The sequence below is a fragment of the Asticcacaulis sp. AC460 genome (assembly GCF_000495795.1).
Taxonomy (GTDB): domain Bacteria; phylum Pseudomonadota; class Alphaproteobacteria; order Caulobacterales; family Caulobacteraceae; genus Asticcacaulis.
Window position 1 is genome coordinate 1 of the sequence record NZ_AWGD01000042.1, and the last position, 55405, is coordinate 55405.

The window sequence follows — 55405 nt, forward strand, 5'->3', positions numbered from 1 at the left end:
CCAGGACGGCTTCGATATCAAGAACCTAAAATGGGTCAGGCTGAGCCGAAAAGTGCTGGTTTCGAGAACCGGAGCGGAGCGTACGTTTGTACGTGAGCACCGGAAGCGCAGAAAACGGCACTTTGCAGGCCAGCATCACCCATTTTAAGCCAGCGACGGGTCAATCGTCTTACAGGCGGCAATCAGCCCCTGGACCGACTCGACGGACTTGGCGAACATCGCCTTTTCGTCTTCGTTGACCGAGAACTGGACGATGCGCTCGGCGCCGTCCTTGCCGATGACCACCGGCACGCCGACATAGAGACCGCGCAGGCCGTATTCACCCGACAGATAGGCGGCGGCCGGCAGGACGCGCTTCTTGTCCTTCAGGTACGAGGTGGCCATTGCAATGGCCGATTCCGCCGGAGCGTAGAAGGCCGAACCGGTCTTCAGCATTGCGACGATTTCGCCACCACCACCACGGGTGCGCTTCACGATGGCGTCCAGTTCGTCCTGGGTCATGAGGCCCTGGGCCACGACTTCCGGCAGCGGCAAGCCGCCGACGGTCGAGTGACGAACCATCGGGACCATGTCGTCGCCGTGACCGCCCAGGGTCCAGGCGTGGATGTCCTCGACCGAGACGCCGGTCTTTTCGGCCAGGAAGTAGGCAAAGCGCGCCGAGTCGAGCACGCCGGCCATGCCGACGACCTTTTTGTGCGGCAGGCCGGAGAATTCGCGCAGCGCCCACACCATCGCGTCCAGCGGGTTGGTAATGCAGATGACGAAGGCGTTCGGGGCGTAGGTCTTGATGCCTTCACCGACGGCCTTCATGACCTTCAGGTTGATGCCGAGCAGGTCGTCGCGGCTCATGCCGGGCTTGCGCGGCACGCCGGCGGTGACGATGCAGACATCGGCGTCGGCGATGGCCGAATAGTCGTTGGCGCCCTTCAGGCTGACGTCGGAGCCGAACACGGCCGTGGCTTCGGCGATATCGAGCGCCTTGCCTTGCGGCGTACCTTCCATGATGTCGAACAGGACGACATCGCCCAGTTCCTCACGGGCAGCGATGTGGGCCAGGGTCCCACCGATCATACCCGCACCGATCAAAGCAATCTTCGCACGCGCCATGGGAACTCCCCTTAATACTATTGCGCCAAAATTTTAAGGGAGCGTCTAATCCCTAAAGGGCTTTGGCGCAAGAGCTTGCTGCAAATGCGAATGAAACTGAATCAGACGGAAAATTCTTCTCCCTCTCCCCACTTGAGGGGAGAGGGCAGGTGTGAGGGGTTGGTTCGGCCGGAAACTGTAGAAACAGAACACCCTCAACCCCTCACCCGATCGCTTTCGCTTCGCTCAGCTCTCGTCCTCTCCCCTCAAGTGGGGAGAGGGAATTTTTGACGTACGATCAGCAAGTTAGGCGGTCAGCCACCCGCTGCCCGGGTCAGTACCACCGGCGTCTTTTCACCGGCCACGTTCATCGAAGTGCCCCGCCAGGTGCCATTCGCATCCTGACGCAGATGCAGGATGACCGGCGACTTGGCCTGGCCGACGAAATAGTTGACCTCCAGGTCACGCCCGACCAAGGTCGCATCCGACACAAACCCCGAACCGTTCAAACCGTAACCGCCGGCCGAAGACCGCCAGGCGCCCTCAATCTGGCCGCCCGATTGGCGCAGCTCCAGGCTGATCAATTTCTTACCATCGTCGGTCGACACCTGCCAGGCGCCCTCCATTTGGCCGCCGCGCGTGGCGGACGCCTGCTGCAGCCGGGAATCATAGCGCGCTTCCGACTCGCTGCGCGGCTGCTCATAGTCACGGCGGTAGTCATTGACGGTGACGGGTTCTTGCGCAATTAGCGCGGCCGACATCAGAAAAACAGACAACACTTTGATTTACTCGCACAACAGGTTTGACTGGTTATGAAAGGTGTCACGGGCACCGCCGCCACCGCAACACTATGACCTCAACATCAGGGTCTTAAGATTTCTTTCACCCGATAAGGGAACAACGCAAATCGGGCGAAATTAGGATTCAATGGGATTTTGCCGGTCACCGCTGCGTGATCATCGCGTTATGCCACGCAGGGCGGCAAAATCCCTTGTGCGACATAATGCTTTGTTGACACAGCGGTTTCAGCGTCTAAAAGACCCGTGATACCGTAAGGCTTTTTTGCGGCAATGCCACTGCCGTTTGCGTTAAGGATGAAGGTCCGGTTCATGTCGGAAAAGACGTTAGCTCCTCGCCCCCTACCTCCCCGCCCGATGTCGCCTCACCTGCAAATCTGGCGTTTCCATTTCACCATGTTCAGCTCGATCATGCACCGCATCACAGGTTCTGCCGCGATTGGCGGCGTTGTGCTGATTGCGGCCTGGCTGGTCTGCCTGGCGCTGGGACGTGACACCTACACTCTCTTTACCCAATATGCTGCCTCGCCGCTGGGCCTGCTGGTCTGGTTCGGCCTCTCGTTGGCAGGATTCGTCCACCTCACCGGCGGCCTTCGCCACCTGATCTGGGATACCGGCGCGTCGTTCGAGCTCAAGAAGGCCAATGCCCTGACCGCCTGGACTTTCGCCCTGGGCATTGTCTTGACCCTCGCCTTCTGGGCGGTCCTGTTCGCTACCGGAAAGGTGACGCTGTGAGCCACGATCCCATCAACCGTTCGGCCCAGTCCTGGAAAAAGTCCGAAAAGCACGGCGCCGGCGAATGGTTGGCCGAACGTTTCACCTCGATCGCCCTGATCCCGCTGGTCCTTTGGGCCGCCTACGCCGCCTTCACCATCGCCGGCACCGGCTATGACGGCGCCCTGGCCTTCGTGTCGAAGCCCTTCAACATCCTGGCCATCGCCGCCACCATGCTGATCACCGCCTGGCACATGTATATGGGCGTGAAGGTCATCATCGACGACTATATCGGTAAGCCCGGCACCCGCGGATTCCTTCTTTTCCTTACCTTTGCCCTGAGTGCGGCCGTGGTTGCGGCCACTGGCGGGGCGCTCTGGCTCGTGTACCAGGGGGCGTAAATGACCAAGTCCTACAACATCATCGAACATGAATACGACGTCGTCGTCGTCGGCGCAGGCGGTTCGGGCCTGCGGGCCGCGCTCGGCGCCGGCCAGGCCGGCCTGAAGACCGCCTGTATCACCAAGGTCTTCCCGACCCGTTCGCACACCGTCGCCGCCCAGGGCGGCGTCGCCGCCAGCCTCGGCAATATGGGCGAGGACAAGTGGCAGTGGCACATGTACGACACCGTCAAGGGGTCGGACTGGCTGGGCGACCAGGACGCCATCGAATATCTGGTCCGCAACGCCCCCCAGGCCGTCTATGAGCTGGAACACTGGGGCGTGCCCTTTTCGCGCACGGAGGACGGCAAGATCTATCAGCGCCCCTTCGGCGGCATGACGCGCAACTTCGGCGAAGGTCCGGTCCAGCGCACCTGCGCCGCCGCCGACCGCACCGGCCACGCCATGTTGCACACCCTGTACGGCCAGTCGGTGCGCAACAATGTCGAATTCTTCATCGAATATTTCGCGCTCGACCTGATCATGGACGGCGATGTCTGCCGCGGTGTCACCACCTGGCAGCTCGACACCGGCGACATCCACGTCTTCCGCGCCCACCTGGTCATCTTGGCCACGGGCGGCTATGGCCGCGCCTACTTCTCGGCCACCTCGGCCCACACCTGCACCGGCGACGGCAATGCCATGGTGCTGCGCGCCGGCCTGCCGTTGCAGGACATGGAGTTCGTGCAGTTCCACCCCACCGGCATCTACGGTTCGGGCTGCCTGATCACCGAAGGCGCGCGCGGCGAAGGCGGCTACCTGACCAACTCGGCCGGTGAGCGCTTCATGGAACGCTATGCCCCGTCGGCCAAGGACCTGGCCTCGCGCGACGTCGTTTCGCGCTCGATGACCATGGAAATCCGCGAAGGCCGCGGCGTGGGGCCCAAGAAGGACCACATCCACCTGCACCTGGACCACCTGCCGCCGGAAATCCTGCACAAACGCCTGCCGGGCATCTCGGAAAGCGCCAAGATCTTCGCCGGCGTCGACGTGACCAAGGAGCCGATCCCTGTCATTCCGACCGTCCACTATAATATGGGCGGCATCCCGACCAACTATCACGGCGAAGTCCTGACCAAGAAGGGCAGCGATCCCGACACGGTCGTGCCGGGCCTTATGGCCGTGGGCGAAGCCGCCTGCGTTTCGGTCCACGGCGCCAACCGCCTCGGCTCCAACTCGCTGATCGACCTGGTCGTCTTCGGCCGCGCCGCCGGCATGCGCGCCAAGGAGCTGGTCCAGCCCAACACCCCGCACAAGGCGCTTGCCGCCGGCAATGTCCAGGGTCACCTGGATCGTCTCGAAAAGTTCCGCACCGCCTCGGGCGCAACCCCGACCGCCGTGCTGCGCGACCGTATGCAGCGCGCCATGCAGGAAGACGCCGCCGTTTTCCGCACCGGCGAGACCCTGGAACAGGGCTCCAAGCGCCTGACGGATATCTTCCTGGCGTCCGCCGATATCGGCATCAAGGACCGCGGCCTGATCTGGAACACCGACCTGGTCGAGGCTTTGGAATACGATAACCTGATCTCACAGGCCGTGGTCACGGTCGACAGCGCGCTGAACCGCAAGGAATCACGCGGCGCCCACGCCCGCGAGGACTATCCAAACCGCAACGACGACGATCTGATGAAGCACACCCTGACCTGGATCGATCTCAAGTCGGGCGAAACCAATATCGATTACCGTCCGGTGCACACCTACACCATGACCAACGACATCGCGTACATCGCCCCCAAGGCACGGGTTTACTAAGATGGTTGAGCTTACCCTTCCCAAGAACTCCCAGGTTAAACAGGGCAAACGCTTCAAGGCCGCCAAGCGGACCAAGACGACGCGCACCTACAAGATCTATCGCTTCGACCCGGATACCGGCGAGAATCCGCGCTGGGACACCTATGAGGTCGACTCGGCCGATCACGGTCCGATGCTGCTGGACAGCCTGATCCACATCAAGAACAGCATCGACTCGACCCTGTCGTTCCGCCGCTCGTGCCGCGAAGGCATCTGCGGTTCGTGCGCCATGAACATCGGCGGCCGCAACACCCTGGCGTGCATCAAGGGCCATGACGAATTCTCGGGCGAAATCACAATCGCGCCGCTGCCGCACATGCCGGTGGTCAAGGACCTGGTGCCCGATCTGACCGGCTTCTACAACCAGTACGCCTCGATCGAGCCCTTCCTGCAGGCCAAGACGCCGGACCCCGAAAAGGAACGGCTGCAGACCCCGAAGAACCGCGACAAGCTGGACGGCCTCTACGAATGCATCCTGTGCGCCTGCTGCTCGACCTCGTGCCCCAGCTACTGGTGGAACCAGGACAAGTACCTGGGCCCTGCGGCCCTGCTGCAGGCCTATCGCTGGATTGCCGATTCGCGCGATGAGAATCGCAAGGAGCGACTGGAAGCGCTGGAAGATCCGTTCAAGCTCTACCGTTGCCACACCATCATGAACTGCGCCCAGGTCTGCCCCAAGGGCCTGAACCCGGCCAAGGCCATCGCCGAGATCAAGAAGCTTATGCCCGCCAAGGGGTAAGCTGAAAAGAGATTATATATGTCCGACCCCGGCCTGATCGGCTCCATCCTTTCGAAGATTTCCGGCCGCACCGAAGCGGCCGTCCGAAAGGATGAGCTGGCGGTTCTGGCGGAACGGCACGGTACCGACAAGGCTTCCGGGCACAGCTATACGCAGCATTATCAGCACCACTTCGCCGACCTGCGCGACCGGGCGGTGAACCTGCTGGAAATCGGCATCGGCGGCGAAGGCGACGAACAGGCCGGCGGCAATTCGCTGCGCATGTGGCAGGACTATTTCGCCAAGGGCCGAATCGCCGGGCTCGACATCGTCGCCAAGCCGAACGTCAAGGGCGAACGCATCCACACCTATCAGGGCTCGCAGGCCGATCCGGTGATCATCGGCAAGATGGTCAGCGACCTGAACGGCGGCCGGTTCGACATCATCATCGACGACGGCAGCCACCGCTCCGAACACGTCATCGCCAGCTTCTACATGCTGTTTCAACACCTGGCCGAAGGCGGCTGGTATGTCATCGAAGCCCTGCAAACCAGCTATTGGACACCCTATGGCGGCGGCCTCACCCTGGCCGACAGCCACCAGGCCTCCATGCCCTTTTTCAAGAGCCTGGTCGACGGCCTGAACTGGCAGGAAATGCACCGCCCCGGTTATCAGCCGAATTACTTCGACATGAACATTGTCGGCATGCACTTCTATCACAATCTTCTGTTCATCCGGAAAGGCGCCAACACAGAGGGCAGCAACGTCGTCAAAAACAACGTCTTTCCGAACCTGTAAGCCGCCGCATCGCCCCACCGAGACCATGGCCAAGATCACCTATATTGAACATAGCGGCAAGGAACACGTCATCGACGTGAAAACCGGCCAGAGCGTCATGGAAGGCGCCGTCAAGAACAACATCCCAGGCATCGACGCCGACTGCGGCGGTGCCTGCGCCTGCGCCACCTGTCACGTCTATGTCGATCCGACCTGGACCGATCGCACCGGCACGGCGTCGGTTATGGAGGAGTCCATGCTCGACTTCGCCAATGACCTGCAGCCGAATTCGCGCCTGTCGTGCCAGATCATCGTCTCTGACGCTCTGGACGGCCTGGTGGTGCGCATGCCGGAAAACCAGCACTGACCGGGCAGTCGTTGCAAAAGTAGACACGTTGCTACAGCGTGGCGAGCGCGGCACAGCCAATTCTCGAATAAATTAAGGCGCTTACATCCCCCTTGACCGTTTGGTATATCACGGTCAAATACGTAAAAATCGTTGGGAAGGATGCGCCGAATGGAGACTCAAACTCCGCGCAGGATCGTTATATTGGGCGGGGGCACCGCCGGATGGATGCTGGCCGCCTCGCTGGTGCGCACCTTCGGGCCGCACCACGCCACCGTACGCCTGATCGAATCGGGCGACATCGCCATTGTCGGGGTGGGCGAATCCACCCTGCCACAGGTCCGCGACTTCAATGAATTCCTTGGCGTCGACGAGGTCGAATTCATGCGCGAAACCAATGCGACCTTCAAGCTGGCCATCGAATTCCGCGACTGGGCACGACTGGGCGACCGCTATTTCCACCCCTTCGGCAGCCACGGCCACGCCATAGCCGGCGTCCCCTTCTTCCAGTGCTTTCTGCGCGCCAAGGCCCATGGCCACGACTTCAATATCGACGACTTCTGCTACCCCAGCGTCGCCAGCCGCGAACAGAAGTTCGAGCTGCCGTCGGAAGACTTAAGCTCGATCCGTTCGACCTACTCCTACGCCTACCATTTCGACGCCTATCTCTACGCCGCCTATCTGCGGCGCTGGTCGGAAAAGCGCGGCCTGCGCCGCACCGAAGGCACGGTGGTCGACGTCACCCTGCGTCCCGACGACGGCTTCATCCAGTCCCTGACCCTGGCCTCCGGCGAGGTGGTAGAGGGCGACATCTTTATCGACTGCTCCGGCTTCCGCGGCGTCCTGATCAATCAGGCCCTCAAGATGGGCTGGGAGGACTGGTCGTCCTGGCTGCCCTGCGACCGCGCCTGGGCCATTTCCAGCGATCTCGACGACGACGGTACCGCCACGACGCGCTGCACGGCGCGCGAGGCCGGCTGGCAGTGGCGCATTCCGTTGCAGAAGCGCATCGGCACCGGCTACGTCTTCTCCAGCCGCTTCACCACCGAAGAGCGCGCCCGTGAGGTCCTGCTGCAGAACCTGGACGGCGCCGCCCAGGGCGATCCGCGCCTGATCAAGTTCCAGTCGGGCCGGCGCAAGAACTCCTGGTACAAGAACTGTATCGCGCTTGGCCTGGCCAGCGGCTTCCTGGAGCCACTGGAATCGACCAGCATTTACATGTCGCAGATCGCGGTGAACTTCCTGATGCGCCTGTTCCCGGGCCACCCTGTCGATCCCGCCCTGGCGGAGGAATACAACCGGCTGGTCGACATCGAATATACCCGCGTCCGAGACTTCCTGGTGCTGCACTACCACGCCTCGGCCGAGCGCAAGGGCGACCTGTGGCACCATGTCCAGACCATGCAGCTGCCCGATTCGCTGGCCGAGAAGATGGACATCTTCAAACGGCGCGGCCACATCCACCGCTACAAGGACGGACTGTTCTCGCCGGCCAGCTGGATCGCCGTCTATACCGGCCAGCGGATCGAGCCCGGCGGTTACGACCCCCAGGCCGACAATATCGACCTGGACAGCATGCTGGGGACCATGAACGACCTGCGCGACCGCATCGCCAGCAACGTCGCCACCATGCCGGGCCACTACGACTTCGTGCGCCGCCATTGCCGCCTTTCTACCAAGTCTGCGAAATCGGGGAAGTCCCATGCTTAAGTCCCCCATTCGCAAGGTCGTCATCGTTGGCCGTGACGAAGCCCTGTGGCTGGCCGCTAACGTCCTGTGGAACTCGTTCCGCCGGACCGGGCTCGAGATCGTGGCGGTCGAACTGCCGTCCCAGCTTCGGCCGGCCGACGTCATCCCGACCCTGCGCAACCAGCAGGCCTTCCACGACCTGATGCGGATCAAGGAAGCGCCGCTGATGGCCGCGACCCAGGCCACCTTCAGCCTGGGCCAGCGTTTCATCGGTTTTTCGGAATCGCGCCCGCCCTTCCTCCACGCCTATGGCGACTCAGGCTGGGCGATCAACCGCGTCGCCTTCCATCACCAGTGGGTCAGGGCCCGGGCCAAGGGGCTGGACGTGCCGTATGACGACTTTTCGCTCAATGCCATGGCCGCGCTCCAGGGGCGGTTCTTCGTGCCCGCCGGCGATACCGAAGGCCAGGAATGCGACTACGGCTACCATTTCGACGCCTCGGCCTATTGCCAGGTCCTGAAGCAGGTCATCCTGGAAAGCGGCATCGGCCACGTGGCGGCGGCGCGGCTGAACGACGTGTCGCGCGACCCGGACAGCGGCGACATCACCGCCATCACCCTGCCGGACGGGCAGACCGTGACGGGCGACCTCTTCGTCGACGCCACGGGGGCCGAAAGCCTGCTGCTGGGCGCGGCCATGGGCGTCCCGTTCCAGTCATGGGCGCAGTGGTTCCCCTGCGACCGCATCCTGACCACCCGGGCGGCGCCGATCAAGGCCATGCCGGCCTTCAGCCAGGTCACCGCCCATCATGCCGGCTGGGTCGCCCAGTTCCCCCTGCGCAACCGCACCGCGGTCCAGCAAGTCTATGCCGGCAGCCAGATGACCCAGCAGGACGCGCTGGACACGGCGGCGCGGATGGCCGCGACCGAGTTTGCCGAACCGGTCGTCAGGTCCTTCACCGCCGGCCGGCGCCAGGCAGCCTGGTCCCACAACTGCGTCGCTATCGGCGAAGCGGCGGCGGTCTTCGATCCGATCGACAGTTGCTCGATTCAGGTGATCCTGACGGGGCTGTCGCACCTGACCTCCCTGCTGCCGCTGGATCGCGACATGGCACCGGAAGCCAGGGAATATAATCTCAATGTCCTCACCAGCCTGGAACGGATCCGCGACTACCAGATCTGCCATTACAAGCTGAACCAGCGCCAGGGCGAACCCTTCTGGGACCGCTGCCGCGCCATGGCTGTGCCCGACTCGCTGGCCTATAAGCTGCGGCTGTTCGAAGCGCGCGGCCACCTGGTCGAATACGACGACGAGACCTTCCTCGACTACGACTGGCGCGCCATGCTGATCGGGCATGGCCTGATCCCGCGCGCCTACGACATTGTCGCCGACCACCTGCCGGAAAACGAACTGGCCGAACGCCTGCAGAAGATGCTGGGCTTCATCAAGACGCGGGTCCAGGCGATGAAGCCGATGGACGCCCATTTCACCTGATCGAGTCGCAGGGAGTAGAGACTGTGCAAAATCCCATACGTAAAGTCGTTATCGTCGGCGGCGGATCGGCCGGCTGGATGCACCTGCCGACGCACGAGGAATTCATCCCCCGCAACTGCGCCTCGGATGACCTGACGGGGATGATGACATGGTGAACCTGCGCCAGCTTGCGGCCGGCTTTTATCCGCGGTCCATGGCGGTCAATTTCCAGGAACGCCTGCGCAGTTCGCTGGGCGCCGCCTTCGGCATCGCCTTTACCGCCATCGTCAGCCTGCTGATCGCGCGGGCCTTCCACCTGTCGCCGTGGCTGGTGGCGCCTCTGGGTGCCTCGGCCGTCCTGGTCTATGCCGTCCCCTCCAGCCCTCTAGCCCAGCCCTGGTCCGTGGTCGGCGGCAATACGGTCTCGGCCCTGGCTGGGCTGATCATCGGCAACCTGATCCCTGATCCGGCCCTGGGCGCTGGCATCGCCGTCGGCCTGGCCATCGGCGCCATGTTCACCCTGCGTTGCCTGCATCCGCCGGGCGGGGCCATGGCGCTTCTGGTGATCCTGACCGGCGCCAAGGCGTTCGAGTTCGCCGTCTTTCCGGCCCTGACAAACTCGCTGCTGCTGGTCGGTTTTGGCCTGCTCTACAACAACCTGACGCGCAAGCCCTACCCTCACCCGGTCATGGCCGCGCCGAAGGAGGCGTCCGGCCTGCTGCGCATCACCCAGACCGACTTCGCCGAGGCGCTGGCCCAGCACAATGAGGTCCTGGCCATCGACACCGAAGAGCTGAACCAGCTCCTGCGGGCCAGCGAACTTATCGCCTACAAACGTATGGCAGGCGCCTTGACCTGCGGCGACATCATGACCCCAAAACCGGTGACCGTGGTGTTCGGCACGTCATTGCGCGACGCCTGGCAGGTGATGAAGGCGAACGACATCAAGGCGGTACCGGTGGTTGACCGGGCCGGACGGGTGTCGGGCCTGCTGTCGCAGGACGATTTCAGCCGCGAAGCCGAAGCGTTAGAACCGCAGACGCCTGACAAGGGTCTGGCGCGGCTTCTGGAGCCGGTCCGGACCGTACATACCGACAAGCCCGAGGCGGCCGGCCAGATCATGTCCCTGGTCTATGCCTCGGTTCAGGCAAGCGATCTGGTGGCCGAGGTCATGCCGCGCTTCTCGGAAGGCGATCATCGTCATGTGCTGGTGCTGGATGACAAGAAGCGGCTTGTCGGTGTGATCAGTGCGTCCGACATGATGCGTGCCCTGTTCCATAAGGCCGCGTAACTCTTTTCGAAGGGCTCCAGACTCGTTTCTTCTCCTCCCCATCTTGATGGGGAGGTGGCGAGCAAGTGAGCCAGGCCGAAGGCCAATGGCGAAACGCGTCGAGACGGAGGGGTCCTTTTGGCGGCCCGTAAGTACGGTATTATTTTAAATATTCAATAATGGATTCACATTTACGTGAGTCATGGTTAAGCTAACCATTCATTAATCCATAGTTGATTCATTTTCGCATCAAGAACGCCGTTATAACGACTCATCACAGCCAAATTTCGCTGAATCCGACGAATTACGCCACATCGGCGACCGTATTTCCGCTTTTGGGCCCGTCATTGACTGCCGCCGGCACAGACTTGGCGGCCACAGGCGTCTCCCGGCCCACCAGGTTCTGCTTGGGCAGCCGGATTTTGAAGCTGGCGCCCTCGTTCGGCTCGCTTTCCAACGTGATCCAGCCGCCATGCAGCTCGACCAGCGCCTTGACCAGGGCCAGTCCCAGGCCGGGACCACCACGCTCACGACCGATATAGCGGTCGAAGATATGCGCCTGGACGTGATAGGGAATGCCACGGCCGGTATAGGCGACTTCCAGCAGCAGGTTGTCGCCGTCCTTGCTGGCGTTGAGGTTCACCGAACCGGCAGCGGTAGCGTTGCGCACCGCATGACCCAGCAGGTGATCCAGGCACTGCCCCAGCCGGCGGCCGTCGACATGCACCAGACCGGCTTCGCGCACGCCACTGTAATCGAAATGGACGCTCTTCGATTTGAACGCATCAGCCTGGCGCGCGGCGGCTTCGGCGACGATGTCGAGCAGGCGGACATCGCCGGTCGATACCGACATTTCCCCGGCATCGATCTGGGCCATGTCCAGCACGTCGTCAATCGATCGCGCCAGTTCCTGGGCCGCCGCCTGGATCGAGTCGAGATAGGCCTTCTGCTTGGTGTCTTGGCCGATATTCTGGGCGTGCAGCAGGTCGGCATAGCCGACGATCGTGGTCAGCGGCGTGCGCAGTTCGTACGATACATTGGCGACAAACTCACGCTTCAGCCGAACCGACTCATTCAGCGCCTCGTCGCGCGCCTCGATCGCCTTTTCCAGCGACCGGGTGGCGGTGATGTCGGAGAAGACGACCAGGGTGGCGCCGTCCGGCAGGGGCTGGGTGCGCCACTGCGCCAGACGGCTGTCGGACAGCTTGATTTCGCCCTGCTGCGGCGCGCGGGCCAGCGGATCGGTATCGGTCACCCGCGCCTTCAGCTCGGCCCAGAAGCCGCGATCATGGACCAGCGGCAGGCACAGTTCGGCAATATGGGCAAAGTCCATCACCGCGGCGATGTCATCGCTGCGCAGGTGCCAGAACTTGTCGAAGGCCTGATTGCGCAACCGCAAACGGCCGTCGCTGCCATAGACCGAAACGGCCTCATTCAATTGATCTAGGGTCGATTTCTGCACCTGGATCAGGGCGTTGAACTGAGCCTTCAGCTTCAGTTCACCGGTCTTGTCCGAGAACAGAATCAACAGCCCGCCCAGCGGATGCGGCTGACGCACGACGCGTAAGCTGCGGCCGTCGGGCAGGCTCCACATCTCGTCATCGGCGGTGTGGGTCAGGCCGAAGAACTCGGACTCACGTCCCTTGAAGCCGGCATAGTCGCTGGTTTCGGGCAGGCGGCGCTTCTGGCGCAGGCGGTCCAGCCACTCGGCATGGGTCGGACGTTCGGCCAGCCAGGCCGGCTCCAGTTCCCACAACTTCTCGAAGGCGCGGTTATGGAAGGTCAACTGGCGTTCCGGACCGAAGATGGCGACGGCGTCTTCCAGGCTGTCCAGGGTCTCGTCATGGGCCTTGGCGTGACGCTTCAACGCCTCGCGGCTGTCCTCGGCCTCGGTGACATCGACGGCATAGGCGCAGGTATAGGCTTCGTTGAGCGGCTCGGCGATGACCTGGAAGGCGCGGCGCTGACCGCTGACGGTCAGCCAGCGGAAACCTTCGCGGCGTGCGCGCGATTCGGTGGCGTCGCTGACCAAGGCATCGGCGCTGCGGTCGAGCGTAGCGCCATCGCGCAGGGCCTGTTCCAGGTTCTGGACCTCGGCGGCCTTCAGCCAGGCTTCGTTGGCCCACACCATGCGACCGTCGCGGGCGCAGATCCAGCATGGCGCCGGCAGGTGTTCGGCCATCTGGGCGAAGGGCCCCGACGACAGGGATTGCTTGGCGCCGGCGATGGCCAGGCGGATCCAGGCGGTAGCGCCTGAGGCTTTACCGTCGATGACCAGGGTCAGGCCGGCCGGCTTGGCGGCGATCAGGCCGGGAATATTGTCGGCGAACACTTCGAAACGGCAGGTCTTGCCCTCGGCGATCAGGGCCTTCAGGCCCTTGGCGGCATCGGGGGAAGTTTTGCTCAGCGCCTCGACCACCTGGGGGGCGCGTTCGGAATCGTTAGCCGTCCGGACACCCAGAGCTTCGGCGCAGGCTTTCAGCGTATCGTCACCCCAGACCAGGCGGACAGCGTCGCCTTCTACGGCCAGGAAGGCTTCATCGAACGCCGACGTCGCGGCGTCGAGTTCGCTCAGCATGGTTTCCTTGACGAAGAGGTCGCCCTTGAGCAGGTCACGCGCCTTGGCCAGCTTAGACCGGGTGCGCCAGGCCAGGTAAGTAGTGGACAACGCCAGCGCCATGGCGCCGGCGGCCGCGGTGTAGGCGATGGAAGCTAAGGCCATGCGGGGCTTTCCGTACGAATCACTGGTACTCTACTCTAAACTATGACGATTCGCCTTAAATATGAAAATGCCGTTAACCATAGTTACCAATACGTTGTGATCACTTTCGCATGTGTAGCATTTTTCGGTGCCCTGACGTTTGCAAACGCGGTAGTTTGAGGTAGAAGCTATAGATCAAAACGTGAACAAATATGTCGCTGACTGCCTACCCTGTCGCCAAGGACGCCCATGAGGCCTTAGCCCTGTTGAAACAGGGCCAGGCGAAGCGTGCCGCCCGCGAAAAAGAGGCCGAAGCGGCTGCCGATGCGCGGGTGGCCTTCGTCACCCAGTCTGTCGGTCCCTTGTACGAAGAAGAGGCGGAGGCGTTGAATATCTATGCCGGCCTGGTCGAGGACCATCGGCCGGGGCACATCTTCCTGCCCCCGGTGGAGGCCCGGTTCTGCAAGCTGACCTGCCGGATGAAGGACGTGCCGGTGCGGCGGTCGAAATCCGCCCAGCCGGTGTTTGCCGACGGCGAGCGCTGGGCGAAGGCTTCGGCGCCCCTGGAGACAGTATGGCAGTTGTCGATCAGCTACTGGAAGGTGCTGGACGGCGCGCCGGCGTCACGGCCAGGCCCGGCGGGCAATGCGAAAGACCTGCGGAAGCGTGCGAAGAGGGGTCAGTTGACCCCGGAAGAAATGCTGAGCCTGATGGACAGCCCCCTGATCTCGCCCCGGCCGCAGAAGGCGCTGGATTTTGGGCTGTTCGACTTTATCCCGCCGGACAATCCGGGGATCGTGATTGCGGACGAATAAACCGGGATGTCGCTCTAAGCCGCGGCGGCGGCGGACACCGTGGTTTCAGGCACCTTGCCCAGCGTAAAATAGAAACGCGCCCCCTGCCCCGGCGCCGGTTCGACCCAGATCCGTCCCCCATGACGCTCGACGATCTTGCGGCAGATGGTCAGCCCCAGCCCGGTGCCCTTATAGGTATCCCAGGTGTGTAACCGGCGAAACGCCTCGAAAATCTTCTCACCATCCGCCGGCGCGATTCCGATGCCGTTATCGGTCACGCAGACCTGCCAGCGCCCCTCGGCCTCGACGGCTGAGACGGTGATGATCGGCGCCTGGCCTTCCGGCTGATAGGTCATGGCGTTACCGATCAGATTTTCCAGGAGCCTTTGCAACTGAACGGGATTGCCCGACACTTTCGGCAGGGCCTCGCTTTCGATCCTGGCGTCGGTATCGGCGATTTTTTGTCCCAGGTTGGCCCGGACATGAACCAGCAGGTCATCAAGATCGACGGCCGTGACCTCCAGGGGTTCGTGTTTGAGCCGGGAGTAGCGCAGCAGGTCCTGAACCATCACATGCATCCGGCTGGCCGATGTGCTGATGATACCGAGATAGCGCCGCCCCTTTTCGTCCAGGCGGTCCTTGTAGTCCTCAGCCACCATCTGGCTGAAAATATTGACCATGCGGACGGGTTCCTGCATGTCGTGCGACGCGACGTGCGCAAACCGCTCCAGTTCCGTATTGGATTCCATCAGTTCATCCAGCAGGCGTTCGCGGTTCTCGTCCGCGACGCGCGCGCGTTCGATCTCACGCATGATAAAATGCTGTACAATCCAGAAGGTCAGCCCCGCCGTCACCAGGATCCACACCAGAGCCACGGCAAGGAAACTAACCGCGCGTTCCCGGCGATAGGCCTCGGCTCTGGCCGTCGCCGCCTCTAACGACTGGCGGGTTGCCGTGACCACGCGATCGATATCGTCCTGGAAAATAATACGTTCGGGACGATCCGCCAGCCCGATGGCTTCGGCGGCGGCGGGCCCCTGCGCCACGGCAACCTCGCTAAGCCGGCGGCGAACCTCGACAAAATGGCGGGCGCGCCGCTCCAACCCATCGAGACCAACGTCACGGTCGGCCGTTCCCTTGCTCCGCCATTCCGCCAGAACAACCTCGATATCCTCAAGATCGCGATCGAGCCGGGACGCGAACATCCGCGTCTCGTCCTTCGAGCGGGAATGATAAATGCCGCGCGATTCCATCACCGCCGAACTAATCAGCCGGTTCAGACGCTCGCCCATATAGGCATTCTCAGAGGCCCGGCCATAGTCGGCCATCATTCGGTTGTAGTCGGACAGGGTTGACAAGCCGAACAGCATGACGCCCAGCGACATGACGATCAGGACACCGATCAGTATGGAAATCCGTGTGCGCAGAGTCATGAACAGCATCCAATTCCCGCGGGATGACGCCTCAATCCTTGGCATAGTGTGACACGCTTCCCTGTTTCTGCGCGATTATATCAGCGTTCGGTGAATCGCGACATAGCCTAAATCGGCTCACCGGCCGGCAGCAAAAAACTCATTTGGGCGCCCGTTTCGCCAGAATGCGCTGCAAGGTCCGCCGATGCATGTTCAGCCGCCGCGCCGTCTCCGAAACATTCTGACCGCACAGGGCGTAGACACGCTGGATATGCTCCCACCGCACCCGATCGGCCGACATCGGATTTTCCGGCGGAACCGGCGCCGAGTCCTCAACCACCAGCAACGCCTTGACCACATCATCGGCATCCGCCGGCTTGGACAGATAGTCGATCGCTCCAGACTTCACCGCCGCCACGGCGGTTGCGATATTGCCGTAACCCGTCAGCATGATGGCCCGCGCCTCCGGCCGCGCCTTATGCAACGCTTCGATCGCCTTCAGCCCCGAACCGTCGTCCAGGCGCATGTCCATAACCGCAAAGGCCGGCGGCGCCCTGGCGATGATATCCAACGCCTCATGGACGCTTTCTGCCATGGTGACAACGAAGCCGCGCGCTTCCAGGGCCCGGCCCAACCGGTTGCGGAACGGCGCATCGTCATCCACGACCAGCAGCGACTTGTCGGCCAGAGCCTCCATCTTCGCGGCCACGGCGGCCTTCACATCGGTGACAACTTCTTCGGTCATGAGAGACCTCCTTCGTCCGTCCACAGGATATCCATCTGGTCGCGCCGCCACAAGGCCCGCACATAGGCGCCGCCCCCGTCACGGTTGCCGAAGGTCACGCGTGCGCCGGTATGTTCGCACAAGGTCTTGGCGATGAAAAAACCAAGCCCCATCCCGGAATAGGACCGGCCCTCGACCTGGGGTGCATCTTCACCGAACACCCGCGACGACACATAGGGGTCGCCCAGCCGCGACAATATGTCCGGTGAGAATCCGGCGCCATTGTCCTCGATATTCAGCGCCACGAAACCGTGTGAGACTTCGAACCGGACCCACACCACGCTTTTGGCGAAATCGACGGCGTTTTCGACGAAAGCCGCCCAGGCGTGCAGCCATTCCGGCCGCCGCAGGATCATCATCCCCGCCTCCCGTTCCGGCGCCACCGTGCGGCCTTCGCTCAAGACCTCGATGATGATCTCCTTGCGGTCCTTGCGATAGGGGGCGGCAATGCTCTCCAGGAAGGCGCGCACCGGCATCTGGTCGTAGACCGAATCCCGCGTCTCCGGCTTTTGCGACAATTGCTTGAGGATGTCGCGGCACCGCTGGCTTTGCGACACCAGCAGTTCGGCGTCCTCATACAGAGGATCGGCCTTTTTCAGACTGTGCAGCATCTCCTTGGCCACCACCTGGATGGTGCCCAATGGCGTGCCCAGTTCATGCGCCGCCGCCGCCGCCAGCCCGCCCAGGGCCGACAGGCGCTGCTCGCGTTCCAGCACCGCCTGGGTTGCTGCCAGGGCATGTTCCATGCGGTTCGACTCCAGCGCCGCCTGCCAGGCATAGCCGGCGGTGAAGGCCGTGCCCAGCAGGATGGCCGCCAGGAAGCCAAAACGATAGATGTCTGGCAGGAGGAAGGTTTCGCCCGGCCGCCACGGCAGAGGCAGATGCCAGAAGGCGATGCCAGTGGTGGCCAGCATGGCGACCACGACCACAATCAGGGCGTGACGCGCCGGCAGGTTGGCGGCGGCCACCGTGGCCGGCGCCACCAGCATCAGGCAGAAGGGATTGTTCAGCCCGCCCGTCACCCCCAGCAGCAGGGCCAGTTGCACGGCGTCAAAGCTAAGCTGCAGAGCGGCCTCCCAGCCGCGCATGCGCTGCACGAACCGCCGGCCGACCGTAAGGATGATGTTCAGCCAGACGCTGGCGGTGATGATGCTGAGCGTGAGCCACAGCCGGATCTCGTAACGGAAAGCAAAGGCGATCAGCAGCACCATCGCCGTCTGGCCCAGTATGGCCAGCCAGCGCAGCATGACCAGGGTACGCAGACGCAGGTGGTCCTTCTCGCGGCCCAGCGGGCCAAGTCCGTTTCCTGGCCCTGCGTCATCCGGTCCATTGAAAAAGGTGCCCAGTCGCTCTAAAGCGGTCATCCACGGCTCCTGCATATCGGGCGAGACATAGATGACAAAATTCCGGCTGGCAATCATCGCCGCGGCCTTCCTGGCCCTGATCGGCCTGGCCGGTCTCAACTACTACGTCAATCTGAGCGGCCCGCCGCGTAGCGCAGCAACCGATCTCGACCCGTCAAAACTGCCCGGCGGCGCCTTCACCCTGACCGACCAGAACGGCCAGGTGGTGACGGAAAGTAAGCTGAACGGCAAATGGACCGCGGTCTTTTTCGGCTACACCTATTGTCCCGACTTCTGCCCCCTGACACTGCAAGCCCTGGCCCAGGTCCAGAAGCAACTGGGCGGCAAGGCGAAGGACTTCCAGGTCGTCTTCATCAGCGTCGATCCCGCACGCGACACGCCTGCCAGCCTGAAAGCCTATCTCGACAGCGGCGGCATGCCGAAAGGCGCCATCGGACTGACCGGCACGCCGGAACAGGTCGACGCCGTCGTCAAGGGCTATCACGCCCAGGCCAGCAAGGTCGGCGAAGGCGACACCTATACCTACCAGCATTCGACCGTGGTCTATCTGATGGACCCGAAGGGCCGTTACAACAGCTCCTACGGCTATGGCCTCAAGCCGGAAGAAATGACCGGCATGATCCGCGAGGCCATGGCCGGCAAATAAAAAGGCCTCCCCGTCCTTGGACGAAGAGGCCTTGAGGCTTGTTGATAGGGCTTCTTCAGGGCCGGGTTTTTATCTGTTGCCCGCCGATCTTTCTACTGCCCAATCGAAATCGTGGCGCGGCGGTTTTCGGCGTTCTTGATGCCGTTGCCGGTCGGAACCGCCGGCTGGCTTTCGCCCTTCCAGTCGGTGCTGACCACCGAAGCCGGCACACCCATCTGGATCAGGCCCTCGGCCACCATGCGGGCCCGGTTCTGCGACAGCTGGATATTGTAAGGCGCCGAACCCGAGGTGTCGGCGTGGCCGGTGACGGTCACGGGAGCACCGGGCTGGCTGCGGGCCTGCTGCGCGGCGGCCGAGATCACGGCCTGGCCGTCAGCCGTCGGCGTGGCGCTGTCGAACGGGAAGTAGACGGTGAAGTTGCGGCGGGCGGGCGGGGCGACCGGCGCTACGACCGGCGACGGCGAGCTGTAGGTTTCACCCGAAGACACGGTCTGTTCCGGCGGCGGGCCGACATCGGCAGCCGGACCGCGCGGCGCACCGAACGACCAGCGCAGACCCAGGGTCAGCGAATGGTCGCGGATCTTGCCCGACAGGCGGCCTTCGTAGACTTCCTCAACCAGATTGGGCCCATAGGCTTCGGAAACCGCAAAACTTTCCGGCGCAAAGCCATCGCAATAGGGCGAACAGTCATTGTTGTATTCGTAATAGGACACGTCGGCGCGGACATCATAATTGACCTTGGCGACCTCGAGATAGCGATAGGTCAGGTCGATATTGAGACGGTCCGATACCTGCCAGGCCAGGCCGGCAATGACCTGGCCGGCGGCGGCGGTCTTGCTGGAATGGATGGTATAGGTCTCGGAATAGTCTTCGTCCTGATAGGCTCCGACATAGTCGGCCTTGATCTTGACCCCGCCCAGGCCCACGCCGACGAACGGATGCAGGCGGCTGTCGGGCGAGATATCATAGATGACATTGACCATCGCCGAAGTCAGGTCCAGCGAACCGCGGCCGGCCTCGGCGGGGTCATAGCCGGAAACGATGCTGTTGCGGATATCACCCTGACGTTCGCCGTATTCCAGTTCGGCGCGCCAGTGCGGCGAGAACTGGTTACCGGCGCGGGCGAACACGGCGGCCTTGGCCTTGGTGTCCAGTGCGAAACCATCGCTCTCTTCGATGTCTTCGTTGATGGCGGCGGCCGCTACGGCCTCGGCGGAAGACGACGATCCCTCATCGCTTTCCGTGCGCGAGACCAGGGTGACATCGCGCAGCACCAGCTTCTGCTGGTCCATATCGTGGACACCGGCATCGGCGGCGACGTACCAGCCGAGCTTGGTATCGGCGGAAGCGGCGGCGGCCATCAATGAGACGGCGCAGGCCAGAACGGCGGCGAGCTTGAGGCGCATGACGCACCCTCCAAAAGGCAAAATCATATTTAAGAGAGACTTAAACCTATCAGAAAGCCCGACACGCCGACATTCGGTTATCCGAATTGGGGCAAGATCGTGGCGTTATGCGTCTTTTGGGCCGCAGTCAGCGGTAACGGCCTGCCAAATCGGGCCTATCTTCGCGCAGGGCACGAATCCAAATCTTAACGACGCCCCCATCACGAGTCTTCAAAACGGATCGCGGGCTTGTGAATGGCGCCCGAGGCCGGTTTTTGGTACTCTGACCTTACGGGCTGAGCTCGTACCCTAACTCCGGATTTTTATCTCGGAGCCGACACAGGCTAATGTGCCTAACAGAAGGCCTCTCACCCCAGGTGAGAGGCCTTCGTTTGTTAAGACCTGGTGTGTTAGGAGGCGTGATCTTCCGGAAACTGCCGTGCCCGCCCGTCTTCCCGACCACACCCGCATCTTCGGTCCCGTCAGCCAGCGCCATGTCCTGCGTCTGACGCTGCTGTACGCCACGATACTCGGTCTTGGCTTTGCCCTGGCTGAACTTACCGATTCCGCGCATCTGCAAACCTTTGGCCTTGGTCTCGTCCTGCCGGGCGGAGGCTTCCTGGCCCATTACGACCTGACAACAGCCGCGGGCCTGTGGCACCTCGTTGCCTTTGCCGCCGGAGCGGGCTCATTCGTCCTGGCGCTCGGCATTTGGTTCGGACCGGCAATGTGTTGGCCCCGCCCACGGTTTGGATCGCTACGGCCATCGCCGCAGCCACAATGAACCATGGCCCTCCCACCGTACACGCCATCGCGACCGCCGCCGCGATTGTCGTCGCCGGCGCCGTCGGCCTGGCGGTCGTTACCCTGATACGCTTTCGCATGGCACAAAGCCGTCGCAAGGCTGACAATCTCTATCTGGCAACGGCAAGTTGGCCTACCGTCAGCCCCGATCCCTCCCTACCGGAAATGACCCCGCAGGACCTGGAGCACCTGCGATTTGCGCTCGATCGCGCCCTGCAGCCCGTTGACAGCTTTGACGGCTTCGAGCATCTCGACCCGTTCCAGACCGCAGCCCTCCGCTACCAAGTCAACTTCCTGGCCTACGGTATCGCCATGCACCAGGCGCGCTTCACCCCGGCTTTCGGCGGCTATATGCGCGAAGCCCAGATACGGCTGCTGGACAAGATGGCGCAACCTCGGGTGTGGTCCTACTGGGCACTGGAAAATTTTTGGGGCAATCTCAGCCTGGACGGCGATCCGGTCGGCCGGGAAAACATCATGTATACCGGCTTCGTCGCCCTGCAGATGGCTATGTTGCGGGTCACAACCGGCGACAATGTCTTCACTCAGCCTGAACGTTTTCGACTTGATAAGCGGCGCGCCCTGAACGAAAGCGATTTTGTCGCCCAACTCGTCAGCGAACAAAAACGCTCCGCTTACGGATTGATTGCATGTGAGCCCAACTGGATCTACCCGCTGTGCAACACCATCGGCATGAGCGCCGTCAAAACCTCGGCACCGGATGCCTGGCGGGACATCGCGCCGAAAATCACCAACAGCCTCGACAGTGAATTTCTCGATGCCTTCGGGCGATTTGTGCCGTGCCGGTCCGCCCGCACAGGCTTGGCTCTTCCGGCTGTCGGTGGCGCCATGCCCCTGGCCATGCCATGCTTCTTTTTAAACGCCATCGCGCCGGACATCGCCGCCCGCCAGTGGCTTTTGCTGCGTCGCCGGCTATTCGATAGCCGGGATCGCTTCCGGCCTGCCGCCTTCTGGCCGATCGATACCGGCAATTATGGCTTTTCACGAGCCAGCGCCTACACAGCCGTTGCTGTCGCCGCTGCGGAACTGGGAGACCGTGAGGTCTATGACGCCTGCATGGCAGCGCTGGACCAGGAATGCCCGGTTCACAGTCGCGAAGGCGTTAGACACCGTGACCGCGCTTCGGTTTGGTCCCATGGCGTCGAGCTGATGGCGCGCGCTACCGTCGCGAACAGCTTTCGAACCCTGACGGAAGCTCAAATCGCGCAGGGGCCACGCCTGGAGGGCCTGCCCTACCCGAAGGTCCTGGTCGCCTCCGCACATGCCGCCGAGGGCGGCCTGATCGCGGTGGTTCATGGGGGAGGTGTTTATCCGACCACAATTACCGGCCTGATTCCGCACCATGTCTATCGCTGCCAGGCGGCAACCGCGACAGCCGGCGCCGACGGTTGTCTGCGCTTTGATCTGGCCTTGACCGGCCGAACAGTTCTAAGGGTTCGGGCCTGATGGCATGCTGCGTCCTGATGGCCATGGTTTTTGGCGCCGGCCTGGCGGTGAAGGCCGCCATTTTCGGTCGGCGCGGAGACCGGGCCCAAATGTGGAGACGAAAAGATGACGGATAGGTCGCGGTTCTCGGTGATGTCACGCCTGCGCAGCTTCGGTTATGCCTTCCAGGGGCTGATCTTCACACTGAAGACTCAGCACAATGCCTGGCTGCACCTTGTTGCCACCGTACTGGTTGTTCTGGCGGCCTCTTTTCTGGGCGTAGACGCCGCGGACTGGCGATGGCTGATCGTCGCCATAGCGATGGTTTGGGTGGCCGAGACCTTCAACACCGCCGTCGAATATGTTTGCGATGTCGTTTCGCCCGACTACGCCGAAGCCGTCAAACGCGCCAAGGACATCGCCGCCGGCGCCGTACTGATCTGCGCTTTCGCCGCGGCCCTCATCGGCATCCTGACGCTCTGGCCCTATGTCGACGCCTATATCCGAGTGCTTAGCGGCCCGGTCCAGCTTTAACGAAATGAACCGCCTGGCCAAGATGACGCGGCCTATTGAAATTTCGTACGATTCGTATTATCCAAAATACGTAATACGGATCGTACCAAATGACGCCCTTGAACTATGCCTTGCTGGGATTGATCCGCGCCGAAGCGCGCAGCGGCTATGCCCTGCGCAAGGTGTTCGAGACCACGCCCATGGGCAGCTTTTCCAGCAGCCCGGGCAGTGTCTACCCGGCGCTGAAAAACCTGCAGAAGGCCGGCGTTATCGAAAGCCGCCCGACGGGTAAGAAGAGCGTCTTTGCCATCACCGGCGCGGGAGATGCTGCCTTCGAAGCCTGGCTGCGACAGCCGGTCACGGCCAGTGAAAATACCGACATCGCGCTGCTGCGATTCGCCTTCCTGCACGACTATCCCGACCGTCAGCTGTCGCTGGCCTTCCTGCTGTCCTATGCCCGGGCCTGCCACGACAAGATCGTCGGCCTGAAGGCCTTCATGACCAGCGACACCTGGCAGCAGATGCCGCTGCAAACCCGCCTGGCCGTCCAGCACGGCCTGCGCATCACCGAAGCCGCCGCAGAATGGGCGGCGGACGCCCACCTTCAATTGAGTGAGGAGATCAAACCATGAAGTTCGCCGCAAAATGCCTCGGCCTGTGGTTGGCCATGGTGGCCACAACCATGATCAGCGGCATGATCCTGTCGCCCGGCGCCGCACCCCCGACCGCCGGAGAGCCGCTGACCGCCTTTCAGGCCATGGCCATCGTCTATGCCGTTCAGGCCATCGTCATCGCAGTTCTGGCCGCCAATATTCATCTGGCCCGGTTGCCCAAGGTGATCGTCCTGTTCGTCATCATATTCGGCACGATAACCCTGATGTCGTGGATCGAAGCCATCTTCTTCAATGCGTCGCTGAAAATGTCGTCCGCCCTTTTGACCTTCATGTTGGTCAACGGCGCGATCAGCGCCGCCGTGGTCGCGATCGTCAGTGCCTTCCTGTGGCCGTCAAAAGATTCGCAACCCCTGACCAGCCTGGGCGGATTATGGTGGAAGCTGGCGGTCATCTCACCGCTGTATGTCTTCGCCTACTATGCTGCCGGTACCTTTATCGCCTGGCAGAGCGAAACCCTGCGCGCCTACTACGCCCAGGGCATCAATATCGACCAGAGCCTGCTGGTCCCGCTGCAGGTCGTACGCGGCCTGATGTGGGGCGGGCTGGCAGCCATCATCGTCAAATCGGTCCATGGCTCCGCATTGTTCCGTGGTCTGATGGTCGGCATTACCCTTGCCTGCCTGTGCACCATCGTCCTGCTCATGCCCAACCCGGTCATGCCGTGGCCGGTGCGCCAAATCCACTTCGTCGAGGTCTTCGTATCGAACTTCCTTTTCGGCTGGGCTGCGGGCGCCATCCTGCTGGCCGGCGAGCGCAAGCCGGCCGTACCTCAGCCGGCGTAACGGATCGCAAACGCCTCGAAAGCTCGGGCCGCCGCTTCCAGGCGGTCCGGCAAGGCATAGCGCGGCCGAAACAACGCCACTGTACGGCGCGGATTGAACCCGGCCAGCGGTATCCGGACCACATCCTCCGCCTGGTAGGACTGGGGCATGACGGTAATACCCACCCCGGCCCCGACCATGGCCAGAGCCCGTTCGTCCTGGGCGGTGCGGTACACCAAAGGTGGGCGGACATTGCGGTCGGTAAAGTGCCGCGACGTCTCCGACAACACTTCGCACCGTGAACGGACGATCATGCTGTCATTGGCCAGATCCTCGCCCTGGATCTCGGTTGAGCCGGCCAGACGATGGTTCAACGGCAAGGCCAGTTGATAGCCTTCCTCGAACAGCGCCACCGAAGTGTCGTCCTCGACCCGACGCAGCGACAGGGCAAAATCGACTCCGCGCTCATCTAGCCGGTTCAGCAGTTCCTGCTCGGTGCCATCGATCAGGTCGAAGCGGATATCGGGCCGTTCCCTTAAAAATCCTTCCAGCAGCCCGGCGACCCAAGCCGCCGGCAAGGTCTGCAGAACTCCCAAACGCAAAACATTACTGCTTTCGGTCTGCGACAGCTCGGCGGCGGCCATATTGACTTCGTGCAGGATGGCCTTGGCGCGCGGCAGGAAGCGCGTCCCCGCCGTGGTGAGAAACACCCGCTTGTTGCTGCGAACAAACAGCTCGACGCCCAACTGCTCTTCCAGCCTTTTGATCCCGGCCGACAGGGTTGGCTGGGTGATCAGGCAGGCACTTGCCGCCTTGGTGAAACTCCCCGTTTCAACCAGGCTGAGGAAATAGCGGAGAAGATAAAGTTCCATAGATCACATCTATAATCACGATAGGTTTAATTCATTTTCGCAATACACGTAAATGGGATAGTTTCCGTACGCTCACGAGACCGACCTTTCTTCTCCTCTCCACGAAGTGGGGAGGGGACCGCGAAGCGGTGGAGGGGTATCTTGCTGACGGTCGATCAAACGACATAAGTTGGAAAAGCCCATGCCCGCGCTGAAAAGCGATATCGACCCGAACGATCCCGACTTCATCGCCAATGCCGCGCGCATGCAGGCCCTGGTCGATGACCTGCGCGGCCTGACAGCCAAAATCGCCCTGGGCGGCACCTCTGCCGCGCGCCAGAAACACACCGATCGCGGCAAGCTGCTGCCGCGCGACCGCATTGCCGGCCTGATCGACCCGGGCTCGCCCTTTCTCGAATTCTCCGCCCTGGCCGCCCACAACGTATATGACGACGAGGTCCCGGCCGCCGGCATCCTGACCGGTATCGGCCGCATCAACGGGACCGAATGCGTCATCGTCTGCAACGACGCCACGGTGAAGGGCGGCACCTACTACCCCCTGACCGTCAAGAAACACCTGCGCGCCCAGGAAATCGCCCAACAGAACCATCTGCCCTGCGTCTACCTGGTCGACTCCGGCGGCGCCAACCTGCCCAACCAGGACGAGGTCTTTCCGGACAAGGACGATTTCGGCCGCATCTTCTTCAACCAGGCCCGCATGTCCGCCGCCGGCATCCCCCAGATCGCCGTGGTCATGGGCTCCTGCACCGCCGGCGGCGCCTATGTCCCGGCCATGTCGGACGAATCGATCATCGTGCAGAAACAGGGCACCATCTTCCTGGCCGGCCCGCCCCTAGTGAAGGCCGCCACCGGCGAAGTCGTGTCCTCGGAAGACCTCGGCGGCGGTGACGTCCATGCCCGCGTCTCCGGCGTCGCCGACCACCTGGCCGCCGATGACGCCGATGCCCTGCGCACCGCCCGCCGCATCGTCGGCAATCTCAACCGCACCAAAAACCTCCCGCTTGCCACCCGCCCCGTCGCCGAGCCGCTCTATCCCACCGAAGACATCTACGGCATCGTCCCGGCCGATACCCGCCAGCCCTTCGATATCCGCCAGATCATTGCCCGCCTGGTCGACGGCTCCGAGTTCGACGAGTTCAAGGCGTTGTACGGCGAAACCCTGGTCACCGGCTTCGCCCATCTTTACGGCTATCCCGTCGGTATCGTCGCCAATAACGGCGTCCTGTTCTCCGAAAGCGCGCTGAAGGGCGCCCACTTCATCGAACTGTGCGCCCAGCGCGGCATTCCCCTGGTCTTCCTGCAGAACATCACCGGCTTCATGGTCGGCCGCAAGTACGAGAACGAGGGCATTGCCCGCCACGGTGCCAAGATGGTCACAGCGGTGGCCTGCGCCGACGTGCCGAAACTGACGGTCATCATCGGCGGCTCCTACGGCGCCGGCAATTACGGCATGTGCGGCCGCGCCTACGAACCGCGCTTCCTGTGGATGTGGCCCAATGCCCGTATCTCGGTCATGGGGGGAGAACAGGCGGCCAATGTCCTGGCCACCGTCCGCCGCGACGGCATCGAAGCCAAGGGCGGCACCTGGTCCGCCGAAGACGAAGCCGCCTTCAAGGCGCCGATCCGCGACACCTACGAGGCCCAGGGCCATCCCTACTACGCCTCGGCGCGGGTGTGGGACGATGGCGTCATCGACCCCGCCGATACCCGCCGTGTCCTGGGGCTTGGCCTGTCCGCCGCCCTCAACGCCCCCATCACCCCGACCCGGTTCGGCATTTTCCGGATGTAGGAGGCCACCATGTCCTTAATCATCGAAAGCGACCGGCAGGGCATTACCCGCGTCACCCTGAACCGCCCCGACGTCCACAACGCCTTCAACGAAGGCATGATCGGCGACCTGAAGGACGCCTTTTCCGACCTGGGCAAGCAGGACGGCATCCGCGTCATCGTGCTGAACGGCGCGGGCCCCAGCTTTTCGGCCGGTGCCGACCTCAACTGGATGCGCCGCGCCGCCGAACAGGACGAGGAGATGAACCGCGAGGACGCCCGCGCCCTGGCCGAGATGTTCGAAACCCTCAATGCCTGCCCCAAGCCGGTCATCGGCCTGGTCCACGGCGGTGTCTTCGGCGGCGGAGTCGGCCTGACCGCCTGCTGCGACGTCGTCATCGCCGCGCCCGGCACCGTGTTCGGCCTGACCGAGGTCCGCCTGGGCCTGATCCCGGCGGTCATCTCACCGTTCGTGCTGGCCAAAATCGGCATGTCGGCGTCGCGGCGCTATATGCTGAGCGGCGAGCGTTTCGACGCAGCCGAGGCCCTGCGTATCGGTCTGGTCCATCAGATCGCCGACGACCTGGAAGCCGCCGCCCAGCCGGTGATCGCCGCCTTCATGGCCGCCGCCCCGGAAGCTGTCGCCGACATCAAGGACCTGCTGGGCGACATCGCCCATAAGGGCACCGACATCGCCGGCAAGACCTCTGCCCGTATCGCCGCCCGCCGCGCCAGCGACGAGGGCCGCGAGGGCATCCAAGCCTTCCTCGACAAACGCAAACCGCACTGGGGAATGTAATGTTCTCCAAAATCCTGATCGCCAATCGCGGTGAAATCGCCCGCCGCATCATCCGCACCTGTAAGCGGATGGGCGTGCGTACCGTCGCCGTCTATTCCGAAGCCGACAAGCAGGCGCCTTTCATCCGTGAAGCCGACGAAGCCGTCCTGATCGGCCCGGCGGCCGCCAGCGACTCTTACCTGCGCGGTGATCGTATCGTCGCCGTGGCCGTCGAGCACGGCGCCCAGGCCGTCCACCCGGGCTACGGCTTCCTGTCGGAAAATGTCGAGTTCGCCCGCGCTTGTGAAGCCGCGGGCGTCACCTTTATCGGCCCTACCCCCGAAGCCATCTCGGCCATGGCGCTGAAAGGCGCAGCCAAGGCCCTGATGACCAAAGCCGGCGTCCCAGTTACCCCCGGCTATCACGGCGATGATCAGTCTCCGGACAAACTGTTTACGGAGGCCCAAAGCATCGGCTGGCCGGTCCTTATCAAGGCCGTCGCCGGTGGCGGCGGCAAGGGCATGCGCCGGGTCGACAGTGCCGAAGATTTCGCCGATGCCCTGACCTCGGCCCAACGCGAAGGTCGGAACGCCTTCAGCGACCCCAAGGTGCTGATCGAGAAATATATCGAGGTGCCACGTCACATCGAAATCCAGGTCTTCGGCGACAAACATGGCCAAGTCATACATCTGTTCGAACGCGATTGTTCGCTGCAACGCCGCCACCAGAAGGTCATCGAGGAAGCCCCGGCCCCCAACCTGCCCGAAACCCTGCGCCAGACCATGGGCCAGGCCGCTGTCCGCGCCGCCCAGGCGATCGGCTACCATGGCGCCGGCACGGTCGAATTCATCGTCGATGTCGGCAACGGCATCGCCAAAGCCGATTTCTACTTCATGGAGATGAATACTCGTTTACAGGTCGAGCATCCTGTAACCGAGGAGATCACCGGCCTGGACCTGGTCGAATGGCAGCTCCGCGTCGCCGCCGGTGAACCCCTGCCGAAATTGCAAGACGACCTAACCATCAACGGCCATGCCATCGAAGCCCGCCTCTATGCCGAAGATCCGCAGAACGACTTCCTGCCGGCGACCGGTCGCCTGACCCAGCTCGACTTTCCGGCCTGGGCACGCGTCGAAAGCGCCGTCGAACAGGGCGACGAGGTCAGCGTCTTCTACGACCCGATGATCGCCAAGCTGGTCGTCCACGGCCGCGACCGTACCCACGCCCTGGCGCGGATGCGCGAGGTCCTGGTCGAAACCCGGCTGAGGGGCCTGGCGACCAACCTGGCCTTCCTGCGTCGCGTGGTAAGCGATCCGGACTTTGCCGCCGCCGACATCGATACCGGTTTTATCGCCCGCCATATCGACCGCCTGACCCAGCCTTGGCCCGACGCGATACCACCCGCCCACGCCGTCGCCGCCGATCCCGGCTCGCCATGGAACGACACCACCGGCTGGTGGCTGAATCTGCCCCCGCGACCCCACCTGCATCTGGCCGTGCGCGACGCCGATGAAGCCGCCACCGCGCCGGGCGAGGTCCACGCCCCCATGCCGGGCAAGGTCATCGACGTCTTCGTCACTGTCGGCGACACGGTCGACAAGGGCCAGAAGCTGCTGATCCTCGGCGCCATGAAGATCGAACACACCCTGAAGGCCGCCCGTCCCGGCACCGTAAAGGCCGTCCATGTCCGCACCGACGACCAGGTCGGCGACAAGGCCCTGCTGGTCGAAATCGAATAGGAACTGAATATGCTGGACTTCCCCCATTTGAACTTCGGTCACGGCGAAGACATCGACGCCCTGCGTGAAGGCGTGCGCCGTTTCGCCGAGGTCGAAATCTCGCCGCTGGCCAACGAGACCGACCGCGACGATCAGTTCCCCATGCACCTGTGGAAGGCCATGGGCGATATGGGCGTGCTGGGCCTGACGGTGCCGGAAATCCATGGCGGCGCCGCCATGGGCTACCTGGCCCATGTCATCGCCATGGAAGAGATTTCGCGCGCCTCAGCCAGCATCGGGCTTTCGTACGGCGCCCACTCCAATCTCTGCGTCAACCAGATCAACCGCAACGGCACGCCCGAGCAAAAGGCGAAATACCTGCCGAAACTGATCTCCGGCGAACATGTCGGGGCGCTGGCCATGTCGGAAACCGGCGCCGGATCGGACGTGGTGTCGATGCGCCTGCGCGCCGACCGCAAGAACGACCGCTATGTCCTCAACGGCTCCAAAATGTGGATCACCAATGGCCCCGACGCCGACGTGTTGGTGGTCTATGCCAAGACCGATATGGACGCCGGCTCCAAAGGCATCACCGCCTTCCTGATCGAGAAAGAATTCATCGGCTTCTCGGTGGCGCAGAAACTGGACAAGCTGGGCATGCGCGGCTCGCACACCGGCGAGCTCGTCTTTGAGGACTGCGAGGTCCCGTACGAGAATGTTCTGGGTACGGAGGGCCGTGGCGCGGCGGTGCTGATGTCGGGTCTCGACTACGAACGCGTGGTCCTGTCGGGCGGCCCGCTCGGCATCATGCGTGCCTGCCTGGATGCGGTTATCCCTTACATCCATGACCGCGAACAGTTCGGCCAGGCCATCGGCACCTTCCAGCTGATGCAGGGCAAGGTCGCCGACATGTATTCGACCTGGGCCGCCTGCCGCGCCTATGTCTATGCCGTTGCCCAGGCCTGCGACCGTGGCGAAACCACACGCAAGGACGCCGCCGGCTGCATCCTCTATGCCGCTGAAAAGGCAACCTGGATGGCTGGCGAAGCCATCCAGTGCCTGGGTGGCAACGGCTATACCAACGAATATCCGGTCGGCCGGCTGTGGCGCGATGCCAAGCTGTATGAGATCGGCGCCGGCACCTCGGAAATCCGCCGCATGCTGATCGGCCGCGAACTGTTCGAGGAAACCAAGTGAGGCCGAACCGCGTCACCCTCTACGAAGTCGGCCCGCGCGACGGGCTCCAGGCCGAAACCGCCATGGTCTCGACCGCAGACAAGATTGCCCTGATCGACCGCCTGTCGGCTACCGGTTTGAGCTACATTGAGGCGGCCAGCTTCGTCTCGCCGAAATGGGTGCCGCAGATGGGCGACGCCGCCGAAGTCATGGCCGGCATCCAACGCTCCGTCCAATATCCGGTCCTGACGCCCAACCTGAAAGGCTATGAAGGCGCGCTTGCCGCTGGTGCTGATATCGTCGCCATCTTCGGCGCGGCCTCGGAATCGTTCAGTCAGAAAAACATCAACTGCTCGATCGCCGAAAGCCTAAACCGCTTTGCGCCGGTCTGCGACGCCGCCCGCCGCGACGGCGTCTATGTACGGGGTTACGTCTCCTGCGTCATCGGCTGTCCCTACGAAGGCAAGATCGCCCCCCAGGCCGTCGCCGACGTGGCAGAAGGCCTTTTGGACATGGGTTGCTATGAGATCAGCTTGGGCGACACCATCGGTGTGGGTACCCCGGCAGATGTCGCCAAATTACTGGACGTGATCAGCGCCCGTATCTCCTCCGATAAGCTGGCGGTGCATTTCCACGACACCTATGGCCAAGCCCTGGCCAATATCCTGACCTCGCTGGATTACGGCATTGCGACCATAGACTCGTCGGTCGGCGGCCTGGGCGGCTGTCCCTATGCGCCGGGCGCCAGCGGCAATGTCGCCACCGAAGACGTACTATACATGCTGAACGGCATGAATATCGAAACCGGCGTCGATCTCGACAAAATCATCGAAGCCGCCTGGTTTATCTCAGATGTCCTCGGCCGGCCGCCCCGGTCGAAAGTGGCACTGGCGATGCGGCCTACTTCCCCATAGCCCTGACCAGAAACACCGTCGCCAAGCCCGTCGTCAGGGTCAGGAACGTCCCCCAGGCCATATCGATTGCCGTTAACTTCCACTGCCATCCGGCGATAACCGACTGCGCCGTCAGGTCATAGGTGCCATAGGCCACCAACCCGAGCAAACCCGACCGGAACGCCACCGCACCCCAGCCCTGGCGCTGCTCCAGGGCCGGCAGCAGCACCAGCCAGGTCAGACCGAAAATATACAGAACGTAGAAAATCCCCGCCGCCACATAGTCCGGCGGGAACTTCAGCAGACTCCCCATCATCGGCGTATACAACAGCGGCGACATGGTGCTCAGCCAGATACCGTCCAGGGCCAGCATGACCCCCGCCGCAATCAGAAAAGTCAGCCCAAACCGCTTCATCACTCAGATCCCGGCGAACGGCTGCAATATCCAGGCGATCAGGCTCTGCGGCACGATCGGACCTTCCTGCACCACCAGGCACAGACAATCATCATCGCCTTCCATGGACGGGGTATGGTTCTGGTCGCTTTCATCGCACATGGCAAAGTCGCCCGGCCCATACCGCCCCTTATGATCGCGATAGCGTCCATGCAGCATGACGGTGATTTCGCGGCCGCGATGGGTATGCTCCGGCATCTGCAGGCCCGACTTGACCGACATCAGATAGGTCTTCGAACCCTTGGGCGCGCCTTCCAACTCGATCGGCGCCATCCACACCCCGGGCGCCGCCCAATGACGGTTCTTGATCTTCACCGCTTTCAACGACTCGGGCAGGTCGAACCCCTCCAGGAAAGCCGGCCGGCGAACCGTTTCCACAACTTCGTCCGCCTCCGGACGTTCGATCCGCGCCAGTGCCAGGTCCAGCGCATTGTTGGACATGGCTACCCCGTCGAGTTCCTCCAGCATCGCCCCACCCATGATGTCGAACAGCCTCAGGTCACCGCGGCAATGCGGGCAGGTCTCGGCGTGGGTCTGCATGGCCAGGGCCATGCCGGGCGCCAGGGCGCCGCGGTGATAGTCCCACAGCAGGTCTTCGCCGGGATGGTGGTTCGGGGTACTCATACGCGGTCTCCAGGTACTAAGGCGGCCATGGCGGTCTTCAGCCGCGTCATCGCCAGGCGCAGACGCGACTTCACCGTCCCCAGCGGCAGGGCCAGAGCAGCAGCAATGTCGCCATGCGACAGATCTTCATAAAACGACAGGCGCAGGATGGTCTTCTGCTCTTCGGGCAGGGTCTCCATCAAGCCGTTAATGGTGTGAACCGACTGCGAGTCGGCCAGTTGCTGATCGGCCGGTCGTGGCGGCTCGGACTGCCACAGGTCCTCGGGCAGCTCGCGGGTCCGCTTCGCCTTGCGCGCCGCATCGATGCGCAGATTGCGGGCGATGGAATATATCCAAGTTACCGCCGTCGCCTTCGAGGCATCGAACATCTCGGCCTTGCGCCACACCTTCAAAAGCACGTCCTGAGCCAGGTCCTCGGCCTCCTGGGCGTTCATGCCCTGGCCCATGACAAAGGCCTTCAACTTGGGTGCGAATCGCGTGAACAGCTGGGCATAGGCCTGACGGTCCCGCGACTGCGCAATCCGCGCGATCAGCGCTTCGGGAGTCGTTATCACTGGTCCCAGGCTGTCATCCTTCATGGGCATCAGCGTAACAAGGTTGTCGTAACGATCAAGGTGCATTTTCATTCGTGACCAGACCCGCCAACAGCCGGGTTTCGCCAAGTTTACGGCGGGCTGGCGGCTGTGGATCATTCCGCGAGCGTAAATTTTTGCCGGCCCCTCTGTGATCCATCCCCAACGCAACCGCGTAAGTTCTTTATGTTTACGGCCGTTGAGGTTCCCCATGCATGATCTGATCGATAGCACGTCCGCCTTGCGCCGTCCTGCCGGGCGCCGCCGCGTCGCCGTGGTCGGTTCGGGAATTGCCGGCCTGTCCGCCGCCTGGCACCTGCACCCCCACTGCGACATCACAGTTTTCGAGAGCAGCGACCGGCCCGGCGGCCACAGCCATTCGGTCAATGCCGGCACCGACGATCAGCCCCTATGGGTCGATATGGGCTTTATCGTCTTCAATGAGCCCTGCTACCCCAACCTGGTCGCCCTGTTCGACCACCTTAAGGTCGACCATCAACTTACGGACATGTCGTTCGGCGTCAGCGTCGACGCCGGTTCGCTGGAATACGGTTCGATCGGCTTCAAAGGCCTGTTCGCCCAACGCCGCAACCTGTTCCGCCCGCGCTTCCTGAGCCTCCTGGTCGACGTCGTCCGATTCTACCGCGAAGCCCCCAAGGACCTCGCCGCCCTTACCCGCGAAGGCTACCGCCTGGGCGATTACCTGCGCGACCGCAACTATGGCCGTGCCTTTATCGACGATCACCTGCTGCCCCAGGCGGCCGCCATCTGGTCGACCTCGGCGCGCCAGATCATGGACTATCCCTTCCGCGCCTTTATCGCCTTCTTCGAAAACCACGGCCTGCTAAAGATCACCGACCGCATCCTGTGGCGCAGCGTCGTCGGCGGCGCCCAGGCCTACCTGCAAAAGCTGATCGCCCCCTTCCACGACCGCATCCGCACCAATAGCGCCATCATCGCCGCCCAGCGCAGCGCCCACGGCGTGGTCCTGACCGATGCCCATGGCGCGACGCACATCTTCGATGACGTCGTCTTCGCCACCCACGCCGACGTCACCCTGAAAATCCTCAGCGACGCCACGGCCGACGAACAGCGCACCCTGGGCGCCTTTCCCTATACCCAGAACGAAGTCGTGCTGCACACTGACGCCAGCTTCATGCCCAACCGCAAGGATGCCTGGTCAGCCTGGAACTACCGCGGTGAACGCGGCGCCGGCGACGAACAGCAGCTGTGCGTCACTTACTGGATGAACCTGCTTCAGGTGCTGAAGACCGACCGGAACTACTTCGTCACCCTGAACCCGACCCACGCCGTGGATCCAGCCAAAACCATTAAGCGCATCGTCTTCGAGCATCCGCTGTTCAACGCCGCTGCTATCGCCGCCCAGAACGATCTGCCAGCCTTGCAAGGCGTCAATCGGACTTGGTTCTGCGGCGCCTATTTCGGCTCGGGTTTCCACGAAGACGGCCTGCAGTCGGGCCTGGCCGTGGCCGAGGCCATCACCGGCGTCGCCCGTCCGTGGGACTTCGACTGGAGCAAGAGCCGCATTCGCTACAATCCGTGGGCCTCCCCGGAGGTTCTGGAGGCCGCTGAATGACGCCCTGCCTTTATGCCGGCGAAGTCGTGCACCAGCGTTTCGCACCGAAGGTCCACCGTCTGCGCTACCATATCTTCCAGGTCCTGCTCGACCTCGATCATCTGGATGGTTTGCCGCGGCTGATGTCGCGTAACCGCTTCAATCTGTTCGGCTTTTATGATCGCGACCACGGACCCGACCAGGCCGGCAGCCGTGATGCGCCCCTGAATGTTCGCATGCGGACCCTGCTGACCGACCACGGTCTTTATCATGATGGCGATCAGCTTTACCTGATGGCTATGCCGCGCGTCCTGGGCTTTGCCTTCAACCCGATCAGCCTCTATTTCGCCGTCCGCGACGGCCGGGTGACAACCGTCGTCTATGAGGTCAACAACACTTTCGGCGACCGTCACTCCTATGTCCTGCCGGTCCACGGCGACGGCCCGATCCGCCAGCACAGCGACAAGCGCCTGCATGTCTCACCTTTCATGGACATGAAGGACATGGCCTACGACTTCGATCTGATCGCACCCGGGGAACGTTTCGCCCTGAAGATCAACCTGCGCCAGGGCGAACGCGACATGCTGTTCGCGTCCTTTGTCGCCCCGCGCCAGACCTTGAACGACCGCAACCTGCTGCGGCTGTTCTTCGTCATGCCGCTGGTCACGCTCAAGGTCGTTCTGGGAATTCACTGGGAGGCCTTGCTCATCGCGCTGAAGGGCATCACATTGAAACCGAAGCCGCCGACGGCGCGGTCCAGCATCAGTGTCAGTGGCAGTCTTCGAGGATGAGTTTGACCAAACGCAGTTTTCTTGCCGTCGGCCTGGGCGCCTTCCTGGCTGGGTGCAATACCTTGAGCCTGTTCAACCGCTTCACGCCAAAGGACAGCGGCGTTCGGCGTGTCGCGCACGACGTTGCCTTCGGTGACGACCCGCGCCAACGCTACGATGTCTACGCCCCAGCCGGCAAAACGAACCTTCCGGTTCTGGTGTTCTTCTACGGCGGCGGGTGGAACAGCGGCTCGAAAGACGACTACGCCTGGATGGGATACGCCCTGGCCTCGATAGGCTATGTCGTCGCCGTTCCCGACTACCGCCTGGTCCCGGAATTTCTGTATCCCGTCTTCCTCGAAGACAACGCCGCGGCGGTGAAACACATCCTGGCCCATGCCGCCGACTATGGCGGCGACAGCGCGCGGTTGGGCACGATCGGACAATCGGCCGGCGGCTATGCGGCAGTCATGATGGCGCTGGATCCGCGCTACTTGCCTGAGAGCACAGTCAAGGCCTGTGTTGGCATCGCCGGACCCTACGACTTCTATCCGTTCGATGTGCCGGCCTCGATCAACGCGTTCGGTAAATGGGCAAAGCCTGAAGAGACCCAACCCATCACCTACGCCCGCAAGGTCGCGACGAAATTCCTGCTGCTGCAAAGCCGCGCCGACAAGGTGGTCGGCACGCACAATGCGGTCAATCTCGACAAGAAGCTTCGCGACGCCGGCACCGACGTAACCCTGAAACTGTACGACGGCCTGAGCCATCAGGACACAGCAGCGGTCTATTCGGTACCGTTCCGCAAGAAAGGCACGCTGTTCGAGGACACACGGACGTTCCTGTCGAGTGTGCTTTAACTCATCAAAAAGCCCTCCGGACCGAACCGGAGGGCTTTCTCATCTCATCGTCAAACCGGCGCTTAGTGAACCGTTTCGACATATTCCTCGGCCGATTCAGCCAGGATGGTCATGCCGTCTTCGCTGACGTCGGCAAAGCCGCCGCGCACCTGGAAGACGCGCTTGCTCGTGCCGTCCAGGATGACCACCGGACCTTCGGACAGGGTGGTCATGAAGGGCGCGTGGTTGGCCAGGACGCCGAATTCACCTTCGGAGCCAGGCGCCACCACCTGGTCGACTTCGCCTTCGAACAGCTTGGCTTCCGGCGTTACCAGCGATACGTGCAGTTTCTCGGCCATTACTTGCCTTCGCCCGCCAGGCGTTCAGCCTTGGCGATGGCGTCCTCGATGGTGCCGACCATGTAGAAGGCGGCTTCCGGCAGGTGGTCGTAGTCACCGTTGGCGATGCCCTTGAAGCCCTTGATGGTGTCTTCGATCGACATCAGCACGCCCGGCGTGCCGGTGAAGATTTCGGCGACGTGGAAGGGCTGCGACATGAAGCGCTGGATCTTGCGGGCGCGGGCGACGGTCGACTTGTCTTCTTCCGACAGTTCGTCCATGCCCAGGATGGCGATGATGTCCTTCAGCGCCTTGTACTGCTGCAGGATTTCCTGGACGCGGGTCGCCGTGTCGTAGTGCTCCTGGCCGACGACGCGCGGGTCGAGGATCCGCGAGGTCGAGTCCAGCGGGTCCACGGCCGGGTATATGCCCTGTTCGGCGATCGAGCGCGACAGAACGGTCGTGGCGTCCAGGTGGGCGAAGGAGTTGGCGGGCGCCGGGTCGGTCAGGTCGTCGGCCGGGACGTACACGGCCTGAACCGAGGTGATCGAACCCTTGTTGGTCGAGGTGATGCGTTCCTGCAGACGGCCCATTTCGGTGGCCAGGGTCGGCTGGTAACCCACGGCCGAAGGAATACGGCCCAGCAGAGCCGACACTTCCGAACCCGCCTGGGTAAAGCGGAAGATGTTGTCGACGAAGAACAGAACGTCCTTGCCTTCGACGTCGCGGAAATATTCGGCCTGGGCCAGGCCGGTCAGGGCGACGCGGGCGCGGGCGCCGGGAGGCTCGTTCATCTGGCCGTAAACCAGGGTACAGCGCGAGGTGCCGCCACCGCCCTTTTGGTTCACGTTCGACTCGATCATTTCGTGATACAGGTCGTTGCCTTCGCGGGTACGTTCACCGACGCCGGCGAACACCGAATAGCCGCCATAGGCCTTGGCGATGTTGTTGATCAGTTCCTGGATGGTGACGGTCTTGCCGACGCCGGCGCCGCCGAACAGGCCGATCTTGCCGCCCTTGGCGTACGGGCAGATCAGGTCGATGACCTTGATGCCGGTGACCAGCAGCTCGGCCGAGGTCGCCTGGTCGGCGAAGGCCGGAGCGTCGGCGTGGATCGGGTTGAAGAATTCGGTTTCGATCGGACCGGCTTCGTCGATCGGCTCACCGATGACGTTCATGATGCGGCCCAGGGTGGCCGGACCAACCGGAACGGTGATCGGCGAACCCAGGTCCTTCACGGCCTGGCCGCGGACCAAACCTTCGGTGGCGTCCATGGCGATGGTGCGGACGGTGTTTTCACCCAGGTGCTGGGCGACTTCCAGGACCAGACGCGTGCCGGAAGCGGTGTTGGTGGTTTCCAGCGCGTTCAGGATCGAAGGCAGGGCGCCATCGAACTCGACGTCGACGACGGCGCCGATGATCTGGGAAATGCGGCCCGTGGCCACGGAGATTTTTTGCGGAGCGGACATTGGGTTTCCTTACAGGGCTTCGGCACCGGAGATGATTTCGATCAACTCCTTGGTAATCTGGGCCTGACGTGAACGGTTGTATTTGAGCGTAAGCGCGTTGATCATTTCGCCGGCGTTGCGCGTGGCGTTGTCCATGGCGCTCATCTGGGCGGCATAGAAGCCGGCATTGTTTTCCAGCATCGACGACAGGATCTGAACCGACAGGTTGCGCGGCAGCAGGACCTCGAGGATTTCCTCCTCGGAGGGCTCGTACTCATAGACGGCGCCGCCGGTTTCCTGAGCGGCGCTGAGGTCGATATCGGCCGGGATCAGGCGCTTGGCGGTCGGAACCTGGCTGATGACCGACTGGAAGCGCGAGTAAAACAGGGTGACGACATCAGCGCGACCAAGTTCGAATTCGCCTACAATCTTTTCCGAAATCGGCTTCACGGCGTCCATGTTCGGCGCCTTGTTGCCGGCCTCGTAGGACTCGACGATGCGGTCGGCATACTGGCGCTTCAGCTGGTCGCGGGCCTTGCGGCCGATGGTGATGATGCGGACATTGCGGCCCGCCTTCAGCTGGGCGGCGATGTAGTCGCGGGCGGCACGGACGATGGCGGTGTTAAAACCGCCGGCCAGACCGCGGTCACCGGTGGCGACCACGACCAGTTGGTTGTGTTCCGAGCCGGTGCCGACCAGCATGGCCGGCGCACTGTCGCCGGTGATGCCACGTGCCAGGTTGGCAATGACCGCCGCCATCTTCTGGGCATAGGGACGGGCGTTTTCAGCCGAATCCTGCGCTTTGCGCAGTTTCGCCGCCGCCACCATCTGCATCGCTTTCGTGATCTTCTGCGTGGCTTTCACGCTTCCGATCTGATTGCGCATGTCCTTCAAGCTAGCCATGGAGGATTTATCTCTTTCCTAGGCTCAGGCGAAGCTGGCGGTGAAGTCGGTGACGACCGTCTTGAGCTTGTCTTCCAGCTCGGCCGACAGCGCCTTCTGGTCGCGGATGGCGCTCAGCAGGTCGGTGTGACGGGTGCGCAGCAGGGACAGCAGGTCCTTTTCATAGCGGCGGACGTCACCGACGGCGACCTTGTCCAGGTAACCGCGGGTACCGGCATAGATCACCGCGACCTGCTCTTCGACCTTCAGCGGCGAATATTGCGGCTGCTTCAGCAGCTCGGTCAGGCGGGCACCGCGGGCCAGCAGGCGCTGGGTGGCGGCGTCCAGGTCCGAACCGAACTTGGCGAAGGCGGCCATTTCGCGATACTGGGCCAGGTCGCCCTTGATGGCGCCGGCAACCTGCTTCATGGCCTTGATCTGGGCCGACGAGCCGACGCGCGACACCGACAGGCCGACGTTCACGGCCGGGCGGATGCCCTGGAAGAACAGGTCGGTTTCGAGGAAGATCTGGCCGTCGGTGATCGAGATCACGTTGGTCGGGATGTAGGCCGACACGTCGTTGGCCTGGGTTTCGATGACCGGCAGGGCGGTCAGCGAGCCGGAACCATTGTCTTCGTTCAACTTCGCGGCGCGTTCCAGCAGGCGGGAGTGCAGGTAGAAGACGTCGCCCGGATAGGCTTCGCGGCCCGGCGGACGGCGCAGCAGCAGCGACATCTGGCGGTAGGCGACGGCCTGCTTGGACAGATCGTCATAGATGATCAGGGCGTGCATGCCGTTGTCGCGGAAATATTCGCCCATGGCGCAGCCGGCGAACGGTGCCAGGAACTGCAGCGGGGCGGGTTCCGAAGCGGTGGCCGAGACGATGATGGTGTAGTCCAGCGCGCCGTTTTCTTCCAGGGCCTTGACGATCTGGGCGACGGTCGAACGCTTCTGGCCGATGGCGACGTAGATGCAGTACAGCTTGGCCTTTTCGTCGTCGCCGGCATTGACCGACTTCTGGTTCAGGATGGCGTCGATGGCGACGGCGGTCTTGCCGGTCTGACGGTCACCGATGATCAGCTCGCGCTGGCCACGGCCGACGGGGATCAGGGTATCGATGGCCTTGATGCCGGTCTGCACGGGCTCGTGCACCGACTTGCGCGGAATGATGCCCGGCGCCTTGACGTCGACGCGGCGGCGTTCCGTGGAAACGATCGGGCCCTTGCCGTCGATCGGCTCGCCCAGCGGGTTGACGACGCGGCCCAGCAGGCCCTTGCCGACCGGCACGTCCACGATTTCGCCCAGGCGGCGGACTTCGTCGCCTTCCGAGATCTCACGGTCTTCACCGAAGATAACGATACCGACATTGTCCTTTTCCAGGTTCAGGGCCATGCCCTTAACGCCGGCCTTGGGGAACAGCACCATTTCACCGGCCTGGACCTTGTCGAGGCCGTAGACGCGGGCGATACCGTCGCCGACCGACAGGACCTGACCGACGTCCGAGACATCGGCTTCCTGGCCGAAACCGGCGATTTGTTGCTTGAGGATGGCCGAGATTTCGGCAGCGTTGATAGCCATGGATGTTACGCTCTCTTAAGGGCGAATTTGAGGGAGTCGAGTTTGGTCTTCAGCGATGCGTCGAAGAGACGCGAGCCCACGCGGACTTTCAGCCCGCCCAGGAGGGCCGGATCGACACGGGTGTTGATCTCGGCGGATTGACCCAGGGTCTGGGCCAGAGTGGTTTTGAGGCTGTCCAGCTGCGCATCGGTAAGGGCGACCGCGGAGGTCACATCGGCGGTGACGACGCCGGTATGGGCGGCATACAGCTTGTTGAAGGCGTTGATCACCGGGAACAGCTGGTTCAGGCGGCCATTGGCGGCCAGGACACCCAGCAGGTTGGTGGTCAGGGTGTTGAGCTTGGCGGACTTGGTCACGGCCAGAAGGCCGGCCAGCTTGACGTCCGACTTGTAGACCAGCGACGTCACGAAATTGCGCAATTCGGCCGAGGACAGCAGCAGTTCCTTCAGCGTGGCGATGTCGCCATTGACCTTGTCCAGCACCTTGGTTTCAAGGGCCAGGCCAAAGGCCGCGCGGGCGTAGCGGTCACCGGCTTCTGTTTCTCGATATTGATCGTTCATCAGGTCCACGTATGGTTTAAAAAACGGGCGGGCACAGGAACACGGGCGCAGCTTCAGCGCCTCCCCAGCCTCGGGCCGCGGGCTCCTTAGCATAGGGATTTCCGCACCGCAACCGACGAAGAACCGGCATTATGAAGAATCGGCGACGCGCGGGGTGCGACAAAATAACCCGATTGTGAAACGGAATAACTTGGCGTCGCGCACCTTGAGAACTAAGCCAGTTCGCATATGTAAGAACAAAGGCTGTCAATTCAGGGAACCCATAGATGGACTCCATCCTCGCACTCTTCTCCGATCCCGCCGTCTGGGCGGCGCTCGTCACCCTCATCGTCATGGAGGTGGTGCTGGGGATCGACAACCTGGTCTTCATCTCCATCCTGTCGAACAAGCTGCCGGAAAAGGACCGCCAACGTACCCGCCGAATCGGTATCGGCCTGGCGCTGATCATGCGCCTGGCCCTGTTGTCGCTGATCGGCTTCATCGTCGCCCTGACCGCGCCGGTGTTCGATCTCGGCTTCGTCGGCCCGGCAGGCGAACACGGCGAACCGCTGTTCGAGACCGCCTTCTCATGGCGCGACCTGATCCTGATCGCCGGCGGCCTGTTCCTGGTTTGGAAGGCCACCAAAGAGATCCACCATACGGTCGATACCGCGCCGACCCACGACGTGATGGACGCCAAGAACGCGGTCATCAACAATGCCGGGGCCGCCATCGTCCAGATCATCCTGCTGGACCTGGTCTTTTCGGTCGATTCGATCCTGACCGCGGTCGGCATGACCGACCATGTGCCGGTGATGATGGTCGCCGTCATCGTCGCCGTCCTGGTGATGCTGCTGGCCTCCGACCCGCTGGCCAACTTCATCGAAAAGAACCCGACCGTGGTCATGCTGGCCCTGGGTTTCCTGCTGATGATCGGAACGGTTTTGATCGCCGACGGCTTCGGCGTCCACGTCCCCAAGGGCTATATCTACGCCGCCATGGCCTTCTCGGCCCTGGTGGAGGGGCTGAACATGATGGCCCGGGCCGCCAAGAAAAAGTCGGCCGACAAGGCCAAGCTGCACTGATCTGGACGTCAGTCCGCACGACAACGCCCGCTTCGACGAAGCGGGCGTTTTTGTATCTGTAACGCCGTATTAAGCTCATCCGTGCGACACTGGCCTCATCCATTCGCAGAAGGCGAAATGCATGTACATCGACCAGGGCTTTATCATAAGCGCCTACCAGCCCCGGCGCACCAAGCCGGCGTTTGAGGATGCGCCGAATCCGGCCGCCAATGTCACCATGGCGCCCCTGGCGCGCGGCATGTCGAACGAAAAATACTTCGCGCTCAAAAAGGCCGACGACCACCAGAAAGAACTGCAGGCCAAGGTCGGCAAGGTCTTCGACAACGAGCAGATGAAGGCCCACACCGAGCGCAAGAACCGCGTCCGCGCCAAGCTCGAAAAACTGATGGAACACCTGAAGATCCTGAGGAAGCTCTTTTCGGGCAACCCCAAGGAGATGGCGCGCGCCCTGACCCAGGTGTTCAAGGACCTGAAAGCCGCGCTTAAAGAATTCAAGGAAGCGACCAAGGGCCAGATGGACCTAAGTGTCTCTGCGTCAGCGGCGATCGTGCCGCCGCCGGCCGATACGGCTGTGACGCCCCCCGGTACGGAAACCAAGGAGGGCGAGGCCGAAGCCGACAAGGCAGACGCCGAGACCGAGGCGACCGCTGACTCAGCCGAAGCGGCGACGGAGACCACTTCGGCAGCACCGACAGCTACCGAAGAGCCCAAGGGCACGGTGACGCATGAGGAACTGGTCGGCGCCGTTCGCCGGGAGATTGGCCAGGACGGCCTGAAATTCCTGAAGGAACTGAAGGGGATATTGTCCTATATCGAAGAGAAGATGCTTCAACCAGCGCGCCTCCAGAAGGCGTCTCAAAAGCCCGACAAGGACATGGACAAGGTCTTCGAGGCCATGGACAAGGAGCTGAAGGAGCTTCTCAAAGAGATGAAGGACATGGAACGCGACCTGAAGCAGGGCGTGGCGGAGACCGGCACCGTACTGGACATCACAGCGTAAAATTTTACCTCTCCCGCAAGCGCCAGGCTATCGCATACGGGTTTTTCAAGCTCCCTCCTCCCCACTTGTGGGGAGGGGAACCGCGAAGCGGTGGAGGGGTATGGGTAGACGCGATTGTCACCTATGTCTCCGGGCTAGAGAAGGGATTTTGACTGCGCCCCCTACTTCTCATCGGCATAAATCGCTGTTTTCGCAGCCGTTTCCGACGACAAAGTTCCGCGATACATCCCCGACACATTCAGCGCGAACGCCACCTTCCCGTCCTTATCCATACTAATCAACCCACCATCGCCGCCGATCTTTCCGATCTCTGCAATGGTCGCATCCGCCGCCGACTGAATCCCCTCATCGTTCCAGTGCACCCGATCGCACACCTGGCGCGCAGCGTTCTGGCGGATGAAATACTCTCCCGTCCCGGTCCCCGACACAGCGCACTGACCATCGATGGCGATCGTCCCCGATCCGATCAGCGGCGAATCACCGATCCGCCCCCACATCTTGCCGGTCAAACCGCCCGTCGAGGTCGCCGCCGCCAAATGCCCGCCCTGATCCAGCGCCACAGCCCCCACCGTGCCATACTTGTGCGTATCATCGACACCCGACAGCCCCTGCGACGCCTTCCACTTCAAATAGGCCTCCCACCGCGCCTCGGTGCGGAAATAGGACGGATCGACCTGCTCCAGACCCTGCTCGCCCGCGAACTGATCGGCGCCCTGACCCGTCAACAACACATGCCGAGACTTATCCATCACCACCCGCGCCGCCGATACCGGATGCTTGGTCGTCGTCAGGCTGGCCACCGCGCCAGCCTTTAAGGTCGCGCCATCCATGATCGAGGCATCGAGATAGTTCTTTCCGTCCGCCGCAAACACCGCCCCGCGCCCGGCATTGAATAGAGGATTGTCCTCCAGCACCTTCACGGTCGCTTCGACAGCATCGACCGCCGAACCGCCCTTTTCCAGCACCGCCTGCCCCGCCGCCAGAGCCTCGTTCAACCCCTGCCGGTACAAACCTTCCTTCTCCGTCGTCAGGTCACCGCGGTCGATCACCCCGGCGCCGCCATGGATGGCCAGCGACCATTTTCCGGGTTCGGCCTGGGCGGGCGCGGCAAACAACAGGGCGAGGGCGAAAAGGGCGATCCGGTGCATGGACATCTCCGTGACAGACTCACGAATCTAAGGCAGGTTTCGGTGGAACGGAATCACTTCTTTCTTATCCTCCCCCGCAAGCGGGGGAGGTGTCGAGCGAGCGAAGCCGAAGGCGTAGCAAGTCGAGACGGAGGGGGAGCCAAGAGCTCGGAGCTCGTAACGCCCCCTCCGCTTCGACGCGCTTCGCCCAAGAGGGCTTGCTTGCTCAGCACCTCCCCCGCAAGCGGTGGAGGATAGAGGCGCAAAAATGACCCCTATCGACGTTCTCGAAGCCTATGCCCGCCGCTATCCCGCCGAGGCCGCCATGGCCCAGCGCAGCCGCGACCTTCTGCTCCAGGCGCCCGACATGATGGCCCGGTCCAGCACCCCGGCCCACGTCACCGCCTCGGTCCTGATCCCGCAAGGCGACGGCCTGCTGACCATCTGGCATCCCCATCTGAAACAGTGGCTGCAGCCCGGCGGCCATGTCGACCCGGGCGAGAACATCCTGACCGCCGCCCTGCGCGAAGCCCGCGAGGAAACCGGCTATATCTGTGACCTGATGCAGGACGACACCCTGCCCTACGATATCGACTGCCTGTTCGTGCCGGCCAACGCCAAAAAGGCCGAATCCGATCACTGGCATATCGATTTTCGCTACCTGCTAAGGCCCACGGCCCGCGCCGGCGAGCCCGAACTGCCGACCGCCTGCGTGCCGTTTCGCCATCTCGGCGACATGTCACCGTCCCTGGCGCGGCTGGCCCAGAAGATGCAACAGAATTTTACATCACATTGTCATTGATCCGATCGTAATCAATTGACGCTTTACCATACTGATGTACCTGTGTTGGTACCGGTAACCGAGTTCAACGACCAAAATGCTCTATTCTCTGCACGAGTACGCCTATTACGCCGCCTCTCCGCTGCGGGCCATGGCCCAGCTGACGCGCGACTTCTGGGGGTCGAAGTTCAATCCGGCTGCCGATACGGCCCTGGGGCGCACGCTTTACGCCTCCGCCGAACTGTTCAGCAATGTCACCCGCCGATACGGCAAGCCCGAATGGCACCTGGACAGCGTCGAGATCAATGGCCACCCCGTCCGCGTTTCGATCATTGAGGACTGGGACAGCCCGTGGTGCCGCCTGCTGCGCTTCCAGCGTGACCCGTCGGACCTGCGCCGCGCCAAGAAGAAGACCACCGGTCCGGCCGTGCTGATCGTGGCGCCCCTGTCGGGGCACTACGCCACCCTGCTGCGCGGAACGGTCCAGGAATTCCTGCTCGATCACGACGTTTACGTCACCGACTGGGCCAATGCCCGCCAGGTGCCGGTGCTGGAGGGCCGCTTCGACTTCCACTCCTATATCGACCATATCCGCGAGATGCTGAAGGCCATCGGCGCGCGCTGCCACGTCGTGGCGGTATGCCAGCCGGGCCCGCCGGTCCTGGCCGCGGCCTGCCTGATGTCGGAGGACAAGGATCCCAACCGCCCGGCCTCCATGACCTTCATGGGCTCGCCGATCGACGCCCGCTTCAATCCGACCGTGACCAACAACCTGGCCCAGGAAAAGCCCTTTACCTGGTTCCGCTCGAACATGGTCCACACCGTGCCGCCGCCCTATCCCGGCGTCGGCCGCCGCGTTTATCCGGGCTTCGTCCAGCTTTACAGTTTCATGAGCATGAATGAGGCGCGCCACACCGACGCCCACTGGGAATATTTCAACTCCCTGGTCGCCAATGACGGTGACGGCACCAATAAGCACCTGGAATTCTACGACGAATATCTGTCGGTCCTGGACCTGACCGAGGAATTCTACCTCCAGACCATCAACCTGGTCTTCCAGAAATTCGCCCTGCCCAAGGGCGAACTGGTCCACAACGGCCGCAAGGTTGACTGCGGCGCCATTACCGATATCGCCCTGATGACGGTCGAAGGCGAAAAGGACGACATTTCCGGCGTCGGCCAGACCCAGGCCGCCCACGGCATGTGCCCGAACATTCCGGAAGACCGCAAGGAACTCTATGTCCAGAAGGGCGCCGGCCACTACGGCGTCTTCAACGGCCGCCGCTTCCGCGAAGAGATCTATCCGCGCATCCGCGACTTCATCGCCAAACATGATCGCCTTGCTTAAACCGTCCTATAGGGACGGCGACACGGTCGATTTCGGCGCCTACCGCGTAAAGCTGGCGGTTAATCCGCGCGCCCGCGGCGTAAAGGTGCGCATCGACCGGATGGGCAATGTCGTGGCCACGGCGGGCAAACCGGGCAAGCTGGCCGATGCTGTGGCCTTTACCCGCACCCAGCACGACTGGATCGTCAAACAGCTCGACAAATGCGTCCAGGCCGAGCGCTTCACCCCGGGCCAGGTCCTGACCATCGCCGGTCTGTCGGTGATCCTGGCCGAAAAGGCCGGCGTGATTTCGCCGCGCCTGGTCGATGGCCAACTGATCACCAGCGGCGACGAAGCCACCTATGCTCGCCGCATCGAACGGTGGCTGCGGCAACAGGCGCTGAAGGCCCTGACCAAGGAAACCGATGCCTATGCCCTGAAGCTGGGCTTTACCGGTGTGAAGTCATCCCTGTTCGACGCCAAGGGCCGCTGGGGATCATGTACGCCAGCACGCAAGGCGATCCGCTATTCGTGGCGGGTGATCCTGGCACCGCCTTCGGTGCTGTCTTATCTGTGCGCGCATGAGGTCGCCCACCTGCGCCACCCGGACCACAGCCCCCGTTTCTGGGCCGAGGTGACCGGACTTTACGGCGGCGACTACCGCCCGGCGCGGAACTGGCTGAAAACCGAAGGCCAGAACCTGTTCAAGTATCAGTAAGGTTTGAAAAAACCCTCCGGCGGACCGGAGGGTTTTTCACTTAGTTCTGGTTCTGCTTCTGGGCTTCGGAGAAGATCTCGTCCAGCGTCTCGTCCGTCTTGTCCTTCTTCGGTTTCTCTTCCGGATTGGGGATCGGATCCATGGTCACGATCGGCGGAACATTGTCATTGGCGACAGGCGGCGCCACGGAAGTCGAGACATTGCCCGCCTGGGTGCCCAACAGGCTCTTCAGGGCATCCTCGGCCACCTGACCGAAATCAGTCTGCGGCGCCGGGCCGGCCGGAATCGCCGTCACCTGAATCCGCTTCAGCGCACTCGACATATAGGTCTTCCAGATCGCCGCCGGCGTACCGCCGCCCGTGACCTTGCCCTTCATCGAAGTGTTGTCGTCACGACCGACCCACACCACCGTCACGAAGTTGCCTGTATAGCCGGCAAACCAGGCGTCACGATAATCGCTGGTCGTGCCGGTCTTGCCGGCCAGATCGTAACCCGCGATCTGGGCGCCCGTACCGGTACCGCGGGTCAGAACACCGCGCATCATCTGGTTCATGTTCTGCAGCGGCGGGTTATTGATCACCCGCGCGCGGTTCTCGGCCTTGTACTGATACAGCACCTTGCCGGATTTCGTCCGTATACGGACAATGCCGTAGGCATCGGCACGGATGCCGCCATTGGCGAAGGGCACATAGGCCTGGGCCATCTCGACCGGGGTCACGTCGGCGGTCCCCAGCGCCATGGCCGGGTCGGTGTTCAGCTTGGACGTCAGGCCCAGCCGGCGGGCGGTCGCAGCCACGTCGCCACGACCGACATCGTTGGCCAGGCGCGCCGCCACCGTATTGACCGACTCGGCCAGGGCGTATTGCAGGTCGATCAGGCCGAGATACTTCTTGGTGTAGTTTTCCGGCGCCCAGTCACCGATGCTGTAGGGCTCGTCAACCACCGGCGTGGTCGGCTGATAGCCCTTTTCCATGGCGGTCAGATAGACGAACGGCTTGAACGACGAACCCGCCTGGCGATGGGCGTCGACGGCGCGGTTGAACTGCGAGTCGGCATAGGAGACGCCGCCGATCATGGCGACGATGCGGCCATTGCCGTCGACCGAGACCAGGGCCGCCTGCTGGACGCCCTTCTTGGCGTCGCGGGCCATGATGGCCTGGATGGCGCGTTCGGCGTCGGTCTGGATCGGCAGGTCCAGGGTGGTTTCGACGATCAGGTCCTCGGTATTCTTCGGATCGATATAGCCGCGGACCTGGCCATCGAGATAGTCAACGAAGTACTGGGCATGGGCATTGGCCAGGGTCTTGGAGACGCTGATCTTCTTGGACAGGGCCTCGGCACGTTGTTCCGGGGTGATGACCTTGGCGTCGACCATTTCATTGAGCACGATCATGGTGCGCTTGGCGGAACGTTCCGTATCCGACAGCGGCGAATAGGACGACGGCCCTTTCATCATACCGGCCAGGGTGGCGGCTTCGGCGATGGTCAGGTCCTTGGCGGCCTTGTTGAAATAGCGCTGGGACGCGGCCTCGATGCCATAGGCGCCGGCGCCGAAATAGACGCGGTTGAGGTACAGGCCCAGGATTTCCTTCTTGGTGAACTTGTACTCCAGCCACATCGACAGCATCAATTCCTGGACCTTGCGCTTCAGGTTCTGGTCGGCCGACAGGAACAGGTTGCGCGCCAGCTGCTGGGTGATGGTCGAACCACCGGCCAGGTTGGCGCCCTTCTTCTTGGTCATATTGCGGACCAGGGCGCGGGTAATACCGACCGGGTCGAAACCCGGGTGCTGGAAGAAGCGGCGGTCTTCGATGGCGACGAAGGCCAGGGGCACGTAATCGGGCAGCTTATCGACATCGACCGGCGGAGCATATTGCGATCCGCGCACCGAAATCAGCGCGCCCGAGCGGTCGAGATAGGTCACCGAAGGCTGGCGGTTGGTCTGATACAGGTTGGAAGTATCGGGCAGGTCGATGGCCATGACAGCCAGGAAGGCGATGCCGAAAATGGCGATCCAGATCAGGCCGATCGTCGCCCAATAGAAGACCGCCTGCAAAGGTGATCGCCGGCCACCTGATTTTTTCCCCCCAGCCGGGGCCATTCCCTTCGCCATGAAATCCTTACTCCCGGCCGTACACGTGCACGGCCCCATACCGCCCACGCGCGTTTATAACCGCTGAAAACGGCTCTGTCGCGTGAAACCTTGTGAAAGCCCCGAGGTCACTCAACGGCATCATTTAGGCAAAATTATGGGTTAACCGCCTGTCACGCCGCTTCGGCTCGACGGGCCTTGAGACGCTGGCCGACGCTGACAATGGCCTTGAGGGCCGGAACCAGTTCCGCCCCCAATTCGGTCAGGGCATATTCGACCGACGGCGGCGAGGTCGGCATAACACACCGCGTCACCACGCCCTTGTCTTCCAGATCCTTCAACCGCGCGCTCAACACCTTGGCCGAAACCGGCACCATATCGGCCTTGAGCTCACCGAACCGGCGCGCGCCCGCGCTCAGATACCAGACGACATTGGGTGTCCAGGCCCCACCCAAAAGCGCCATGCATTCGCCGACCGCACACAGGGGCGGCAGGGCTTCGGCTTTGTTTTTTCTCAGTTTCAGAACCATCACGACACACGACTTACTGGCAGGTAACCGGATTAATTTAGTTACTAATAGTAACTTGATTTACAAAGGTAAGTCCAGGACCTATCTGGGGAGCGTCACAACGGAGGTGCTGTTCATGCCCTATGTCAATATCAGGATTACCCGCGAAGGCGCCACGCCCGAGCAGAAGGCCGCGCTGATCAAGGGCGCCACTGACCTGCTGGTCGAGGTGCTCGGCAAGAACCCGGCGACGACCTTCGTGGTTATCGACGAGGTCGAACTCGACAACTGGGGCGTCGCCGGCGAGACCGTGCGCGAACTTCGCAAGAAGGGGCAATGAGATGAACGCCGGATATGCAATCTGGGCCTTTGCCGCCGGAGCCCTTATTCCCGTCATGGCCGCCATCAGCGGATCGCTGGCCCGCGCGACGGGCAGCCCCGTCCTGGCCGTGTTCGTCCTGTTCGTGGTCGGCCTCGTCGCCTCGGCCGCCGTCCTGCTGGCGACCGGGACGCAAGGCCTGGCCACCTTGCCGAAATTGCCGCCGTGGCTGTTCACCGGCGGCCTGATTATCGCCTTTTATGGCCTCAGCGTCGCCGTACTCACCCCACGCTTCGGGGTCGGCAACACCATCCTGTTCATCGTTGCAGCCCAGATCGTGACCAGCACCGCAATCGACCATTTCGGCCTGTTCGGCGCCGCTGTGAAACCGGTCAACCTGGTCCGCCTCGGCGGATTGGCCGTCTTGATCCTGGGGGTTGCCATTACACAGTTGGCGGCAAAAACGCCCGCGCCGGCACAATGACGATTCACATGGCGGGCGTTCTCGTCTAGGTTAAGGGCATGTCCCTGCTTGAACGCGCGCCCGATCTGGCTGCCGCCAATGAAATCCTCCATCGCGTCTTCGGCTACGAACAGTTCCGCGGCAAACAGGCGGAGGTGATTTCCGCCGTCCTGGCCGGACGCGATGTCCTGGCCGTACTACCGACCGGCGGCGGCAAGAGCCTGTGCTACCAGATACCCGCCCTGTTGCGCCCCGGATTTGGTCTGGTCATCTCGCCGCTGATTGCGCTGATGAGCGACCAGGTCAATGCCCTGGTGGCGCGAGGGGTGAAGGCGGCCAAACTCGATTCGACCCAGGACCTGACCCAGCGCGGCGATATCTGGGACGCCGCCCGCACGGGTGAACTGGACCTGCTCTATCTGTCACCCGAAGCCCTGGCTTCGCCGTTCGTACGCGATAAGCTGAGCCGCCTGCCGGTCAATCTGGTTGCCATCGACGAAGCCCACTGCATCAGCCAGTGGGGCCACGATTTCCGGCCGGAATACCGTGCCCTGGGCCAGGTCAAGGCCCTGTTCCCCGACGTGCCGGCCATGGCGCTGACGGCCACGGCCGACCATGTCACCCGCGCCGATATCTGTGCTGCCCTGCATCTCGACAATCCGGTCGAGGTCGTCGCCGGCTTCGACCGCCCCAACCTGTCGCTGCGCTTCGTGCGCCGCAAGGGCGCGGCCCTGAAAGAGATTTCCGCTCTGCTGCAACGCCAGAAGGGCGCTTCGGGCATCATCTATTGCGGCTCGCGCGACGGCACCGAGAAACTGGCCCGCGCCCTGAGCCTGGAAGGCTTTTCCGCCACCGCCTATCACGCTGGCCTGCCCGCCAACACCCGGGAAGACCGGCTGAAGGCCTTCATGGCCGGAAAAGCCAAGATCATGGTGGCGACGATCGCGTTTGGGATGGGCATCAACAAGGCCGATGTCCGCTTCGTTGTCCATGCCGACCCGCCATCGTCGATGGAGGCCTATTGGCAGGAGGTCGGCCGCGCCGGCCGTGACGGTCTGCCGGCGTCGGGCGTGTGCTTCTATGCCCCCGGCGATCTCGGCTGGGCGGTGCGCCGCCTGACCTTGAGGGAGAACGAGGGCGCTGCGGACCAGAGCGTCCAGAAACAGAAGGCCCGGGACTTCTTTGCGACGGTTCTGGGCCCGGATTGCCGCCGCCAGGCAGTGAAGCGCTATTTCGGCGAGGAGGCCGGCGGCGCCTGCGGCACCTGCGACAACTGCCTGTCGCGCGGGCGTTTGACCGACGTCACGGAAGCTGCGCAGATGCTGATGTCGGCCCTGTATCGCCTCAATGGTCCGCGCGGCCGCAAGAAGCTGGTCGAGCATGTGCTGGGTAAATCCGACAAGCCCGACTACACCACGCGTATCAAGACCTACGGCATCGCCAAGGGTCATTACGATGCGCCCTTGCTGACCCATGTGCTGGACCAGTGCGAAGCGGCTGGGGTGATCGCGGAGGAGCTCTACGACGGCAAGATGCCGATCGTAGCCCTGCGTGATTCCGACCTGCTGAAACAGCTGTTCAAGGGCGATCTGAAGCTGACAGCGAAGATCTGATCTTTGCCATCCGCCATAAATCCGCCATCACTTGACAGCCAAAACGCCGTTATTCGAACATAGGCCGGCCGCAAACCGGGTGCTCATGTGATAGCGGGGGCGATAACGCCTCCTGCCTTTCTGAGGAGGCCCACCATGCGTAAGACCCTTGTGCTCGCCGCGCTGTTCCTGCTGGCGCTGTTCCCGGCCGCTGTCCGGGCCCATACCGTCAAGGCGCAGAGCGTATCCACCTATATCCTGCTCGACCGCACCGGTTCGATGTCGTCGATCTGGGACGAAGCCCTAACCTCGGTCAATGCCTACGCCGTCGATCTCGGCAAGGAAACGCCGGAGGATGCCGGCCTGAAGACCTCGATCACCCTGGCCGTCTTCGACCACCAGGGCGGGCTGCAGTTCGACGTCCTGCGCAACCATGTCGACCCGGTGCAGTGGCGCAACCTGACCTCGGCCGAGGCCAGCCCGCGCGGTATGACGCCCTTGTATGACGCCATCGGCCGCATGGTCAGCCTGGCCGAAAAGGACAATCCGAAACAGGCGGTCCTGGTCATTATGACCGACGGTGAGGAAAATTCGAGCACCGAGTTTAATCAGGGCGCCGCCAAAGCGGCTCTAGACCGGGCGCGGGCGCGTGGCTGGGAAGTGGTCTTCCTGGGCGCCGAGTTCGCCAAGTTCTCCGACGCCGGCGCCATGGGCGTCGACGCCAGTCAGACCATGGCGGTCAGCAAGGACGGCATGACCTCGACCATGCAGAACCTGGCGAAGAAGAACCGCAGCTATGGCCAGTCGGAAGGCAAGGCCAAGGTGGTCTTCGACGACGCCGACCGCGCCACCGCCAACGAAGAAGACGTCAAAAACCGCCAGCAGTAGCTATTAATTGTCGTTGTCGAATATGGCCGCGAGATTACGGGCGCCGTGGAGAATACGTTCAATACGTACCACTGCATCCGACAGGGTATAAAAGATCACATAGCGGCCATAAGGTACGGATCGAAAACCCGGTAACAGGTCGTATCGCGGCCGTCCGCTTAAGGGCGCATTCAACAGGCTTTCGCAACGATCCATCAGCTCCGATACAAAGGTCTCGGCCCTAGGAATATTGTCACTGGCGATATAGTCACCGATTTCAAGAAGATCCAATCTCGCCAAAGGCGCAATGATCAACTTCATAAGCCTTTGTCCTCAGCCATCTTGCGGTAGCGGGACTTCAATTCAGCGAATACGTCTTCTGCCGGAATGCCAGGCCCGCTTTCCATACCGGCGCGCAAGGCGGCACGCAATTCTTCAAGCTCGACCTCGCGGCGGCTTTCGCGTTCTTCGATGATGCGCAAACCATCGCGCAGGATTTCACTCTTCGAATTGTAGCGTCCGGACTGGATCAAACGCTCCATCATGGTTTCGAAATGTGTGCCTAAGGCGTAGCTGCTGGGCATGACGGTCTCCGAAAAGAAAGGCGGTCTATGATAATTATTATCATAAACCGCCTCGGATTTCAAATCCGCGGCGACCCCCTACTTCAGCGGCAGAAACACGTCCGCGACCGCTTCATGTTGCGGCACCTCGGGATAGAAGCTCAGCCTCTGACCATAGATTGGAAAATCGCGTGGTTCCTCACCGCTGGCCGGAAGCCATTCGCGGTAGAGGTAGAGCGCGGCGGGCTCCAGGTTGTCGGTATTGCCGACGACGCGCAACACCGCGCAGCGTCCTGCTGGGATCTCACCGGCCCTGATCGTTTCGCCGTTTGCCGCGATCGGCTGGTCGGTGCCGACGCACAGATCCATGCTGTAATCGGCCGGTGACGCGGGACGCCGTTCAGAACGCCAGACCGTAAAGGTCGGATGGTCTTTGGGCGGCAGGCCGGCGGCCTTGCGCCAGGCGATGAAGCGCTGGATGGTGGCGCCCAGCGTCGCCGGGTCGCCGCGATGCTCCATGATCGCCACGGGTGTTGCCGGCACATCCCGAATCGTCACGTCGGCGGGGCTAAAGGTCTTTTGCATGAGTTTGCTCCTGGCTTTGTCGAGAGGCCCAAGGGCCGCATGCCACGACTCCCAATCGGGAGCTTTGCGGAATCCAGACGGCGACTGCCCGAACCTTTGCCGAAAGGCGCGGGCGAAAGCATCCGGAGCGTCGTAACCGGCATCCATAGCTATGTCCGTAACGCTTTGCGCCTCCATGTAGGTCAGTTGGTGCGAAGCGCGCTTCATACGGGCAAGCTGGACATAGCTGTGGACCGACAACCCGAAGGCCGCCGTAAACTGCCGGTGAAAATGGAACTTCGAAAAGGCCGCAACGCCGCTCACAGTTTCCAGGTCCAGATCATCGTCCAGATGCCGGTCTATGTAGTCCAGCACCCGCTGCATCCGGGTATGGTAATTGTGAAGCGCCGCCGTCATCGTCTTCCTCCGTGGCGCAACCATTTAGGCGCTCAGGACCACAGGACGCTCGACCGATCTTGCGGTATCGACCTAAATCAGCGGCCGTAACCCGGCCAGCACCTCTTCGCGATCGTCCGACGAAATCGGGCCGATGCCGATACAGGTCAGGGTCGGCCCTTCGAACACCGTAAAGCCCGCGTCGATCACCTTGGTCACGCCGGTCCTGTCGCGGTAAGCCTCCAGCAGTCGGTCGAACCAGGCCTCGTCGGCGCCATCCTCGTCCTTGGGCATCAGTGCGATCTTGAACGCCCGCGGCCCCTTGCGATAGGCAGCCGCCAGCTCCGGATGCCGATCCAACGCATCCCACCAGGCGTGCAAAAATGCGTGCCCGGCCTGGGCGCCCAGCTTGCCGCGATTGCCCTTCATCGCCTTCACCGCCGCCGGCGAAAAGACGGCGTACATCTTCAAAGGCGCCTTCTCAGTCACGGAACTTACGCGTCCACCTCGGCATCCAGGGCATTTTCCTGGATGAATTCGCGGCGCGGCTCGACCAGATCGCCCATCAGCTTGGAGAACATCTCGTCGGCTTCATCGGCGTGGTTGACCTTGACCTGCAACAGGGTGCGGGCCTCCTTGTCCAGCGTGGTTTCCCACAGCTGCTCGGCGTTCATCTCGCCCAGGCCCTTATAGCGCTGGATGCTCAACCCCTTGCGGCCGGCATCGAGCACCGCGGCCACCAGGTCGAGCGGACCGCGGATATCGGTCGACTTGTCCTTGCGGGTGAAGATC

At 62.6% G+C, this 55405-nt stretch carries 58 protein-coding genes (1 of these 58 cut by a window edge); 34 read left to right on the forward strand and 24 right to left on the reverse strand.

The genetic code is table 11. The annotated features are described in order from the left end of the window. Positions 1-144: 144 nt before the first annotated feature. Positions 145-1107 (reverse strand): malate dehydrogenase, encoded by a 963-nt coding sequence (gene mdh / locus ABAC460_RS46185; RefSeq protein WP_023455689.1) that lies wholly within the window; start codon positions 1105-1107, stop codon positions 145-147. Between the two features lie 293 nt (positions 1108-1400). Then, positions 1401-1865: a hypothetical protein gene (locus ABAC460_RS46190; protein ID WP_155914760.1), complete on the reverse strand. Its 465-nt coding sequence runs from the start codon at positions 1863-1865 to the stop codon at positions 1401-1403. Between the two features lie 375 nt (positions 1866-2240). Here ABAC460_RS46190 and sdhC point away from each other — a divergent pair, with 375 nt between their 5' ends. The 10 genes from sdhC to ABAC460_RS46235 all read left to right on the forward strand — a co-directional run bounded on the left by sdhC (position 2241) and on the right by ABAC460_RS46235 (position 11123). Continuing rightward, positions 2241-2618: a succinate dehydrogenase, cytochrome b556 subunit gene (sdhC, locus tag ABAC460_RS46195; RefSeq protein WP_023455691.1), complete on the forward strand. Its 378-nt coding sequence runs from the start codon at positions 2241-2243 to the stop codon at positions 2616-2618. Continuing rightward, positions 2615-2998 carry a succinate dehydrogenase, hydrophobic membrane anchor protein gene (sdhD, locus tag ABAC460_RS46200; protein ID WP_023455692.1) on the forward strand — a complete coding sequence of 128 codons (384 nt, stop codon included), beginning with the start codon at positions 2615-2617 and terminating at the stop codon, positions 2996-2998. The genes sdhC and sdhD overlap by 4 nt, the downstream gene beginning before the upstream one ends. After that, the gene (gene sdhA / locus ABAC460_RS46205) at positions 2999-4789 is read left to right on the forward strand and encodes a succinate dehydrogenase flavoprotein subunit (protein WP_023455693.1); all 1791 of its coding nucleotides are present in this window, start codon (positions 2999-3001) and stop codon (positions 4787-4789) included. It begins immediately after the preceding gene. Position 4790: 1 nt separating this feature from the next. After that, entirely contained in the window at positions 4791-5567 is a 777-nt protein-coding gene (locus tag ABAC460_RS46210) for a succinate dehydrogenase iron-sulfur subunit (RefSeq protein ID WP_023455694.1), read from the forward strand. Between the two features lie 18 nt (positions 5568-5585). Beyond that, positions 5586-6344, forward strand: a complete 759-nt coding sequence (locus tag ABAC460_RS46215) for a hypothetical protein (RefSeq protein WP_023455695.1) — start codon at positions 5586-5588, stop codon at positions 6342-6344. Between the two features lie 25 nt (positions 6345-6369). After that, positions 6370-6690: a 2Fe-2S iron-sulfur cluster-binding protein gene (locus ABAC460_RS46220; protein ID WP_023455696.1), complete on the forward strand. Its 321-nt coding sequence runs from the start codon at positions 6370-6372 to the stop codon at positions 6688-6690. 150 nt (positions 6691-6840) lie between these two features. After that, positions 6841-8379: a tryptophan halogenase family protein gene (locus ABAC460_RS46225; RefSeq protein ID WP_031237493.1), complete on the forward strand. Its 1539-nt coding sequence runs from the start codon at positions 6841-6843 to the stop codon at positions 8377-8379. Next, on the forward strand, positions 8372-9853 hold the full coding sequence (locus ABAC460_RS46230) for a tryptophan halogenase family protein (RefSeq protein WP_023455698.1): 1482 nt from the start codon (positions 8372-8374) through the stop codon (positions 9851-9853). Before ABAC460_RS46225 ends, ABAC460_RS46230 begins: the two co-directional genes overlap by 8 nt. Before the next feature lie 23 nt (positions 9854-9876). Beyond that, the gene (locus tag ABAC460_RS50960) at positions 9877-10008 is read left to right on the forward strand and encodes a hypothetical protein (RefSeq protein WP_023455699.1); all 132 of its coding nucleotides are present in this window, start codon (positions 9877-9879) and stop codon (positions 10006-10008) included. Further along, a complete protein-coding gene (locus ABAC460_RS46235; RefSeq protein WP_023455700.1) occupies positions 10002-11123 on the forward strand; it encodes an HPP family protein in 1122 nt (373 codons plus the stop codon). Before ABAC460_RS50960 ends, ABAC460_RS46235 begins: the two co-directional genes overlap by 7 nt. Before the next feature lie 283 nt (positions 11124-11406). Here the strand turns inward: ABAC460_RS46235 and ABAC460_RS46240 are convergent, their stop codons facing one another. Continuing rightward, entirely contained in the window at positions 11407-13824 is a 2418-nt protein-coding gene (locus ABAC460_RS46240; protein WP_023455701.1) for a PAS domain-containing sensor histidine kinase, read from the reverse strand. A gap of 191 nt (positions 13825-14015) precedes the next feature. Between ABAC460_RS46240 and ABAC460_RS46245 the strand changes: the two genes are divergently transcribed. Continuing rightward, positions 14016-14618 carry a hypothetical protein gene (locus ABAC460_RS46245; protein ID WP_023455702.1) on the forward strand — a complete coding sequence of 201 codons (603 nt, stop codon included), beginning with the start codon at positions 14016-14018 and terminating at the stop codon, positions 14616-14618. Positions 14619-14632: 14 nt separating this feature from the next. Here ABAC460_RS46245 and ABAC460_RS48675 read toward each other — a convergent pair whose 3' ends face one another. The 3 genes from ABAC460_RS48675 to ABAC460_RS46255 all read right to left on the reverse strand — a co-directional run bounded on the left by ABAC460_RS48675 (position 14633) and on the right by ABAC460_RS46255 (position 18157). Beyond that, positions 14633-16030, reverse strand: a complete 1398-nt coding sequence (locus ABAC460_RS48675; protein ID WP_162150353.1) for a sensor histidine kinase — start codon at positions 16028-16030, stop codon at positions 14633-14635. 139 nt (positions 16031-16169) lie between these two features. Then, on the reverse strand, positions 16170-16706 hold the full coding sequence (locus tag ABAC460_RS46250; protein WP_031237502.1) for an ActR/PrrA/RegA family redox response regulator transcription factor: 537 nt from the start codon (positions 16704-16706) through the stop codon (positions 16170-16172). A 44-nt stretch (positions 16707-16750) separates the two neighbouring features. Beyond that, positions 16751-18157: an ActS/PrrB/RegB family redox-sensitive histidine kinase gene (locus ABAC460_RS46255; protein WP_031237503.1), complete on the reverse strand. Its 1407-nt coding sequence runs from the start codon at positions 18155-18157 to the stop codon at positions 16751-16753. A gap of 31 nt (positions 18158-18188) precedes the next feature. On the opposite strand from ABAC460_RS46255, the gene ABAC460_RS46260 reads away from it, so the two are divergent. After that, positions 18189-18803 (forward strand): SCO family protein, encoded by a 615-nt coding sequence (locus ABAC460_RS46260; RefSeq protein WP_023455706.1) that lies wholly within the window; start codon positions 18189-18191, stop codon positions 18801-18803. A gap of 92 nt (positions 18804-18895) precedes the next feature. Here ABAC460_RS46260 and ABAC460_RS0125280 read toward each other — a convergent pair whose 3' ends face one another. Further along, positions 18896-20209: an OmpA family protein gene (locus ABAC460_RS0125280; RefSeq protein WP_023455707.1), complete on the reverse strand. Its 1314-nt coding sequence runs from the start codon at positions 20207-20209 to the stop codon at positions 18896-18898. A 418-nt stretch (positions 20210-20627) separates the two neighbouring features. Between ABAC460_RS0125280 and ABAC460_RS50020 the strand changes: the two genes are divergently transcribed. The 5 genes from ABAC460_RS50020 (at position 20628) to ABAC460_RS46285 (ending at position 24407) form a co-directional block, all read left to right on the forward strand. Beyond that, on the forward strand, positions 20628-20972 hold the full coding sequence (locus ABAC460_RS50020; RefSeq protein WP_155914761.1) for a hypothetical protein: 345 nt from the start codon (positions 20628-20630) through the stop codon (positions 20970-20972). Beyond that, entirely contained in the window at positions 20969-22459 is a 1491-nt protein-coding gene (locus ABAC460_RS46270) for a linalool dehydratase/isomerase domain-containing protein (RefSeq protein ID WP_155914762.1), read from the forward strand. Before ABAC460_RS50020 ends, ABAC460_RS46270 begins: the two co-directional genes overlap by 4 nt. Positions 22460-22564: 105 nt before the next feature. Next, positions 22565-22972, forward strand: coding sequence for a diacylglycerol kinase family protein (locus tag ABAC460_RS46275; RefSeq protein ID WP_031237507.1), 408 nt, complete (start codon positions 22565-22567; stop codon positions 22970-22972). 89 nt (positions 22973-23061) lie between these two features. After that, positions 23062-23583 carry a PadR family transcriptional regulator gene (locus ABAC460_RS46280; protein WP_023455712.1) on the forward strand — a complete coding sequence of 174 codons (522 nt, stop codon included), beginning with the start codon at positions 23062-23064 and terminating at the stop codon, positions 23581-23583. Continuing rightward, the gene (locus ABAC460_RS46285) at positions 23580-24407 is read left to right on the forward strand and encodes a hypothetical protein (protein WP_023455713.1); all 828 of its coding nucleotides are present in this window, start codon (positions 23580-23582) and stop codon (positions 24405-24407) included. The genes ABAC460_RS46280 and ABAC460_RS46285 overlap by 4 nt, the downstream gene beginning before the upstream one ends. Here ABAC460_RS46285 and ABAC460_RS46290 read toward each other — a convergent pair. Beyond that, positions 24395-25258 (reverse strand): LysR family transcriptional regulator, encoded by an 864-nt coding sequence (locus tag ABAC460_RS46290; protein WP_023455714.1) that lies wholly within the window; start codon positions 25256-25258, stop codon positions 24395-24397. The genes ABAC460_RS46285 and ABAC460_RS46290 overlap by 13 nt on opposite strands. A 181-nt stretch (positions 25259-25439) precedes the next feature. Here ABAC460_RS46290 and ABAC460_RS46295 point away from each other — a divergent pair, with 181 nt between their 5' ends. Genes ABAC460_RS46295 through ABAC460_RS46315 form a run of 5 tightly spaced genes read left to right on the forward strand, consistent with a single transcriptional unit; the run spans position 25440 to position 31611 of the window. After that, complete coding sequence (locus ABAC460_RS46295) at positions 25440-27047, forward strand: carboxyl transferase domain-containing protein (RefSeq protein ID WP_031237510.1); 1608 nt, start codon at positions 25440-25442, stop codon at positions 27045-27047. Positions 27048-27056: 9 nt separating this feature from the next. Continuing rightward, positions 27057-27824: an enoyl-CoA hydratase-related protein gene (locus tag ABAC460_RS46300; RefSeq protein ID WP_023455716.1), complete on the forward strand. Its 768-nt coding sequence runs from the start codon at positions 27057-27059 to the stop codon at positions 27822-27824. Then, a complete protein-coding gene (locus tag ABAC460_RS46305; RefSeq protein ID WP_023455717.1) occupies positions 27824-29542 on the forward strand; it encodes an acetyl/propionyl/methylcrotonyl-CoA carboxylase subunit alpha in 1719 nt (572 codons plus the stop codon). Before ABAC460_RS46300 ends, ABAC460_RS46305 begins: the two co-directional genes overlap by 1 nt. A gap of 9 nt (positions 29543-29551) precedes the next feature. Next, positions 29552-30718, forward strand: a complete 1167-nt coding sequence (locus ABAC460_RS46310; protein ID WP_023455718.1) for an isovaleryl-CoA dehydrogenase — start codon at positions 29552-29554, stop codon at positions 30716-30718. After that, a complete protein-coding gene (locus ABAC460_RS46315) occupies positions 30715-31611 on the forward strand; it encodes a hydroxymethylglutaryl-CoA lyase (RefSeq protein ID WP_023455719.1) in 897 nt (298 codons plus the stop codon). Before ABAC460_RS46310 ends, ABAC460_RS46315 begins: the two co-directional genes overlap by 4 nt. On the opposite strand, the gene ABAC460_RS46320 is transcribed toward ABAC460_RS46315, so the two are convergent. Genes ABAC460_RS46320 through ABAC460_RS46330 form a run of 3 tightly spaced genes read right to left on the reverse strand, consistent with a single transcriptional unit; the run spans position 31598 to position 33288 of the window. After that, positions 31598-32005, reverse strand: a complete 408-nt coding sequence (locus ABAC460_RS46320) for a DUF2177 family protein (protein ID WP_023455720.1) — start codon at positions 32003-32005, stop codon at positions 31598-31600. The genes ABAC460_RS46315 and ABAC460_RS46320 overlap by 14 nt on opposite strands. Before the next feature lie 3 nt (positions 32006-32008). Next, complete coding sequence (locus ABAC460_RS46325; protein WP_023455721.1) at positions 32009-32668, reverse strand: ChrR family anti-sigma-E factor; 660 nt, start codon at positions 32666-32668, stop codon at positions 32009-32011. After that, positions 32665-33288, reverse strand: a complete 624-nt coding sequence (locus tag ABAC460_RS46330) for a sigma-70 family RNA polymerase sigma factor (protein WP_023455722.1) — start codon at positions 33286-33288, stop codon at positions 32665-32667. Before ABAC460_RS46330 ends, ABAC460_RS46325 begins: the two co-directional genes overlap by 4 nt. Positions 33289-33451: 163 nt before the next feature. On the opposite strand from ABAC460_RS46330, the gene ABAC460_RS46335 reads away from it, so the two are divergent. From ABAC460_RS46335 to ABAC460_RS46345, 3 genes are read left to right on the forward strand one after another with little or no spacing between them, the layout of a single operon-like run. Next, positions 33452-34837, forward strand: a complete 1386-nt coding sequence (locus tag ABAC460_RS46335) for an NAD(P)/FAD-dependent oxidoreductase (RefSeq protein WP_023455723.1) — start codon at positions 33452-33454, stop codon at positions 34835-34837. After that, a complete protein-coding gene (locus tag ABAC460_RS46340; RefSeq protein WP_023455724.1) occupies positions 34834-35607 on the forward strand; it encodes a DUF1365 domain-containing protein in 774 nt (257 codons plus the stop codon). The genes ABAC460_RS46335 and ABAC460_RS46340 overlap by 4 nt, the downstream gene beginning before the upstream one ends. Beyond that, on the forward strand, positions 35604-36446 hold the full coding sequence (locus ABAC460_RS46345; RefSeq protein WP_023455725.1) for an alpha/beta hydrolase: 843 nt from the start codon (positions 35604-35606) through the stop codon (positions 36444-36446). The genes ABAC460_RS46340 and ABAC460_RS46345 overlap by 4 nt, the downstream gene beginning before the upstream one ends. Before the next feature lie 62 nt (positions 36447-36508). Here ABAC460_RS46345 and ABAC460_RS46350 read toward each other — a convergent pair whose 3' ends face one another. From ABAC460_RS46350 to ABAC460_RS46370, 5 genes are read right to left on the reverse strand one after another with little or no spacing between them, the layout of a single operon-like run. Continuing rightward, positions 36509-36784: an ATP synthase F1 subunit epsilon gene (locus ABAC460_RS46350; RefSeq protein WP_023455726.1), complete on the reverse strand. Its 276-nt coding sequence runs from the start codon at positions 36782-36784 to the stop codon at positions 36509-36511. Then, complete coding sequence (gene atpD / locus ABAC460_RS46355; protein WP_023455727.1) at positions 36784-38232, reverse strand: F0F1 ATP synthase subunit beta; 1449 nt, start codon at positions 38230-38232, stop codon at positions 36784-36786. Before atpD ends, ABAC460_RS46350 begins: the two co-directional genes overlap by 1 nt. A 9-nt stretch (positions 38233-38241) precedes the next feature. Further along, positions 38242-39114, reverse strand: a complete 873-nt coding sequence (locus ABAC460_RS46360) for a F0F1 ATP synthase subunit gamma (protein ID WP_031237514.1) — start codon at positions 39112-39114, stop codon at positions 38242-38244. 24 nt (positions 39115-39138) lie between these two features. Continuing rightward, a complete protein-coding gene (gene atpA, locus ABAC460_RS46365; protein WP_023455729.1) occupies positions 39139-40671 on the reverse strand; it encodes a F0F1 ATP synthase subunit alpha in 1533 nt (510 codons plus the stop codon). 5 nt (positions 40672-40676) lie between these two features. Beyond that, entirely contained in the window at positions 40677-41231 is a 555-nt protein-coding gene (locus tag ABAC460_RS46370; protein WP_023455730.1) for a F0F1 ATP synthase subunit delta, read from the reverse strand. Between the two features lie 266 nt (positions 41232-41497). Here ABAC460_RS46370 and ABAC460_RS46375 point away from each other — a divergent pair, with 266 nt between their 5' ends. Beyond that, positions 41498-42295: a TerC family protein gene (locus ABAC460_RS46375; RefSeq protein WP_023455731.1), complete on the forward strand. Its 798-nt coding sequence runs from the start codon at positions 41498-41500 to the stop codon at positions 42293-42295. 121 nt (positions 42296-42416) lie between these two features. Next, positions 42417-43295, forward strand: coding sequence for a hypothetical protein (locus ABAC460_RS46380; protein WP_023455732.1), 879 nt, complete (start codon positions 42417-42419; stop codon positions 43293-43295). 161 nt (positions 43296-43456) lie between these two features. On the opposite strand, the gene ABAC460_RS46385 is transcribed toward ABAC460_RS46380, so the two are convergent. Continuing rightward, entirely contained in the window at positions 43457-44443 is a 987-nt protein-coding gene (locus ABAC460_RS46385; protein ID WP_023455733.1) for an isoaspartyl peptidase/L-asparaginase family protein, read from the reverse strand. A 247-nt stretch (positions 44444-44690) separates the two neighbouring features. Here ABAC460_RS46385 and ABAC460_RS46390 point away from each other — a divergent pair, with 247 nt between their 5' ends. The 3 genes from ABAC460_RS46390 to ABAC460_RS46400 all read left to right on the forward strand — a co-directional run bounded on the left by ABAC460_RS46390 (position 44691) and on the right by ABAC460_RS46400 (position 47248). Next, entirely contained in the window at positions 44691-45224 is a 534-nt protein-coding gene (locus ABAC460_RS46390) for an NUDIX hydrolase (RefSeq protein ID WP_023455734.1), read from the forward strand. A gap of 76 nt (positions 45225-45300) precedes the next feature. Beyond that, entirely contained in the window at positions 45301-46551 is a 1251-nt protein-coding gene (locus ABAC460_RS46395) for a polyhydroxyalkanoate depolymerase (protein ID WP_023455735.1), read from the forward strand. After that, positions 46535-47248 (forward strand): M48 family metallopeptidase, encoded by a 714-nt coding sequence (locus ABAC460_RS46400; protein ID WP_023455736.1) that lies wholly within the window; start codon positions 46535-46537, stop codon positions 47246-47248. Before ABAC460_RS46395 ends, ABAC460_RS46400 begins: the two co-directional genes overlap by 17 nt. Positions 47249-47288: 40 nt before the next feature. Here ABAC460_RS46400 and ABAC460_RS46405 read toward each other — a convergent pair whose 3' ends face one another. Both ABAC460_RS46405 and ABAC460_RS46410 read right to left on the reverse strand, forming a co-directional pair. Further along, the gene (locus ABAC460_RS46405; RefSeq protein WP_035426550.1) at positions 47289-49361 is read right to left on the reverse strand and encodes a transglycosylase domain-containing protein; all 2073 of its coding nucleotides are present in this window, start codon (positions 49359-49361) and stop codon (positions 47289-47291) included. Between the two features lie 152 nt (positions 49362-49513). Continuing rightward, positions 49514-49870 carry a winged helix-turn-helix transcriptional regulator gene (locus tag ABAC460_RS46410; protein WP_023455738.1) on the reverse strand — a complete coding sequence of 119 codons (357 nt, stop codon included), beginning with the start codon at positions 49868-49870 and terminating at the stop codon, positions 49514-49516. Between the two features lie 115 nt (positions 49871-49985). On the opposite strand from ABAC460_RS46410, the gene ABAC460_RS46415 reads away from it, so the two are divergent. From ABAC460_RS46415 to ABAC460_RS46430, 4 genes are all read left to right on the forward strand, one after another. After that, the gene (locus tag ABAC460_RS46415) at positions 49986-50189 is read left to right on the forward strand and encodes a tautomerase family protein (RefSeq protein ID WP_023455739.1); all 204 of its coding nucleotides are present in this window, start codon (positions 49986-49988) and stop codon (positions 50187-50189) included. A gap of 1 nt (position 50190) precedes the next feature. Continuing rightward, positions 50191-50652, forward strand: coding sequence for a DMT family transporter (locus ABAC460_RS46420; RefSeq protein WP_023455740.1), 462 nt, complete (start codon positions 50191-50193; stop codon positions 50650-50652). Positions 50653-50690: 38 nt separating this feature from the next. Beyond that, positions 50691-52244: a RecQ family ATP-dependent DNA helicase gene (locus ABAC460_RS46425; protein ID WP_023455741.1), complete on the forward strand. Its 1554-nt coding sequence runs from the start codon at positions 50691-50693 to the stop codon at positions 52242-52244. 135 nt (positions 52245-52379) lie between these two features. Then, positions 52380-53111 carry a vWA domain-containing protein gene (locus tag ABAC460_RS46430; RefSeq protein WP_023455742.1) on the forward strand — a complete coding sequence of 244 codons (732 nt, stop codon included), beginning with the start codon at positions 52380-52382 and terminating at the stop codon, positions 53109-53111. 3 nt (positions 53112-53114) lie between these two features. Here the strand turns inward: ABAC460_RS46430 and ABAC460_RS46435 are convergent, their stop codons facing one another. The 5 genes from ABAC460_RS46435 to gyrB all read right to left on the reverse strand — a co-directional run. Then, on the reverse strand, positions 53115-53411 hold the full coding sequence (locus ABAC460_RS46435; protein ID WP_023455743.1) for a type II toxin-antitoxin system RelE/ParE family toxin: 297 nt from the start codon (positions 53409-53411) through the stop codon (positions 53115-53117). Next, on the reverse strand, positions 53408-53674 hold the full coding sequence (locus tag ABAC460_RS46440) for a type II toxin-antitoxin system ParD family antitoxin (protein WP_023455744.1): 267 nt from the start codon (positions 53672-53674) through the stop codon (positions 53408-53410). Before ABAC460_RS46440 ends, ABAC460_RS46435 begins: the two co-directional genes overlap by 4 nt. A gap of 78 nt (positions 53675-53752) precedes the next feature. Next, complete coding sequence (locus tag ABAC460_RS46445) at positions 53753-54634, reverse strand: AraC family transcriptional regulator (RefSeq protein ID WP_023455745.1); 882 nt, start codon at positions 54632-54634, stop codon at positions 53753-53755. 72 nt (positions 54635-54706) lie between these two features. Further along, complete coding sequence (locus ABAC460_RS46450; protein ID WP_023455746.1) at positions 54707-55078, reverse strand: peptidyl-tRNA hydrolase; 372 nt, start codon at positions 55076-55078, stop codon at positions 54707-54709. Positions 55079-55107: 29 nt separating this feature from the next. Next, a protein-coding gene (gene gyrB / locus ABAC460_RS46455; protein WP_023455747.1) for a DNA topoisomerase (ATP-hydrolyzing) subunit B crosses the window boundary here: on the reverse strand, positions 55108-55405 show its final stretch. The gene runs 2174 nt beyond the window's last position; 298 of the gene's 2472 nt are visible here — the last part of the coding sequence; its start codon lies off the right edge, out of view — the gene reads right to left on this strand; the stop codon is at positions 55108-55110.

Bases quoted from the DNA above. Each gene is read 5' to 3' on its own strand.
- ABAC460_RS46335 (WP_023455723.1), top strand. From the start codon at position 33,452: ATGCATGATCTGATCGATAGCACGTCCGCCTTGCGCCGTCCTGCCGGG.
- ABAC460_RS46395 (WP_023455735.1), top strand. From the start codon at position 45,301: ATGCTCTATTCTCTGCACGAGTACGCCTATTACGCCGCCTCTCCGCTG.
- sdhA (WP_023455693.1), top strand. From the start codon at position 2,999: ATGACCAAGTCCTACAACATCATCGAACATGAATACGACGTCGTCGTC.
- ABAC460_RS46300 (WP_023455716.1), top strand. From the start codon at position 27,057: ATGTCCTTAATCATCGAAAGCGACCGGCAGGGCATTACCCGCGTCACC.
- ABAC460_RS46295 (WP_031237510.1), top strand. From the start codon at position 25,440: ATGCCCGCGCTGAAAAGCGATATCGACCCGAACGATCCCGACTTCATC.
- ABAC460_RS46250 (WP_031237502.1), bottom strand. From the start codon at position 16,706: ATGGAGGCTCTGGCCGACAAGTCGCTGCTGGTCGTGGATGACGATGCG.
- ABAC460_RS46425 (WP_023455741.1), top strand. From the start codon at position 50,691: ATGTCCCTGCTTGAACGCGCGCCCGATCTGGCTGCCGCCAATGAAATC.
- ABAC460_RS46340 (WP_023455724.1), top strand. From the start codon at position 34,834: ATGACGCCCTGCCTTTATGCCGGCGAAGTCGTGCACCAGCGTTTCGCA.
- ABAC460_RS46275 (WP_031237507.1), top strand. From the start codon at position 22,565: ATGACGGATAGGTCGCGGTTCTCGGTGATGTCACGCCTGCGCAGCTTC.
- ABAC460_RS46260 (WP_023455706.1), top strand. From the start codon at position 18,189: ATGACAAAATTCCGGCTGGCAATCATCGCCGCGGCCTTCCTGGCCCTG.
- sdhC (WP_023455691.1), top strand. From the start codon at position 2,241: ATGTCGCCTCACCTGCAAATCTGGCGTTTCCATTTCACCATGTTCAGC.
- ABAC460_RS46385 (WP_023455733.1), bottom strand. From the start codon at position 44,443: ATGCACCGGATCGCCCTTTTCGCCCTCGCCCTGTTGTTTGCCGCGCCC.
- ABAC460_RS46430 (WP_023455742.1), top strand. From the start codon at position 52,380: ATGCGTAAGACCCTTGTGCTCGCCGCGCTGTTCCTGCTGGCGCTGTTC.
- ABAC460_RS46390 (WP_023455734.1), top strand. From the start codon at position 44,691: ATGACCCCTATCGACGTTCTCGAAGCCTATGCCCGCCGCTATCCCGCC.
- ABAC460_RS46255 (WP_031237503.1), bottom strand. From the start codon at position 18,157: ATGACCGCTTTAGAGCGACTGGGCACCTTTTTCAATGGACCGGATGAC.
- ABAC460_RS46370 (WP_023455730.1), bottom strand. From the start codon at position 41,231: ATGAACGATCAATATCGAGAAACAGAAGCCGGTGACCGCTACGCCCGC.
- ABAC460_RS46350 (WP_023455726.1), bottom strand. From the start codon at position 36,784: ATGGCCGAGAAACTGCACGTATCGCTGGTAACGCCGGAAGCCAAGCTG.
- ABAC460_RS46290 (WP_023455714.1), bottom strand. From the start codon at position 25,258: ATGGAACTTTATCTTCTCCGCTATTTCCTCAGCCTGGTTGAAACGGGG.
- ABAC460_RS46380 (WP_023455732.1), top strand. From the start codon at position 42,417: ATGTACATCGACCAGGGCTTTATCATAAGCGCCTACCAGCCCCGGCGC.
- ABAC460_RS46230 (WP_023455698.1), top strand. From the start codon at position 8,372: ATGCTTAAGTCCCCCATTCGCAAGGTCGTCATCGTTGGCCGTGACGAA.
- ABAC460_RS46400 (WP_023455736.1), top strand. From the start codon at position 46,535: ATGATCGCCTTGCTTAAACCGTCCTATAGGGACGGCGACACGGTCGAT.
- ABAC460_RS46270 (WP_155914762.1), top strand. From the start codon at position 20,969: ATGAACCATGGCCCTCCCACCGTACACGCCATCGCGACCGCCGCCGCG.
- ABAC460_RS46330 (WP_023455722.1), bottom strand. From the start codon at position 33,288: ATGCACCTTGATCGTTACGACAACCTTGTTACGCTGATGCCCATGAAG.
- ABAC460_RS46375 (WP_023455731.1), top strand. From the start codon at position 41,498: ATGGACTCCATCCTCGCACTCTTCTCCGATCCCGCCGTCTGGGCGGCG.
- ABAC460_RS46215 (WP_023455695.1), top strand. From the start codon at position 5,586: ATGTCCGACCCCGGCCTGATCGGCTCCATCCTTTCGAAGATTTCCGGC.
- ABAC460_RS46420 (WP_023455740.1), top strand. From the start codon at position 50,191: ATGAACGCCGGATATGCAATCTGGGCCTTTGCCGCCGGAGCCCTTATT.
- atpA (WP_023455729.1), bottom strand. From the start codon at position 40,671: ATGGCTATCAACGCTGCCGAAATCTCGGCCATCCTCAAGCAACAAATC.
- ABAC460_RS46225 (WP_031237493.1), top strand. From the start codon at position 6,841: ATGGAGACTCAAACTCCGCGCAGGATCGTTATATTGGGCGGGGGCACC.
- ABAC460_RS46450 (WP_023455746.1), bottom strand. From the start codon at position 55,078: ATGTACGCCGTCTTTTCGCCGGCGGCGGTGAAGGCGATGAAGGGCAAT.
- ABAC460_RS46305 (WP_023455717.1), top strand. From the start codon at position 27,824: ATGTTCTCCAAAATCCTGATCGCCAATCGCGGTGAAATCGCCCGCCGC.
- ABAC460_RS46360 (WP_031237514.1), bottom strand. From the start codon at position 39,114: ATGGCTAGCTTGAAGGACATGCGCAATCAGATCGGAAGCGTGAAAGCC.
- mdh (WP_023455689.1), bottom strand. From the start codon at position 1,107: ATGGCGCGTGCGAAGATTGCTTTGATCGGTGCGGGTATGATCGGTGGG.
- ABAC460_RS48675 (WP_162150353.1), bottom strand. From the start codon at position 16,030: ATGACTCTGCGCACACGGATTTCCATACTGATCGGTGTCCTGATCGTC.
- ABAC460_RS0125280 (WP_023455707.1), bottom strand. From the start codon at position 20,209: ATGCGCCTCAAGCTCGCCGCCGTTCTGGCCTGCGCCGTCTCATTGATG.
- ABAC460_RS46310 (WP_023455718.1), top strand. From the start codon at position 29,552: ATGCTGGACTTCCCCCATTTGAACTTCGGTCACGGCGAAGACATCGAC.
- ABAC460_RS46440 (WP_023455744.1), bottom strand. From the start codon at position 53,674: ATGCCCAGCAGCTACGCCTTAGGCACACATTTCGAAACCATGATGGAG.
- ABAC460_RS46285 (WP_023455713.1), top strand. From the start codon at position 23,580: ATGAAGTTCGCCGCAAAATGCCTCGGCCTGTGGTTGGCCATGGTGGCC.
- ABAC460_RS46220 (WP_023455696.1), top strand. From the start codon at position 6,370: ATGGCCAAGATCACCTATATTGAACATAGCGGCAAGGAACACGTCATC.
- ABAC460_RS46345 (WP_023455725.1), top strand. From the start codon at position 35,604: ATGAGTTTGACCAAACGCAGTTTTCTTGCCGTCGGCCTGGGCGCCTTC.
- ABAC460_RS46325 (WP_023455721.1), bottom strand. From the start codon at position 32,668: ATGAGTACCCCGAACCACCATCCCGGCGAAGACCTGCTGTGGGACTAT.
- ABAC460_RS46435 (WP_023455743.1), bottom strand. From the start codon at position 53,411: ATGAAGTTGATCATTGCGCCTTTGGCGAGATTGGATCTTCTTGAAATC.
- ABAC460_RS46210 (WP_023455694.1), top strand. From the start codon at position 4,791: ATGGTTGAGCTTACCCTTCCCAAGAACTCCCAGGTTAAACAGGGCAAA.
- ABAC460_RS46415 (WP_023455739.1), top strand. From the start codon at position 49,986: ATGCCCTATGTCAATATCAGGATTACCCGCGAAGGCGCCACGCCCGAG.
- ABAC460_RS46240 (WP_023455701.1), bottom strand. From the start codon at position 13,824: ATGGCCTTAGCTTCCATCGCCTACACCGCGGCCGCCGGCGCCATGGCG.
- ABAC460_RS46445 (WP_023455745.1), bottom strand. From the start codon at position 54,634: ATGACGGCGGCGCTTCACAATTACCATACCCGGATGCAGCGGGTGCTG.
- ABAC460_RS46410 (WP_023455738.1), bottom strand. From the start codon at position 49,870: ATGGTTCTGAAACTGAGAAAAAACAAAGCCGAAGCCCTGCCGCCCCTG.
- ABAC460_RS46320 (WP_023455720.1), bottom strand. From the start codon at position 32,005: ATGAAGCGGTTTGGGCTGACTTTTCTGATTGCGGCGGGGGTCATGCTG.
- atpD (WP_023455727.1), bottom strand. From the start codon at position 38,232: ATGTCCGCTCCGCAAAAAATCTCCGTGGCCACGGGCCGCATTTCCCAG.
- ABAC460_RS46235 (WP_023455700.1), top strand. From the start codon at position 10,002: ATGGTGAACCTGCGCCAGCTTGCGGCCGGCTTTTATCCGCGGTCCATG.
- ABAC460_RS46405 (WP_035426550.1), bottom strand. From the start codon at position 49,361: ATGGCGAAGGGAATGGCCCCGGCTGGGGGGAAAAAATCAGGTGGCCGG.
- ABAC460_RS46280 (WP_023455712.1), top strand. From the start codon at position 23,062: ATGACGCCCTTGAACTATGCCTTGCTGGGATTGATCCGCGCCGAAGCG.
- ABAC460_RS46245 (WP_023455702.1), top strand. From the start codon at position 14,016: ATGTCGCTGACTGCCTACCCTGTCGCCAAGGACGCCCATGAGGCCTTA.